Annotated in this window: 60 protein-coding genes (1 of these 60 running past the window's edge); 22 read left to right on the plus strand and 38 right to left on the minus strand. The window is 42.6% G+C overall.

The window, feature by feature from the left end; translation table 11 throughout:
• Positions 1-152 precede the first annotated feature (152 nt).
• On the plus strand, positions 153-722 hold the full coding sequence (locus AACR11_RS17380; protein WP_079324947.1) for a hypothetical protein: 570 nt from the start codon (positions 153-155) through the stop codon (positions 720-722).
• A 120-nt stretch (positions 723-842) separates the two neighbouring features.
• Here the strand turns inward: AACR11_RS17380 and AACR11_RS17385 are convergent, their stop codons facing one another.
• The 5 genes from AACR11_RS17385 to AACR11_RS17405 form a co-directional block, all read right to left on the minus strand.
• Complete coding sequence (locus AACR11_RS17385) at positions 843-1,403, minus strand: restriction endonuclease (protein ID WP_017819279.1); 561 nt, start codon at positions 1,401-1,403, stop codon at positions 843-845.
• A gap of 154 nt (positions 1,404-1,557) precedes the next feature.
• Positions 1,558-2,436: a hypothetical protein gene (locus AACR11_RS17390; protein ID WP_017819280.1), complete on the minus strand. Its 879-nt coding sequence runs from the start codon at positions 2,434-2,436 to the stop codon at positions 1,558-1,560.
• A 155-nt stretch (positions 2,437-2,591) separates the two neighbouring features.
• Positions 2,592-3,839 (minus strand): hypothetical protein, encoded by a 1,248-nt coding sequence (locus AACR11_RS17395; RefSeq protein WP_139374617.1) that lies wholly within the window; start codon positions 3,837-3,839, stop codon positions 2,592-2,594.
• A 157-nt stretch (positions 3,840-3,996) separates the two neighbouring features.
• Positions 3,997-4,725, minus strand: coding sequence for a hypothetical protein (locus AACR11_RS17400; protein ID WP_017819282.1), 729 nt, complete (start codon positions 4,723-4,725; stop codon positions 3,997-3,999).
• A 140-nt stretch (positions 4,726-4,865) separates the two neighbouring features.
• Positions 4,866-5,294 carry a hypothetical protein gene (locus AACR11_RS17405; RefSeq protein WP_017819283.1) on the minus strand — a complete coding sequence of 143 codons (429 nt, stop codon included), beginning with the start codon at positions 5,292-5,294 and terminating at the stop codon, positions 4,866-4,868.
• Positions 5,295-5,546: 252 nt separating this feature from the next.
• Here AACR11_RS17405 and AACR11_RS29880 point away from each other — a divergent pair, with 252 nt between their 5' ends.
• Positions 5,547-5,849 (plus strand): hypothetical protein, encoded by a 303-nt coding sequence (locus AACR11_RS29880; RefSeq protein WP_017819284.1) that lies wholly within the window; start codon positions 5,547-5,549, stop codon positions 5,847-5,849.
• A gap of 196 nt (positions 5,850-6,045) precedes the next feature.
• Here the strand turns inward: AACR11_RS29880 and AACR11_RS17410 are convergent, their stop codons facing one another.
• The 9 genes from AACR11_RS17410 to AACR11_RS17455 form a co-directional block, all read right to left on the minus strand.
• On the minus strand, positions 6,046-6,657 hold the full coding sequence (locus AACR11_RS17410; RefSeq protein ID WP_079324957.1) for a hypothetical protein: 612 nt from the start codon (positions 6,655-6,657) through the stop codon (positions 6,046-6,048).
• Between the two features lie 154 nt (positions 6,658-6,811).
• Positions 6,812-7,273, minus strand: a complete 462-nt coding sequence (locus tag AACR11_RS17415) for a GNAT family N-acetyltransferase (protein WP_017819286.1) — start codon at positions 7,271-7,273, stop codon at positions 6,812-6,814.
• A 148-nt stretch (positions 7,274-7,421) separates the two neighbouring features.
• On the minus strand, positions 7,422-8,066 hold the full coding sequence (locus AACR11_RS17420) for a hypothetical protein (RefSeq protein ID WP_017819287.1): 645 nt from the start codon (positions 8,064-8,066) through the stop codon (positions 7,422-7,424).
• Between the two features lie 147 nt (positions 8,067-8,213).
• Positions 8,214-9,455 (minus strand): hypothetical protein, encoded by a 1,242-nt coding sequence (locus AACR11_RS17425; RefSeq protein ID WP_079324961.1) that lies wholly within the window; start codon positions 9,453-9,455, stop codon positions 8,214-8,216.
• 124 nt (positions 9,456-9,579) lie between these two features.
• Complete coding sequence (locus AACR11_RS17430; RefSeq protein ID WP_017819291.1) at positions 9,580-10,053, minus strand: hypothetical protein; 474 nt, start codon at positions 10,051-10,053, stop codon at positions 9,580-9,582.
• Between the two features lie 731 nt (positions 10,054-10,784).
• A complete protein-coding gene (locus AACR11_RS17435; protein ID WP_339367390.1) occupies positions 10,785-11,027 on the minus strand; it encodes a hypothetical protein in 243 nt (80 codons plus the stop codon).
• 1,146 nt (positions 11,028-12,173) lie between these two features.
• Positions 12,174-12,458: a HEAT repeat domain-containing protein gene (locus tag AACR11_RS17445; protein ID WP_069491637.1), complete on the minus strand. Its 285-nt coding sequence runs from the start codon at positions 12,456-12,458 to the stop codon at positions 12,174-12,176.
• 223 nt (positions 12,459-12,681) lie between these two features.
• Positions 12,682-13,059: a hypothetical protein gene (locus AACR11_RS17450; protein ID WP_025769014.1), complete on the minus strand. Its 378-nt coding sequence runs from the start codon at positions 13,057-13,059 to the stop codon at positions 12,682-12,684.
• Positions 13,060-13,247: 188 nt separating this feature from the next.
• A complete protein-coding gene (locus tag AACR11_RS17455) occupies positions 13,248-13,823 on the minus strand; it encodes a hypothetical protein (RefSeq protein ID WP_054824860.1) in 576 nt (191 codons plus the stop codon).
• Between the two features lie 948 nt (positions 13,824-14,771).
• Between AACR11_RS17455 and AACR11_RS17460 the strand changes: the two genes are divergently transcribed.
• Positions 14,772-15,803: a phage integrase gene (locus tag AACR11_RS17460; RefSeq protein ID WP_017819295.1), complete on the plus strand. Its 1,032-nt coding sequence runs from the start codon at positions 14,772-14,774 to the stop codon at positions 15,801-15,803.
• Positions 15,804-16,104: 301 nt separating this feature from the next.
• Positions 16,105-16,464 carry a glutaredoxin family protein gene (locus tag AACR11_RS17465; protein WP_017819296.1) on the plus strand — a complete coding sequence of 120 codons (360 nt, stop codon included), beginning with the start codon at positions 16,105-16,107 and terminating at the stop codon, positions 16,462-16,464.
• 83 nt (positions 16,465-16,547) lie between these two features.
• On the opposite strand, the gene AACR11_RS17470 is transcribed toward AACR11_RS17465, so the two are convergent.
• On the minus strand, positions 16,548-17,171 hold the full coding sequence (locus tag AACR11_RS17470; protein ID WP_017188748.1) for an OmpA family protein: 624 nt from the start codon (positions 17,169-17,171) through the stop codon (positions 16,548-16,550).
• A gap of 373 nt (positions 17,172-17,544) precedes the next feature.
• Here AACR11_RS17470 and AACR11_RS17475 point away from each other — a divergent pair, with 373 nt between their 5' ends.
• Both AACR11_RS17475 and AACR11_RS17480 read left to right on the plus strand, forming a co-directional pair.
• The gene (locus tag AACR11_RS17475; protein WP_029790035.1) at positions 17,545-18,177 is read left to right on the plus strand and encodes a thiol:disulfide interchange protein DsbA/DsbL; all 633 of its coding nucleotides are present in this window, start codon (positions 17,545-17,547) and stop codon (positions 18,175-18,177) included.
• A gap of 14 nt (positions 18,178-18,191) precedes the next feature.
• On the plus strand, positions 18,192-18,665 hold the full coding sequence (locus AACR11_RS17480; RefSeq protein WP_005453668.1) for an FKBP-type peptidyl-prolyl cis-trans isomerase: 474 nt from the start codon (positions 18,192-18,194) through the stop codon (positions 18,663-18,665).
• A 66-nt stretch (positions 18,666-18,731) separates the two neighbouring features.
• Here AACR11_RS17480 and AACR11_RS17485 read toward each other — a convergent pair whose 3' ends face one another.
• The 6 genes from AACR11_RS17485 to AACR11_RS17510 all read right to left on the minus strand — a co-directional run bounded on the left by AACR11_RS17485 (position 18,732) and on the right by AACR11_RS17510 (position 24,949).
• Entirely contained in the window at positions 18,732-19,622 is an 891-nt protein-coding gene (locus AACR11_RS17485; protein WP_009696211.1) for a hypothetical protein, read from the minus strand.
• Between the two features lie 38 nt (positions 19,623-19,660).
• Positions 19,661-22,060 carry a fimbria/pilus outer membrane usher protein gene (locus AACR11_RS17490; protein ID WP_029790036.1) on the minus strand — a complete coding sequence of 800 codons (2,400 nt, stop codon included), beginning with the start codon at positions 22,058-22,060 and terminating at the stop codon, positions 19,661-19,663.
• A 46-nt stretch (positions 22,061-22,106) separates the two neighbouring features.
• Positions 22,107-22,769 (minus strand): fimbrial biogenesis chaperone, encoded by a 663-nt coding sequence (locus AACR11_RS17495; protein ID WP_020480898.1) that lies wholly within the window; start codon positions 22,767-22,769, stop codon positions 22,107-22,109.
• Positions 22,770-22,819: 50 nt separating this feature from the next.
• Positions 22,820-23,332: a hypothetical protein gene (locus tag AACR11_RS17500; protein WP_005453662.1), complete on the minus strand. Its 513-nt coding sequence runs from the start codon at positions 23,330-23,332 to the stop codon at positions 22,820-22,822.
• A 170-nt stretch (positions 23,333-23,502) separates the two neighbouring features.
• Entirely contained in the window at positions 23,503-24,138 is a 636-nt protein-coding gene (locus AACR11_RS17505; protein WP_005453657.1) for a helix-turn-helix transcriptional regulator, read from the minus strand.
• A gap of 208 nt (positions 24,139-24,346) precedes the next feature.
• Positions 24,347-24,949: a beta-phosphoglucomutase family hydrolase gene (locus AACR11_RS17510; protein WP_005453655.1), complete on the minus strand. Its 603-nt coding sequence runs from the start codon at positions 24,947-24,949 to the stop codon at positions 24,347-24,349.
• 76 nt (positions 24,950-25,025) lie between these two features.
• On the opposite strand from AACR11_RS17510, the gene arfB reads away from it, so the two are divergent.
• Positions 25,026-25,439 (plus strand): alternative ribosome rescue aminoacyl-tRNA hydrolase ArfB, encoded by a 414-nt coding sequence (gene arfB / locus AACR11_RS17515; protein WP_005453654.1) that lies wholly within the window; start codon positions 25,026-25,028, stop codon positions 25,437-25,439.
• 71 nt (positions 25,440-25,510) lie between these two features.
• Positions 25,511-27,280, plus strand: coding sequence for a methyl-accepting chemotaxis protein (locus tag AACR11_RS17520; protein ID WP_017819301.1), 1,770 nt, complete (start codon positions 25,511-25,513; stop codon positions 27,278-27,280).
• Positions 27,281-27,372: 92 nt separating this feature from the next.
• Here AACR11_RS17520 and vmeZ read toward each other — a convergent pair whose 3' ends face one another.
• On the minus strand, positions 27,373-30,525 hold the full coding sequence (gene vmeZ / locus AACR11_RS17525) for a multidrug efflux RND transporter permease subunit VmeZ (protein ID WP_005453652.1): 3,153 nt from the start codon (positions 30,523-30,525) through the stop codon (positions 27,373-27,375).
• Positions 30,526-30,533: 8 nt separating this feature from the next.
• Positions 30,534-31,661, minus strand: a complete 1,128-nt coding sequence (vmeY, locus tag AACR11_RS17530; protein ID WP_005453651.1) for a multidrug efflux RND transporter periplasmic adaptor subunit VmeY — start codon at positions 31,659-31,661, stop codon at positions 30,534-30,536.
• A 350-nt stretch (positions 31,662-32,011) separates the two neighbouring features.
• Between vmeY and AACR11_RS17535 the strand changes: the two genes are divergently transcribed.
• Entirely contained in the window at positions 32,012-32,470 is a 459-nt protein-coding gene (locus tag AACR11_RS17535) for a dCMP deaminase family protein (protein WP_005453645.1), read from the plus strand.
• 120 nt (positions 32,471-32,590) lie between these two features.
• Here AACR11_RS17535 and pepT read toward each other — a convergent pair whose 3' ends face one another.
• Both pepT and AACR11_RS17545 read right to left on the minus strand, forming a co-directional pair.
• Positions 32,591-33,820 (minus strand): peptidase T, encoded by a 1,230-nt coding sequence (gene pepT, locus AACR11_RS17540; protein ID WP_005453643.1) that lies wholly within the window; start codon positions 33,818-33,820, stop codon positions 32,591-32,593.
• Positions 33,821-34,012: 192 nt separating this feature from the next.
• Positions 34,013-34,873 carry a DUF6279 family lipoprotein gene (locus AACR11_RS17545; protein ID WP_029790038.1) on the minus strand — a complete coding sequence of 287 codons (861 nt, stop codon included), beginning with the start codon at positions 34,871-34,873 and terminating at the stop codon, positions 34,013-34,015.
• Positions 34,874-35,137: 264 nt separating this feature from the next.
• Between AACR11_RS17545 and AACR11_RS17550 the strand changes: the two genes are divergently transcribed.
• Entirely contained in the window at positions 35,138-35,311 is a 174-nt protein-coding gene (locus AACR11_RS17550) for a hypothetical protein (protein ID WP_005453640.1), read from the plus strand.
• A 62-nt stretch (positions 35,312-35,373) separates the two neighbouring features.
• On the opposite strand, the gene AACR11_RS17555 is transcribed toward AACR11_RS17550, so the two are convergent.
• On the minus strand, positions 35,374-36,006 hold the full coding sequence (locus tag AACR11_RS17555; protein ID WP_005453637.1) for a response regulator: 633 nt from the start codon (positions 36,004-36,006) through the stop codon (positions 35,374-35,376).
• Positions 35,993-37,729: a nitrate/nitrite two-component system sensor histidine kinase NarQ gene (gene narQ, locus AACR11_RS17560; protein ID WP_029790039.1), complete on the minus strand. Its 1,737-nt coding sequence runs from the start codon at positions 37,727-37,729 to the stop codon at positions 35,993-35,995. The genes AACR11_RS17555 and narQ overlap by 14 nt, the downstream gene beginning before the upstream one ends.
• Positions 37,730-37,975: 246 nt before the next feature.
• Between narQ and napF the strand changes: the two genes are divergently transcribed.
• The 6 genes from napF (at position 37,976) to AACR11_RS17590 (ending at position 42,588) form a co-directional block, all read left to right on the plus strand.
• Positions 37,976-38,461: a ferredoxin-type protein NapF gene (gene napF, locus AACR11_RS17565; protein ID WP_029790040.1), complete on the plus strand. Its 486-nt coding sequence runs from the start codon at positions 37,976-37,978 to the stop codon at positions 38,459-38,461.
• 43 nt (positions 38,462-38,504) lie between these two features.
• Positions 38,505-38,813, plus strand: a complete 309-nt coding sequence (locus AACR11_RS17570) for a chaperone NapD (protein ID WP_005453631.1) — start codon at positions 38,505-38,507, stop codon at positions 38,811-38,813.
• Positions 38,810-41,299, plus strand: coding sequence for a periplasmic nitrate reductase subunit alpha (gene napA / locus AACR11_RS17575; protein ID WP_005453626.1), 2,490 nt, complete (start codon positions 38,810-38,812; stop codon positions 41,297-41,299). Before AACR11_RS17570 ends, napA begins: the two co-directional genes overlap by 4 nt.
• Before the next feature lie 76 nt (positions 41,300-41,375).
• Positions 41,376-41,831 (plus strand): nitrate reductase cytochrome c-type subunit, encoded by a 456-nt coding sequence (locus AACR11_RS17580; RefSeq protein WP_005453623.1) that lies wholly within the window; start codon positions 41,376-41,378, stop codon positions 41,829-41,831.
• A 28-nt stretch (positions 41,832-41,859) separates the two neighbouring features.
• On the plus strand, positions 41,860-42,438 hold the full coding sequence (locus AACR11_RS17585) for a NapC/NirT family cytochrome c (protein WP_005453621.1): 579 nt from the start codon (positions 41,860-41,862) through the stop codon (positions 42,436-42,438).
• Between the two features lie 15 nt (positions 42,439-42,453).
• Entirely contained in the window at positions 42,454-42,588 is a 135-nt protein-coding gene (locus AACR11_RS17590; RefSeq protein WP_005433365.1) for a TIGR02808 family protein, read from the plus strand.
• Positions 42,589-42,828: 240 nt separating this feature from the next.
• On the opposite strand, the gene phaC is transcribed toward AACR11_RS17590, so the two are convergent.
• From phaC to AACR11_RS17610, 4 genes are all read right to left on the minus strand, one after another.
• Positions 42,829-44,604 (minus strand): class I poly(R)-hydroxyalkanoic acid synthase, encoded by a 1,776-nt coding sequence (gene phaC, locus AACR11_RS17595; protein WP_017819305.1) that lies wholly within the window; start codon positions 44,602-44,604, stop codon positions 42,829-42,831.
• Between the two features lie 64 nt (positions 44,605-44,668).
• Positions 44,669-45,016 carry a phasin family protein gene (locus tag AACR11_RS17600; RefSeq protein ID WP_005453608.1) on the minus strand — a complete coding sequence of 116 codons (348 nt, stop codon included), beginning with the start codon at positions 45,014-45,016 and terminating at the stop codon, positions 44,669-44,671.
• Positions 45,017-45,060: 44 nt separating this feature from the next.
• Positions 45,061-46,269 carry an acetyl-CoA C-acetyltransferase gene (locus AACR11_RS17605; protein ID WP_029790041.1) on the minus strand — a complete coding sequence of 403 codons (1,209 nt, stop codon included), beginning with the start codon at positions 46,267-46,269 and terminating at the stop codon, positions 45,061-45,063.
• Between the two features lie 11 nt (positions 46,270-46,280).
• Positions 46,281-47,021 carry an SDR family oxidoreductase gene (locus AACR11_RS17610; protein WP_029790042.1) on the minus strand — a complete coding sequence of 247 codons (741 nt, stop codon included), beginning with the start codon at positions 47,019-47,021 and terminating at the stop codon, positions 46,281-46,283.
• 753 nt (positions 47,022-47,774) lie between these two features.
• On the opposite strand from AACR11_RS17610, the gene AACR11_RS17615 reads away from it, so the two are divergent.
• Together AACR11_RS17615 and AACR11_RS17620 are read left to right on the plus strand one after the other, a co-directional pair.
• Positions 47,775-48,395: a LysE family translocator gene (locus AACR11_RS17615; protein WP_029790043.1), complete on the plus strand. Its 621-nt coding sequence runs from the start codon at positions 47,775-47,777 to the stop codon at positions 48,393-48,395.
• Between the two features lie 45 nt (positions 48,396-48,440).
• Positions 48,441-48,707: a hypothetical protein gene (locus AACR11_RS17620; RefSeq protein WP_005453604.1), complete on the plus strand. Its 267-nt coding sequence runs from the start codon at positions 48,441-48,443 to the stop codon at positions 48,705-48,707.
• A 124-nt stretch (positions 48,708-48,831) separates the two neighbouring features.
• Here AACR11_RS17620 and secF read toward each other — a convergent pair whose 3' ends face one another.
• The 4 genes from secF to AACR11_RS17640 form a co-directional block, all read right to left on the minus strand.
• A complete protein-coding gene (gene secF, locus AACR11_RS17625) occupies positions 48,832-49,734 on the minus strand; it encodes a protein translocase subunit SecF (protein WP_005453603.1) in 903 nt (300 codons plus the stop codon).
• Between the two features lie 2 nt (positions 49,735-49,736).
• Positions 49,737-51,575, minus strand: a complete 1,839-nt coding sequence (gene secD, locus AACR11_RS17630) for a protein translocase subunit SecD (protein WP_009696225.1) — start codon at positions 51,573-51,575, stop codon at positions 49,737-49,739.
• Between the two features lie 166 nt (positions 51,576-51,741).
• The gene (locus AACR11_RS17635; protein WP_009696226.1) at positions 51,742-52,221 is read right to left on the minus strand and encodes a hypothetical protein; all 480 of its coding nucleotides are present in this window, start codon (positions 52,219-52,221) and stop codon (positions 51,742-51,744) included.
• Between the two features lie 144 nt (positions 52,222-52,365).
• Positions 52,366-53,034: an SH3 domain-containing protein gene (locus tag AACR11_RS17640; protein WP_017819307.1), complete on the minus strand. Its 669-nt coding sequence runs from the start codon at positions 53,032-53,034 to the stop codon at positions 52,366-52,368.
• Positions 53,035-53,150: 116 nt separating this feature from the next.
• On the opposite strand from AACR11_RS17640, the gene AACR11_RS17645 reads away from it, so the two are divergent.
• Complete coding sequence (locus AACR11_RS17645; RefSeq protein WP_017188730.1) at positions 53,151-53,693, plus strand: hypothetical protein; 543 nt, start codon at positions 53,151-53,153, stop codon at positions 53,691-53,693.
• A gap of 176 nt (positions 53,694-53,869) precedes the next feature.
• The gene (locus AACR11_RS17650) at positions 53,870-54,100 is read left to right on the plus strand and encodes a hypothetical protein (RefSeq protein WP_074051703.1); all 231 of its coding nucleotides are present in this window, start codon (positions 53,870-53,872) and stop codon (positions 54,098-54,100) included.
• 56 nt (positions 54,101-54,156) lie between these two features.
• Here the strand turns inward: AACR11_RS17650 and AACR11_RS17655 are convergent, their stop codons facing one another.
• Both AACR11_RS17655 and AACR11_RS17660 read right to left on the minus strand, forming a co-directional pair.
• Complete coding sequence (locus AACR11_RS17655) at positions 54,157-54,762, minus strand: class I SAM-dependent methyltransferase (protein WP_029790045.1); 606 nt, start codon at positions 54,760-54,762, stop codon at positions 54,157-54,159.
• Between the two features lie 162 nt (positions 54,763-54,924).
• On the minus strand, positions 54,925-55,380 hold the full coding sequence (locus AACR11_RS17660; protein WP_005453588.1) for an Lrp/AsnC family transcriptional regulator: 456 nt from the start codon (positions 55,378-55,380) through the stop codon (positions 54,925-54,927).
• Between the two features lie 149 nt (positions 55,381-55,529).
• Between AACR11_RS17660 and AACR11_RS17665 the strand changes: the two genes are divergently transcribed.
• Together AACR11_RS17665 and AACR11_RS17670 are read left to right on the plus strand one after the other, a co-directional pair.
• Complete coding sequence (locus AACR11_RS17665) at positions 55,530-56,456, plus strand: DMT family transporter (RefSeq protein ID WP_029790046.1); 927 nt, start codon at positions 55,530-55,532, stop codon at positions 56,454-56,456.
• A gap of 92 nt (positions 56,457-56,548) precedes the next feature.
• Complete coding sequence (locus AACR11_RS17670; RefSeq protein WP_017188726.1) at positions 56,549-57,211, plus strand: PilZ domain-containing protein; 663 nt, start codon at positions 56,549-56,551, stop codon at positions 57,209-57,211.
• Positions 57,212-57,278: 67 nt separating this feature from the next.
• Here AACR11_RS17670 and luxQ read toward each other — a convergent pair whose 3' ends face one another.
• Positions 57,279-57,671, minus strand: the 3' end of a protein-coding gene (luxQ, locus tag AACR11_RS17675) for a quorum-sensing autoinducer 2 sensor kinase/phosphatase LuxQ (protein WP_029790047.1). 2,187 nt of this gene lie beyond the right edge of the window; 393 of the gene's 2,580 nt are visible here — the last part of the coding sequence; the start codon falls outside the window, past its right edge; the stop codon is at positions 57,279-57,281.

Below are 57,671 nucleotides of genomic sequence, written 5' to 3' on the forward strand. Positions count from 1 at the left end.
ACATTTCTAATGGGGAGAAAAGAGGACATTTCTATCGGGGATTGACAAGATACTATAATGGTGTTATAGATCCTGAAGATTTATATCTAAAGATTAGGAACTGGATGAAAGACCAAATTGAACTTGATGAGATCGAGGCTGAAGGTAGCTAAATGCTAACTAAAACGAAAATTTACATCACTGTATTTGCACTAGTAACTTTCGTAAGTTACTGGTGTTTATATGGAAAGACAGATTTGCTGAGTGAGATAGTTAAGAACATGCGATTCATCGCAATGGCATGTTCAATTTTCTTTTCTGGGCTAATTTTGTACGTAAAAAGTTCGTTAAAAGACCTAGGTAAGTTAGATAAGCTCCGCTCAAAAGAGCTAGTTACTATTAGCAACTTTACCAACGAATGCCATAAGCGAATTTGGGGACAAATCGTGTTTTATGCATTTGTATTTGTCTATGCCCTGATAATGACTGTATGGGTTTTCGAAGATCAAGTTTTTCAAGCACTTAACGTTAGTATTTTTCTAGGTTTACTGGTCGTTGAATTCCTAACTTTAATTGCAACATTCAAGTTAGACCAAGAAATCAATCAATTTAACTCTTTTATACAAGTAAGAGCGAAAAAGATTGAAGAAAAAGAAGCTGCTCTCGAATTACTAAAGGCAGATGACGCTTTTACGGAAAAAGACTTAGAGCATTTCAAGAAACGACGCAAAACTCACTCGTAGTCATAACGCCCAATTAAGGTGTGAGCCACGCAACCACGACACTAAAATTGGACGCCGTAAACACTGAATTTGACCCAAGCTAAAAATGCCAAGCGTGGGGAATCACTCTTAAATTGTTTGTTATATTTTTTGTAGCGTATCACCCAATGAGGTCGCATATTCTTCAGTTAACAATTTCATACCGTACTTTTCATCTCCCTCATAGGAGATAACTTGACCCGCATATCTAGGCAGGTTTAACCAACTTGGCGGAGGTGTAGAAACCCTAGACTTTGTTTCATAAATAGCTTCGCCATCCATGACTCGAACCAAGGCAATACCATGCTCCTCCGCAAATTTAATTGCGCCAGATTGGAAACCAGTCGTCGCAAAAATGAAGCCCTTATGACATCCGGTCGATTGTAGCTTTGCATGTAATAACTGAACTACATCTCGTTTAATAGCGTTCTTATGTTTTTTACACTCAATAAGGATTTTAAAGGTAGCTCCAAAGTGTTCAAATTCGGCATAAACATCAATTTGATACTGACCATCATAAGCATTTAACTTTTGATCATGCTCAACACGTAGATCTGTAATTTCATGCCCCGAAGCCTTAAACCAAGAGCAAACTTGTTTTTCAAACTGAGTTGGGGTGATATCTACGTAACTTTCATCCCACGGAGCAAGCCTTTGTGCCATTGATAAACCTCGAAATTTGAATAAAAATATAACACCCTGTTAAGGTGTGAGCAACGCAATACCTAAGCTGCCGTATAACACCTTAAACACTAAAACCAACGCACAGTAAAAATGCCACGCGTTGCGAATCACTCTTAAATGCTTTGTTAAGTTTTTATACGATCAATCTTGGTATTCGTATACCATTAGGCATGCACACTGAAAAGCCGCCGAGTATAGAAAGCTCACTCATCAAGTTAAAACCAGCAATTTGATAACTATTTTTATCACTTTTATCTGTCGATATGAAAAACTGTTTTGTATCTAAGGTATTCGATATACACACTTGGAGAAAGCCCCCAATAGTTCCACTATCCTCTTCTAGAATGGAGTCAAGTGCATATATTGGGGCGTAATGTATTGGCTTTTTATTCGATATGAGTTTTGCTTTTATACCGTCAATACTGCCAGTAACACGTTCCTTTTGATCACCTAGCACAATACATTCACCATCATTTAGTGATTTCTCAGAAATATCAAGTACCGTTGGGTTAGCAGGCGAGTTCCGTAGCACAATAGTTCGGTATTCTTTTGTTTTAGGGCAACAACCAAATACCAAAAACTCGCACCTAGCACTATTTGGAAAGCTGAAACCTAGACTGGATATGTATGTTTCACCAAGCTTCTTACATAATTCAGAAATTTCCATGAGTGACGGTAACTTTTTTTCATAGGGGTAATCAGGTTGATCGTAGTAATGTAATTCTGATAAGTTACCAACAAAAGTACTTAACATTTCCCTCACGTTACTACCAATTAATGTACTTCCAGCAAACCCAAATCCGAACCTAAATATGCATTTAGGATTACTTCGTTGGATATCTGAATCTTCATAAGTAAACGCAGATATTGATGTTACTTTTGGGCAGTTATCAGTCATAGTCGAGCCACCACTAGAAACCCTCGTATCACTGACGACCCACAATCCATCTCCCAGTACCCAAGCAAGACCTTTTTCTTGCTCAACATTTCTCCAACAAACAATAGATGTCATCCAAACTCCAAAAAAACTTAACGCCGCGTTAAGTGGTGAGCAACGCTACCACCCTACCTAAACCATTGTGCCGTAAACACTAAATTCAAAGCAAACCGAAAATGCCAAGCGTTGGGAATCCGTCTTAAACGCTTTGTTATATCACTTATGCATATTTAAATTACTGAATCAAAAATAAAATCATCAAAAGGAAATTCTAGCAACATCATCACAACCTGACTAGTAATCAAAAATTTAGATTGAGCTAAAACTTGCTTATTCTTTTTAACTTTGTCAAATATACGATTAATTTTTTTGATATCACTTTCAAACAAAATTGAGCCTAGTAAAACCTTTAAATGATCTGCTTCATCCTCATTATTTAAAGCTATTTTGTAGGACACTATTAATGCACAGTATAATGCATATTTTAATTTCAATTCGTTATTATTATTTAACAGTAAAGAAAAAACATGGTTAACTACTAATCGTTTACTTTTTAGTACTTCGTTTCTAATTTTCTCATCAGGAAACCGAGCAAGTAAATCGAGATTATTCTGGATAGTTTCATTAATATACGAATCATTCAATTCTAGTAAGCTTTTTAAACGCGTAGAAGTTGGAGATTGAGCCCATGAATCAAAGGCACTTAATAACTCAGCGTAAATTGAAATAGGAGCACCATCAAGTGTCTTTGTTTTTAAAATTAATTGTTTGATTATTTCATCTGTATCAAATACATCAGCCGTTACCTCTTTTCCACCAAAATGCATTCCTACCAAATCACGATGCTCATCCACAATAGCTTTCTTTGCAACGAATTCTTCAAGAGGTATTAAATTATCCACAAAGCTTGAGTCTAATAATGAGATATCAATCCCGTCTGACTTTATAAAATGATCAATCTCGTAAATTTTCTCCACCTTATAAGCACGTTTAATATCCTTATAACTATCCCCATCAACATCTAATTTTAACCTAAATGCCTCCTCAAATAACTTCACTGAAAAATTAAAAATAAATGGATGAATATCAATATAGCCACTTAAGTTTTGTAATTGTGAATTTACTTTTTTAGCCAAGTCAAAGTTTTCTGATTTATTGATAGCAACGTTCAATATCCCCTTTGGAACTAAGCATACTAGATTTAATTCTGGAGTTAATTTTTCTACTAACTCAGAATTAAACCCTTTTAAATCAGAATCAATTTCACCTGCATGAGTAAAATGATTACGCAACGCCCGTAAAATGAAAAAATCAACATCTAAACCAAATGTTCTTTTATTGAAAGTAGCCTTTTTCAATCGTTCGTTAGCTCTAAAAGCTGAAGAAACAAGATCATTGACAACTTCTTCATTAGGTCTTTTGCAGAACTCACCATATAGTCTAAAATATCGACTAACTTCTTTTTGTAATTGTTCCAACTTATTTTCCTTCATTGTATGCTTATTAAGCCTTGTGATATAATGCCCTGTTAAGGTGTGAGCAACGCAATACCGAAGCTTCCGCATACCACCTCAAACACTAAACGCAACGCATAATAAAAATGCCACGCGTTGCGAATCACTCTTAAACAGTTTGTTATGTGCGTCTTTCTCGTTTTGCTATTTTCTGTTCGAGGTACTCTTTCAAGCCTTTTTGGCTACTATTAAATTTAGTAAGTTCATCACGAGAGTACTCTACGACGTCATTTATTGGGTCTTTTTCCCCATCAAATGATAAAGCAAAGTCATAAATAACTTTTATTGAGCGCTCTTCGATTTCCTCGCCTATAATTTGACTTGCCTTGGCGAAGTAGTCTTTATCCCTCGAAAATGATTCTATCCCTGTATAATCAATTAGCTTATAAAAACGATGACTCCAGAACTCCCTTTCAGATTCATACAGTGCCAACGAGCTAACTGCTTTTGGGCTTATGGCACTTGCTAACTTTTTGGATTGTAAAATCAAGCGTGCAGTGGTCAACCAAACCAAACGATCTTTTACCGGAACCGTTACGGAATCATCATGGGATAGGAAGGCATAGGCTCTCTCTAGACATTTAATAGCATTTGCACAATATCCCTGAGAATCTATTAGCTCTTTCTCAAGATCATTTTTATCTTTCTGCTGTTTGATTGTGAACAACACAGCAACAAAACTAACAAATGCCAATATAGGTGAGATTGTCCCCCCCATAAAGCTACCGAAATCAGCCCATTTACCAGAGTTTGACGAGATATCACTATTATAAAACCTGTTAAGCCATGAAATAATAGGAACAGCTACAAACAATGATGTAAGTACAAAAAACGCACTGTATTTCTTCATCTTTACCTCTAAAGCACATAACGCCGCGTTAAGTAGTGAGCAACGCAACCATGAAACCTAACCATGCCACCGTAAACACTATACTTGATTCAAACTAATAATGCCGAGCGTTGCGAATCTGTCTTAAACGCTTTGTTATGTTAAAGTGGTAGTTTGACCACGTTACCTAAATAAAGAAAATACAAGTAGCAACTAATAGACGATACTACCAAAACTCCCGTTAAAAATGACTTACCTGTTTGAACTGAAGTATGATTCGGAAAACGTTTTCTTAGAATTACATATCTTGGAACATCACGGTCAATTTCCTGCCCCCTTAATCTCCTTAACTCCGTCTCAGCAATAGAGTAGGCGCTAATAACTGCAAAAACCATCAGGAGAATAGCATAAACAGCGAACTCTCTAGACTTTAGTTCCGAAAATACTGTTCCCAGGAGAGTAACTTGTCCTGCCAAAAAACTGGAAAATAAAGTAGAACAGTATTTAGCATAGTCAATATATAGTTTAGCAACCTCAAGTTGCCACAAGGCATCTTCATTATCTTTTTTAGAACGATAATTAAATCTCATGACGCTTGAATTTCTCCTTTAACATAACGCCCTGTTAAGGTGTGAGCAACGCAACACCGATGCCGCCGCATACCACCTTAAACACAAAACGCAACGCATAGCAAAAATGCCACGCGTTGCGAATCACTCTTAAACAGTTTGTTAGTCGCGAGGCACCGAGCGACAATTTTAAGCCAAACTAAACTCTGCGAACAACAAACTTTATGTGCATTGATGCACTTTAGTCAGGCGTAGTCTCAAAGCGGCTATTCAATGAAACCACTTGGAACAAACAACGCCGCAGAAAACGAACTGACAACACCAAAAGGCGCTTTTGGAAAGCTAATATCACAGTGCGGAATTTCAACGAAGTCACTGAAACCACGTGGAACTTACCACACCAGAGAAAACGTCACTTCAGCGAGTAAATCGGCTTTTGTACCGGCAAACTCACCGAGCGGAGTTGCAACCAAAAACAGACTCTCGATTGCCCTACTCTGTAAGCACCAAAGAACAAAACAACCGCTAGGGCAGGTACAAAACTTTGGACTTAAAACAGCTAGAACTAAGCTCTGATGATCTACGATTAATCGGTGTACCAAGCAAACAGCTACTAAATTTTAAGCTCAGAAACATGATTTTGATTGCTAGCTTTTTCTGGCGACTAACGCCGCATTAAGGTGTGAGCAACGCTACCACAAAACTTAACCATACCACCTTAAACACTAAGCCCAACGATGGAATGAAAAATGCCAAGCGTTGGGAATCACTCTTAAATTGCACGTACTGCACCAAAGCTTTCTGCTATAACGTAAGAATTACCTAACTCAAAGACAGACAAGCTTGGGTAACTTATGAATTCTGAACCTGTCCAATGTTTTGGAGCGCCTACCTCAATGGGCTTGATATTTATTGGCAGTGCACTTAGCTCTTGAGTAATTTTGTCAGCCAATGGTTTGGGGAAGCGACCTAAAGTACCAAATTTAGCTTTCACGATCCCATTTACTGTTGGCTTTTGATTCAAGAACCGAACTAAGTATTCTGCTTTTCCCAATATCTCTACACAGGCGCTAAAAAGAACACCAAGAAGTGACTCTGGGCTGCATGAGTTCTCCGAAAAAAACAGGTCAATTTCTACTTCTTCGTATGGAATTAAAAGAGGAGAGTTCTTGGATATAGAAAGTAACTCTTCGTCAATAGAACATAAAGACTCTTCAACGACGCCAATACACTGCACTTCCCAAAGTTCAGGGGCTGCCTCATTGTGCATCAATACTGAGAGGCTAATCCTCAGCTCGTCCGCATACCAATCAGCATCAACGATGCGAATATTACCTTCTGCTTCATCAAACTCTGTTTGAATTCTTTCTAATAGTTCTTTCATGTAATCCTAAGTGCATAACGCCCAATTAAGGTGTGAGGCACGCCATACCGATGCTCCCGCATGCCACCTTAATCACTAAAACCACCGCATAGTAAAAATGCCACGCGTGCCGAATCGCTCTTAAATTGTTTGTTATGTTTTGGTGTTCATCGAGCTAATCAAACTTTTTGAATAGATTATGCCCAGTGATCCCATACCCAAGACGAGTGTACAGCCTTAAAGCACCATTATTGCCATTTGCAACATGGAGCTTCAACCTTGTAATACCACTTTGTTTGAGGCGGGATTCAAGGTTTTTTATTACTAATTCGCCATAACCTGAGTTGCGATACTTTTGCTCTATGAAGAAGTCACAAATAAAAGCGGTTGAGTCTTCTACACTCTCTATGTACCAAAGATGACCTATAGATAGCTCCCCCAATTTAATCGAACAAACATAGTTACCGTCAGTATCAAGCTTATTAGGTAGTCTCATCTCGAAGTCTAGGGAAGCGAACTCAAAAGATTTCCTTTCAGAGTAGCCATAATTGGAGCTGATAGAACCAGCGTATTCTCGTATAAAGTTTTCACGAAAGAGGTCAAAACAACTAGGTTCCATTTCAAATAGACTTATCACTTTACCCTCCTAAATCCTTGGAGTTGATTAAAAACATAACGCCCCGTTAAGGTGCGAGGCATTCACCTAACTTAAAATAGACACCGTAATCACACGGCTAAAATAAAGCAAAAATGCCAAGCGTGCCGAGTCACTCTTAAACGGTTTGTTATACCTCGGTTGCAAACCTAGTTCTTACGGATTGGGCAATAAGAAATCCGCTCATTACTACCCCCAAATAAGCAACTGCTTCGTAGAGTCCAGCTAAGACAAACAGACCAACTACGAATAGAACATAAACCCCACTAGCTATATTAAGTGTCATCCTGTATGTACGGGAGTGATCAAACAAACTGATAATCAAGACCACAAAAGGAAAAGTTATTGCAAAGATCATTGCAGCTAAAGCATAAAGAATCGGATGAGGGGAAACGCTTACCCACTGAATAGTGTCAAGAAAATGAGCAGAAATAGCTAACCCTACCAACGCTCCAATAATGCCTAACCCCATAACAACAGTAGCCTCAACTACTCTAACCGTAAATCGCATAAACAACTTGGTCTTGTCGCTTAGGTCAACGGGTCTTGTTCCTAACCTTGTTACTATTGCGACGAATACGAGTGCTGATAACATAAATAATGCAAAAGTTACTACAGACAATGGTCCTGTGGCTGCTGCCATCGTGTCGTCAGACAAAGGTTCAGAGAAGCCCCAAATAGACCCAATGAAAAGGTTTACAAAAAAACCATAAATTCCAAAAATGAGTAGAGCAACCCCTCCAGATTTAGCTCCAAACTTTGTCAAATACTCCACTTTAAAAAGTTCTCCTTATCGATAGAGGTATAACGCCCTGTTAAGGTGTGAGCAACGCAATACCGAAGCTGCCGCAGACCACCTTAAACACTAAACGCAACGCATAGTAAAAATGCCACGCGTTGCGAATCACTCTTAAACAGTTTGTTATATTTGATATTCAAAATCCTCATCAGTTATCATGGACTGTCCAACTCCGCTTGATAGTATTGATGAAAATTTAGAGTATGACGTGAAGCTTTGGTCGATGGCTATTCCTTCGTGATCTTTATTGTTTGAGTCCGTAAAATTGTAAAATCTACCAATTATCAAGCCAGAGCTTGCGTAGAGTAATTCACCAGCAACTTTTATCACTTGATCTTTTTTATTCTTTATTTCACCTTCTGCACTTTTTATGTTTTCTTCAAAAGACAGATTCACTATTGAATCAAAATCTTGTTGAATCAAGCAATTTATCACACGGTCATCAAAGCCTAGGAAAATAAAATCACCATCAATTTCTAAAAAATCACCCGTACAGTTTTCGATGCCTTCAACTGTATAGTTCTTCTTTTTTTTCTTTAGAGAAACTGGATAAGTAAATTCTTTCCCAGACATAGTCTCAAGTAGTTTCAACGAAAATATAGAAATATTATCAACCAGTTCGATAGTTTTTATTCTCGCATAGAGTGATGTGAGCAAATGCGAACTAGATATAACTCTTAATAAACTCAGATAATAGTTCAATCTAGTCAAAACCTTAAACTTATATGGTTCATATTCAAACTTTATGGGTTCAGGATCTAAAACTGTAGCTTCAGGTTTAGTCGCTTTATCTTGATAGAATGAGGTAACAACACCATAAAGGTAACTAGTATTTTTCTCAGCTCTTTGTGCAGTCTTCTTCTCGAGAATTGAACTAACCATGTTACTTTTCGAAACGCCTTTGAATGTACCTTTAGATTCAACTTGCAAAAATTGATTACCATCACTTGCAATTTGGAAGTCTAATGTCTTAACAATGTTGGTTTCCGGTATTTTCACCCAGTCAGCATGAGTCAGGTTATGAGTTTTACTAATGACAGCTAAAGAAACTCCGATTCCAACTCCTTCAGATATTGATCGTGGAAATGCACTTTCATCTGCTTCTTGGTGTGCGCATAGAAATTCTGACTCTCTATCAATATAATCATTGAACATCCCCCAACGGCTATCGACTTTTAATTTTAAATCATTGAATGTCTTAAACCCTATACGAGACTCGCTTTGCTCACCAAATAAGAAGTAAACAAGAAAGTCAGCTCCGAGATAAAAATCTCCTTTAGTTAGGTTCTCTAAAGTATCACTCTTAGGATACTTTTTTAATAGCTGTCGGTGCTCTTCATCGTGAATATTTACTGTTACTTTCATATTTCCCTCTAAAAATATAACGCCCTGTTAAGGTGTGAGCAACGCAATACCAATGCCGCCGCATACCACCTTAAACACAAAACGCAACGCATAGTAAAAATGCCACGCGTTGCGAATCACTCTTCTAATTATTTTCTGCGAACTTATGTTTAACTAACATACTCTTACCGTTTTCTAAAACCTTGCGACCTTCTACCAAATATTCAATTTTTGTGGTTTCATCTCTTTCGAATGCGGTTACGGTAACAACACCGTTGTTAAACTCGACATTATCGACCCCACCACATGCATTCAGCGCAGGACTAAAAGAAGCCTCTCCTTCAGATAGTTTCACAATCGACAAAACCTCTGCACACCCTCTGCCACCAGTAACGCCACGTAAAACAATATAATTGGAGTCATCAGACATACCTAGTAGCTGACCATCAACTTCCAGAAACTCACTATTACCTAACGACTTACCGTTGAGTTTATATGATTGGTAGTACAAGCCATCAGCTTCAATTTGAAAATCGCCAAAAGAAGTGGTGATAACATTTTGAGCATTTACTGAACAAGCTACAACTAACGTTGTTAACGTTAAAATTTTATTTTTCATTATTTTCCTCATTATTATTTTATTAGCCTAACGCCTTGCTAAGGTGTGAGTAACGCAATACAAAAGCTACCGCACAGCGCCTTAATCACCATAAGCCACCGCAAAGTAAAAATGCCACGCGTTACGAATCACTCTTAAGCAATTTGTTAGTACATGCGCTACTTCTATTTATGCGCTCCAAGATATTGAAAAGTCGCATAATATGAAAGGCTTTGAACACTGAAGTGAGACGGGCAGCTACAAAACTTAAAATCGATAGAGAGACGAGAGTTGGCTAGAAGAAAAACGCACTGAACTGCCCTACTTTCATTGGCTTCAAATTAGAAAAGGATTCTTTCCTCGTACTTCAACAGCCACACCCAAAATAATCAAGGTTCTCTCAAAAGCCACCACGAAAATGAAGAAGCGCCAAAGAAATAGGCTAAGAGTTAGAAACCGTAAACGGTGAAATCAAAGCGAACACTTCACATATAGTGCCACCGGAAAGAACGTGAAAAGCACTAACTGAAAGGTGTAAAGACGAGCGCCAAAACAGATAAACACCAAAGCTTATGACCTTTAATGCCAAACCCGTACTAACGCCCTGTTAAGGTGTGAGCAACGCCATACCGAAGCTCCTGCATGCCACCTTAAATACAAAACGCAACGCATAGTAAAAATGCCACGCGTTGCGAATCACTCTTGTTTTAAGATTCAGCGTTACACCTTATTCGCCTTTAGTTAGATCCTAGTTAACCCTCACAGTGTATGGTGTAGATAGGAGTCTCAGCGCTTACACGCAATAATGTGAATGAATCTGTAGATTCAATCGGTGATAGCATAAGTCTATTTTCTATGGCAGTTTTCACCCGTTCAGCTTCTTCTTGAGAGTCAACTTGAATTAGAAACTGTCCGTTCAAATCCTCATCTAAAGGGTAAATAAAGAATACACCGTCTTCTGCATTAATGCCTAAAATCATTTTTCCGCTTTCCAATACGTGACCAAAGAAAAGTATGATATTAAGCACATAGTGGTTATGCAACTGAAAACTAACGCCCTGTTAAGGTGTGAGCAACGCAATACCGAAGCTCCCGCATACCACCTTAATCACTTAAACCAACGCATGGTAAAAATGCCACGCGTTGCGAATCACTCTTAAACAGTTTGTTAGAGCTCACTGCTCTTTAATCTGGGTAATATGGCTTTAAAACCATTTTAAGCTTATTGCATACGTCCACGTAATATTGATGTGATTCACTACTCCATGAACTCTTTAAACTCAGTATTTCTAGGAACAAGTCTTTACTGGCTAATTGGACTTCCTCTGGCTCAGATTCTAATTGTTCGAGGATTAGCTCGATTTTTGAGAAATGTCCTCCTTGTTCAACTGTAGATGTTACACAACTTAGCATTACTAATCTTTTATAAATATTTATCATATAAACCTCTGACGGCGAGTGAAGAACTCTAATGTATCAGAAAGTTAATTCTCACATTAATTACATAATAGTGATACAGAAGTAATGGTCATTTGAGCTCTAACGCCTTGTTAAGGTGTGAGGCACGCAATACCTAAGCTTCCGCATAACACCTTAACCACCAAACCTAACGCATAGTAAAAATGCCACGCGTGCCGAATCACTCTTGAACAATTTGTTATGTGCGTTGCCAACCTTTAGCCACTAAATACTTATCAGGGATCCTTAAGCGAACTTCCTCATCAATTTCGGCGAGAGTATCTATTAAATCTGGATAACTAACTTTGCGTGATAGAAGACTGAAGCTTATACCTTTCGATACTTCACTGAAAAATAGGCTATTTCGCTCAAAATTGATCCTAACTACGGAATACCTATAAAGGGAAAACTCAAGTACAAACCTCTGAAATGGTATGTTAGTACTTTCTGAAGTACAAAAGTCATCAGCAGCACTCCCCCAGTAATCAGATATTTGAGTGACTATGCTCGCTTCAATTTCGTCGATATCCCTTCGATGATCCATAATGTTGATAGCTCCAAGCACATAACGCCCTGTTAAGGGGTGAGCAACGCAATACCGAAGCCGCCGCATACCACCTTAAACACTAAACGCAACGCATAGTAAAAATGCCACGCGTTGCGAATCCCTCTTAAACAGTTTGTTAGGCTAATTTTCGACCTGCACGCCCCAGAGCTTTTAAAACCTGCTCTCGATAAGTGGAATGAGATGAGTAAATTCTCATGATTTCTTTGACCGCCTCTTCGCCGCCGGCTTCTCCTAATGCATGTAAAACCTGCTCACGATATGTAGAGTGGGATGAATAGATTCTCATAATTTCTTTAACGGCATCTTCACCGCCTGCTTGCCCTAAAGCTTTTAGTACTTGCTCACGATAGGTAGAATGAGAGGAATAAATTCTCATGATTTCTTGGACTGCCAAACTCATAATACATCCTTAATTTTATATTTAATTACAACAATTTGATTGGTTAAATTTGGGCATATCTAGTAGCTCAAGGGAAACAAAGTTTAACTTTCCCCAATTGTGAGCCTAACGCCCTGTTAAGGGGTGAGCAACGCAATACCGAAGTCGCTGCATACCACCTTAAACACTTAAATCAACGCATAGTAAAAATGCCACGCGTTGCGAATCCCTCTTAAACAGTTTGTTATGCGATTGGTGATGATAACCGTGAATTTGCCATTCGCACAACTTGACGTATCGGTTGTAATTGAATTTCTGAAATAATCGCTGAAACATATCCAACAACTATAAGGGGGATTCCAACCGACAAACCAAACCACACAGATCCACTTAATTCAGGCTGCCCCCACTGACTGTAGAGCGATGACATGATAGAAGAAAAGATCAACGTCAAAGATAGTAACTGAATCCAAGTATGACTAGATACGACGAATGTATTCGAATAATAATTTTTGCTAATTGTAGCCTTACCCGCGAAACCTCCAATCTTTACTCTAATCTTTGAGTTACTACCAGATATTTCGTAACCCTGAGAAACCAATTGATCAATTATTTCTTCCACTTTGAAACTCCTTTTTACTGGGTCGCATAACGCCCTGTTAAGGGGTGAGCAACGCAATACCAAAGTCGCCGCATACCACCTTAAACACTAAACGCAACGCATAGTGAAAATGCCACGCGTTGCGAATCACTCTTAAACAGTTTGTTATAACCGTTTCCCATGTGCGCTAAATCACTCAAAACGGTTTGCTATTGCCCTTTGGCTGTCATCACCCACTCTTCTTCGGACATCTCTAATCGGTGTCTAATTTCACAAATATGCATTCCAAACTTCTTAGCAAACATTTTATCTATTACTCTAAACGCCAAATCATTTTTTTGCTGTGCTTCGACGGAAGAAGCTGTTCCAAAATTAAAACTAGATCCTATAGTTTGATTATATAAGTCAATGAAAGGCTTAATCTCCCTCTTTTCGTCATCATCTAACTCTTGGAATAACGTTCTTATCCTGTCAAGTTCACCTCTCCCGTATTTATAAATATCTTGATTAACATGGTTACCTTTTTCAACTTCAGTTAATCCTGTCAAATCTACTGCTGCCAACTTGATTCTATATTCTCTTTCTTCAATTTCTTCCATAGCCAACTGGAAAATGGTATCAAATTCAGACACCTTATTTTTTCCTTCTTGAGTAAGAAAGCTAGAAAATATACAGATTCCAGTAACATCTTTAAGTACTCGATGGTAAATATCATTGGCTTTCACGCCATCCGTATCTTTGAAACGTTCAATACTCTGAATCACTTCTTCTTTATTTATTATCATTATTAACTCCAAACATTTTATTCATAGTAGGTTATAACGCCCTGTTAAGGTGTGAGTAACGCAATACAGAAGCTCCCGTATACCACCTTAAACACCAAACGCAACGCATAGTGAAAATGCCACGCGTTGCGAATCACTCTTAAACAGTTTGTTATATTAAATATACCCCTGCTTCCTTTGCGTACGTCGAAATAAGCTTTAAAACACTTTCATCCGAGAAATAGAAATTGTGAGTAAAATCACAACCCTCAAAGTAAATAATGCCTAACTGAGGTATTACAAACTTAAACCTATCTTTATCTGGAACTCTGTAATCAGAGGGTAAGAGCGTTTTAAATCGAGCATTATCCGACGTGAACTTCCTGTACGTGATTCTGGTCGAATAACGTCCCTTGTATAAAACCAGATAACATTCATATGAATCACTAAGTAGGCAGACAAACTTATGTAAGCGACTGTTGTATTCATTTTGCATAGAACTCGTCACATCTTGAAGCATTGCCGTCGCTTCGTTAGGCGACAACCAATGGTCAAAAACAGAGACTGATGTGCTTTTGATACATGTATCTTCACCATCATGCATACCAACAAGCGCATCATGAAGATGCTGATATTGATGCTGCAATTCTTTTTGAACTAGCGAGGGTAAGCTTATAAATCGTCTACTCTTCATATTTAACCGTTTAATATAACGCTAATTAGACGGATAAAAGCCGTTTATAACCTCATATATTGCCGTCTTTCAATGATTACTTCAATTTATAATCAATAGGTTAGTGATCTAACTGATAAGTTAGAATGCTTTGGGAAGCATAACCCTCGATCGACTTATTGTAGATAAGACTTAGCGAGGAAAATATGACTTATATTCGCAATAGTGCAACTTTGTCGTTGGCATCATAACCATCTTTATATACTGTATATAAAAACATAGACCACTTATTTTCTATGACTGTTAGAAATCTTAAAGACGGCAGTAAAAAGCCATGGTTGTGCGAGTGTTATCCAAACGGTCGGGATAACGCGCGTGTTCGAAAACGCTTTGCTACCAAAGGCGAAGCGAGTTCGTATGAACTTTTTTTGATGCGGGATGTAGACGCTAAACCATGGCTAGCACAGAAGCCAGACAATCGCCGATTAAGCAAACTGGTTGAAATCTGGTATTTACACTATGGGCGAACACTGGCAAAAGGAGATGCCATCACTCAAAAATTTCATCACATGGTGCAAGCAATGGGCGACCCAGTCGCATCGACGCTTACTGCGAAGATGTATTCGGATTTTCGTAGTAAAAGGATGGCTGGCGAACTCATATTTGTAGACCAACGCTGGAACCGTGGAAAGCCAAGCATTTCTACACTCAATTACGAACTCGGTCGTTTTAAAGCTGTGTTTAACAAACTTATTGAACTGGGGGAATGGAAATTACCAAACCCCATAGAAAATGTGAAACCGTTTAAAGAGTCAGAACATGAGATGGCATTTCTCGCACATGAGCAAATCATTAAGTTACTTAATTATGCTGAACACCATAAGCAAGCAGACATGATTAAGATCATCAAACTCTGCCTCTCTACTGGAGCTCGTTGGAATGAAGCTGCTCAACTGACAGGCGCACAGCTTTCCCAGTTCAAAGTAACGTTCACCAAAACAAAAACAAAGAAAAACCGCACAGTTCCAATATCAGAAGAACTCTATAATGAAATCTACAAGCCAACTTCTGGGCCATTATTTGAAGAGTGCTATACACCTTTTTGCTATATTTTAAAAAACAAATTGGGGGCAAGTATTCCTAAAGGTCAAGCATCACGTATCCTCCGCCATACATTCGCCAGTCACTTCATGATGAACGGAGGTAATATACTAGTGCTTCGAGATGTGCTAGGGCATGCAGATATAAAAATGACCATGCGTTACGCACATTTCGCGCCAGATCACTTAACTGATGCAATTACGCTCAACCCACTCAACAACGTATAGTTTACTTCGTCATATTTTCTAACGTCTGCCGCCAGTTTGTCGCCACTTGCCAAAATCCGGTGAAGTTATAACTGACTCGAACGCGTCAACTTAATGCAGAGTCCCTATCTTGGTAAAGACGCTAACCCAGTAAAAGCAAGCGGGTTATTGGGCTGGATGAAACACCTTTCCTTATAAAAAACATGGTTTTGTCCAAACCAAACACCTGATAGACTACTTACCTCTCATGTAGCGTTTAGGTTAAGTAAGTTCGTTGCATGATATACAAGGACACTCATCCACTGAACATCAAGGGATCATTATGAAGTTTATCCGTTGGATTTTGGGAAAAATCATTCTACTTCTCAATGCAGTATTCTCTCCCCGTGGCGTTAAACGTTCGGCAGAAGCACAGAAAAGCGTTGATGATAAAGCCAAAAACTACGCACTGTACCAATTTGAAGCTTGTCCTTTCTGCGTAAAAGTTCGACGTGCTATGAAACGTCAATCCGTGAACATTGAATTACGTGATGCGAAAAACGACCCAGTACATCGCGAAGCACTTGAACAAGGTGGTGGTCGTGTAAAAGTACCTTGTCTGCGTATTGAAAAAGATGGCGAGACGCAATGGCTTTACGAGTCTTCAGACATCGTCGCTTACATTGAAAAAGAATTTGCCTAGTTCCCCCTAAGAACATTGGCGGATGCAAAAGAGGCACCATACGGTGCCTCTTTTCTTTTATCTCAATTCAATGATATGGGCGCTTACTGATCGACAATCAGCATCAGTTCCACTCGACGATTACATGCCTTACCGCTTGCTGTGGTATTACTGCACTGCGGCACATATTCGCCAAAGCCACGAGAGAACACTCTTTGACGAGGCAAGCTGGTTGCAAGTAGCTGCTTTTCTACCTCACGAGCACGCTTTTCCGATAACGAATCATTAAAACTCTCTGCGCCTGTACTGTCTGTATGACCGTCTATCACCACATCAACATCAGTACGCCCGGCAAGATAATGTCCAAGATTGCGGATCCAGTCTTGAGATTGCGATGATAATCTCGCAGAGCCCGTTTGGAAATGCACTTGTTCTTTCAAACGCACCATAAGGTGGTCGCCACTGATGGTTTCATGGGCGATATGATGTCTATTTAAAAACATCTCCAGTGACGTCACGCCCTGTGACTTTTTTCCAGCTGTACTCGGAGTCTGAGCAACATAACGTGGAGTTGACACGTAAGATTTCGCGTAACCCCACTCTGGATGTCTTAGCTCTGAGTTAGTTCTCGGGGCAGTATCGAGAATATTACCGCCCGGAACCATATCTGAATTAATACTCGTGCACCCGGCTAATAGACCGCATGCCACTAAAAACCAATGCTTCATACCGTTACCAACGTAGAATGAATTCCTGTTCACTGTGTCGGCTTAAATCGCCCAAACTTTAGTGCCTATTACCATATTTTCTTCAATACACAAGCACAGTTCATGCCAACGATTTAAGTTGGGCATTCATTTTTATCAAACATTATTTGGTAGATAAGAGAGCAAAGAAAATCTCGTTAACTAAACTGTCGCTTAATGGCGTTTCACTTCACGAATTTTCAATAGCTGAGCGCACTAAACACAACGTCATTGCCATGTTTTGTCTAAACTTTCTTCGATTGTCTCACTTTAGTGTAACAAGCCGTATTAATGGTTTTCGTCGATACCGTTAACCGATAAACTAGCACCAATTTTACTATTTAGAGCCTTACCCATGTTCAAAACCATTTCTAAAGGCGCTGCACTTTTTGCCGCAGTTTTTGCCCTAACAGCTTGTGACAACGGCAATAGTCAGCCACAACAAGGCAAGCAATACGAAGTTCTGCCAGTTTCTCTTGCTGAATACAACTTAGCACCAGTAACTGAAGCGTTTTCTCTCACCTGTGGTCATTGTCGTACGATGGAGCAGTTCGTTCCTCAAATTGAATCGTTGACAGAACAGAAAGTTGAGAAGATGCACGTTACCTTTAACGAAAGTGCGCAAATCAGCGCGATCATTTTCTATACAGCGGCAATGCAAGTTAACGGCACTCCGGACAAAGCGTTTATGGAAGAACTATTTGCTGCCGTTCAAATGGGTGCAGATGCAACAGCCGATGAGCGCCAAGCAGCGGTAGAGAAAGCTTTTGAGTCTCGTAACCTAGTAAGCCCTTACCAGCTAGACGACGCACAACAAGCGAAACTGTTTAAATATATTACTAAAGCAGAAGAGATCACGACTCGTGGTCAAATCAACTCAGTTCCTGCCTTCATCGTAAATGGTAAATACCAAGTAATCACTGGTGGCCACGAGACCGTTGAAGCAATGGCTGACACTATCAACTACCTGCTAAAACAACCAAAATAAGACAAGGAGCTACTGTGTCTAAATTTCTGTTTCCTCTTATTATTTTCGTCCTAGCGGCATTCTTTATCTACCGTACTTGGACAAACCACAAAGCGGCAGACGAAAACTTTGCAAAAGGGCAAGAGTTCCTGCTAGAAAACAGCAAGAAAGAAGGTGTGATTACCACAGAGAGTGGTCTGCAATACCTTGTTCTTGAGAAAGGAACGGGCGACGTTCATCCAACTGCAACTAGCAAAGTGAAAGTTCACTACCATGGCACGCTTATCGATGGTACGGTTTTCGATAGTTCAGTAGAACGTGGTGAGCCGATCACATTCGGTCTAAATCAGGTGATTAAAGGCTGGCAAGAAGGTCTGCAATACATGGTTGTGGGCGAGAAAATCCGCCTGTTCGTGCCAAGCACACTTGGTTACGGTAAAAACGGTACTGGCCCTATCCCACCAGCAAGTGTACTGATCTTTGATGTGGAGCTATTGGACATCCAATAATCCTCAGCAAGAACAAAAAAACGCCGCATCAATTGCGGCGTTTTTATTCGTCTCAACTTACGTTAGTCAGTAGGCAATCAAACTAATGGTCATCTCATCTTCATATAACCCTGCAGCAGCACCTGGCACTGCCTTATTTTCAAAAGCCATATTGAAGCGAGTTTGGTTCCCACGGTGAGTATTTAAAAGCACCGGACTATCCAACCCAAGAGTCTGACCTTGCAAAAATGTGGTGTACGGAACTTTATGACTCGGTTTCCTAGTATTGACAAGGTGCCCATGATTCAACGAGTCGAGCTCAAGTTTTACGGAAGCGTTGCTCACCACGACAATGTCCAAATCCCTTCGGTTTTGCTTGGTTAAATTCCCCATATCCACTGTCACTCTTGCCCCAGAAACAGACACATTGGAACTTGAATTTGCCTCTATGCGTGCTCGTACGAATGGCTTTATCGTGTAGTCGAGCCCTGCATTTCTCACACCAACTTCAACTTGCTTGCCAAGTAACGAAAATTCAAAATCTGCCCGATAATTGCCCGGTTGCATGGTTTTTCCTTCGGGCACTTGCACCCAAAAATCGACCTGCTTACTACCACGGCTTGGTAGTAAAAAGTCTCCTTGAGGGGTTCTATTTAGGCTTTTTCTTTGCGTGTTAAGGACGGTCGAATTGATCTTACCTTGAGGGCCAGAAACAACCTGCTGCCAACCATTTGAAGGCTTGATGACAATGCCGCTCATACAGTTAACTAGTTGGCTATCTAACTCTATTTTGCCTTGAAACCACAAGGTATCAGGTTGCGTCACATGAGGTTTATAAGGTGTATCATTGATGCTTACCCTAAATGTCCCCCCACACTGCGCTTCGCTGGCATCATTCGCCAACAACGGTGAAGCAAAAGCAGTAAGAAATAGCACGGTTGCGAATGTTAAGACATCACTGCGATTAACTGTTTTCATCCTGTTCTCCTTTTCCTTTACCAGTACAATGCGCTAAATTATTTGTCATTGTTCGGCATTACTGTGATTTCACCTAAATCGATTAAGCTCGTATCAGACTCAGGAATCGAGATAACGACAGGGCTAATCTGTAGTCCATAAAGCTCAACTGTATATATGCCAGGACGTAGACCTTGAATGAAGAATCGTCCTTGCTTGTTGGTAAAAAACTCAATTTGTTCATCATCAACCAACACACGCCCTTGTCGGTACTCGATAGGTTCACCACTAAGACGATTCAAATAACCACTCGCCGTGTATGACGCATCGGACCCTATCGTCAACAAATATCCGGTTGCCGCCGCCGGCATTAGCTCAAGTTTGCCATCTCCCCAGTCATAACCAACAGGAGAATCCATCACGTTATAATCCATCGCATAGCGAGCATAAGGTTGGGAGATCGAGACAAGACCATTAAGATGCTTTGTCGCCATTGCGGTTGGTCTTCCTTGGGAGTCTACATCTAGGTTCGCAGTCGCTTCACCCAACGTCGGGTGCATTTCTGCCACAACAAAAGGGCCACTGGTCGCACGTCCCCACCCCCAATCACCGTCAACCATTCCAACTGCAGTCGCTAGGCGCAGTGAAGCTTGATATTGCTCGGTATCTTCTTTTCTCACTACATCACGGCTCACTTCGGACTCTGCTCTAAAACGATTTGCGGTGTAACTCAATTGAGCTCGTTGGGTATCACGAAATTCGTCCTGCTCAGCTTCGATTCTTACGCCATAGTCACCAACGTAGTTCAAACCTTCATTACTAAAATACGCTCGGCTCCGTTCATTCTCACTGTTGTAAGAGAGACCTATACGATTTCCATGCTCATCCGAATACCAATTGTATTCAAAGGTAAACAAGAAACGCGTATCCGGTTCGTTATAACGCTCGGATTCTTCGTATTCGCTGCCAACCCCTACCGTAAAACCACCATGTCGCCAATTTAGTAAGACCGAACCACGTAACTCATCGTCATCAGGAGGGAGCTGAGTCAGGCGTCCTGTTAATGTCAGATCAAATTTACTGTTTATCTGCCAAAAGTAATTTGCGAGATATTGTGTATATGAGTTGCCTTTTTGGGATTTTTTCCAAGGTTTGTTTTGAAAATCATCCGATTTTTCAATCGCAAAACGTAGGTTGGGAGATTGGCTTTCCCCACTTCCCAAAATGCTGTTTTCATAATCAAGGGAAGCTATCCAACCGTCTTCTCCCGAACTTGCAGAGCTTAGCGAATAACGAGCAGTCACATTCCCTACACCGCTTTTGAAAGTAAACAGAGCCCCAAATATCGAACCATCTTGAGCATATAAGCCGTTTGCACCTGCGGTTAACCAGTCAGTGACACCATATTCTAAGTAACCTGTCGCTACCCATTCCTCTTCGTATTCTACTTGACGGTTGTCATAGATGATTGGCTGTCCAACGGAAAACGAGTAATCAATCAGACCTTTTTTCAACAGCTTAGCGTTGTAAAATTGAGTAAAGCGCAATACTTCTTGCTTACCAGAAACGTAGTTGACGACAACCGTAATATCGTTAGCACCGTTATCTAAGATCAGATTCTTGAGGTTGTAACGTCCCGGTTCCAATCGCCCACCAGAAATTCGTTCACCGTTGACATAAACTTCCACTTCAGCGGATTCGAGCAGAACAAGTTGTTGGCTACTCTCTGGGCTTGTCTCACGATCCGGTTGTAAGTCAGCGTATCGACTCTCAATAGAAAAACCACCCAAGGACATGCCATAAATATGTCCGGATTCACCGCTGATAACATCCCCTGTGGAAGCACGCATCGGTAAGTTTGGATCATCATAGAAAGCAATCCACTCACCTCGGGAAAACTTTGTGGTTTCGTTATCCGCTTCAAGATAATTGGCTAAAAGAAAATTCACACCACTGGCACCACCGATATTGCCTTGTGACAACCAATCCAGCGACGAATCCCAAGTCTCAACATCCTCTTGCCAATAATTGTTATAGGCGAAGCTAAAACTGTTTAACCAGTTTATCGAGCCACTTTCAGAGGGAATAAAATCGGGATAGCCAGACGACAAAGTAATGTCTTGTTCGCTAAGAATTTGTGCCGAGAGCCGAACGTCAATAAACAAGGATTCAGTATTAAGTGTCACCTCGATACCTCGCTCAGCGAGTGTTTCGATATCAACGAATGTTGACGGCTCTGAACCAAAAAACTGCGACCACCATTCCGGACTCACGCGCGTTCCGAGCAAATCTTGGAGGGCATCGACAGACACTCGCTCAAGAGCCATGCCGTTTATTTCAACAGGGAGTTCGCCAAGCTGATTTTGTTCATACACAAGGGGTAAGGAGAGGCTGTAAGAGCTTCCCCATACAGCCCCAGAAATAAGGACAGCGATCGATACGACGAATGCGCGCCACATTGTAACCTTCCGTGTATGTCAGCGACGTTATGAAAACTGGGTGTCGTTAGTTCACAAGAAGTGACTCGACGTTCACCTGAACTTTCTGGTTTGGCACGAGATATTGCATCGGTAGAACCGGCTCTAGTTGCTCCCAATCCCAACGCTTCGTTTGACCTTGCCAATCAACCGAGTAAGTGTGTTTGTTTAACTCAATAACACTTGAACCTGTATTGCTAATTTTCAGATTTGGCTTGTTGTCATTGGATACAGTGATTTCGCTGGAATATTGGTCTTGCGCATCTTGTGGAGAGACAAACACAAGCGCTCCGATTCGGAACAACATTTGTATGGCATCTTTCTCAACTTCATCCGCTTTGAGTGGCAATTGGCTCACGATCAAACGATAGGATTCTGCTACCCCCTTGGGTGCGCCAATGTATTGCACCTTAATGGTCTGAGATTTCCCCGGCTGAATAAGTACTTGCGGTGGAAAGATCATCAAGTCATCGGTTTCAAGAAGCGACTCTTCGTTGTTGAATTCAACTAATCGCTTAACGCCAGTCACCTCAATAGGCAAAGGTGCAAGAGAGGTATTGGTTACCTTGAAAAATACCGTTGTCTCTTTCCCTGAATCGGAAAGAAATTGCACCATTGGGAAAAGCTCAAAAGCCAACACTTGTGCTGGCATGTAAATCAAGATGAGAAATAATATTCGAAGTGTTTTCATACAACATAATGGCTGAGGGATGGACGGGACCTCCCTCAGCGCATTCCTTCCTACATGTGGAATAGAGTCACATACATCGCGCCGCTGTATTCACCCCAACGCGCACCAGCTTGAGGTTTAGAGGTAATTGAAAGTTTGTGCTCATCAGTCATCGTTTTGTCTAGGTTGTTACTAATTTCAACCACTTGATGGATACGAGCAACGGTAGTGTCAATCCCTTTGTCTTTTAGCTTAGTTTCACCATTGAAGCTGTACTCCATTGGAATTTCATCTTCATTGCTGTTGGTAAAACCAAATGGGTCAACTTGGACGATACCTTTCGTGCCGTATGAGTTGCACCACGTTTTAAAGCCAAATTCTTTTGTATCAGATGACTTAGTTAAGTCGAAATTGATGACATCCAAGTTGCCGTAAGTCATCATTTCACAACGCTTAGGCACTTCACCTTTGAATTTAACGTAAAAGTCTGCGCGACCTTCGTCAGACCCAACGACCCATGGATTCGCAACTGCACCAGCCGATACAAGCAACGCCATTGCTGCAAAACCTGCTAAACGTTTCATGATTGTTCTCCTTTACATTTTTTCCTGCGGTATAGACCAAAAGTTGAATTAAGTAGACGAGTTAAATGTACGCCTTATTAACTTTTTTCCTATCGGTCATCTGACCAAAAGAACCACATAAAAGGATGAGTAAAGGACAACCAAATAATTAATTTGAACTAGATCAAAAATCACTCAACCATTAAAGATCCTAACTGAGAACGGCTTTGCTTTCCTGTTTTAGATAATATATGGGAGACATGTGTTTTTACCGTGCTTAAACTTACACTCAGTTGACCTGCTATTTCTTTATTTGAATAACCTTGAACTAAATACATAAATACTTTCTGTTCTTTAGTAGAAAGTTCGTATTTAGCACCTAGAACTTCCGCAGATGAAGAACTATGAACTTGTCCCCTCACAATATTCTTTAATGAAGAAGACATGGCTTCTCGACTAAACCATAACTGACCAGAAGCCACCATTCGGACGGATTTGTGAAGCAGTTCTAAGGTAAAGTCATTCTCTAGTAACCCACCCCAACCCAGAGATATAAGCCCTTGAACTCCCTCTAAGTCTTGCTTACTCGCATTGGCAAGCAACCAAGCGCCGCCACGCGAAAGTGGTGAGATTAAGTGCAATGATGGATTACCTAAAGTAAGGCGATCATAAATAACAATATCAGTATTTTTTAAATTCCATATATTATTGACAGTTTTCTCAGTGTAAAAAGTGTAGTTTTTAAAAGAATGAGATAAACCAGCAATAACTAACCCTGACCAATCTGAGTCAGAAGAAATTACATAAACATTTTGAGAGCGTGTCATGCTCCTTTCCTGTAAAAATAATTTAGTAAAAGGAATAAATAACTATAGCGAGTGTAGATTATTAATACTTTATAATTAGATTGATAATTTGATTAATTTCACAATAAACATTCACATTCTCATTATGAGAATTATATAAATTCACTGAGGTTATACAAAAAGACCACGATAATATCGTGGTCTTTTAAATGATAATTAACTTATTAAGTTAAGATTTTGGATAAAATACTAGCTCATTACCCTCGACCATCACACAATCCATTCCTGCGGCATGAGCGGCTTTTTTTCCTAACTCGGTATCTTCAAACACCACACACTCTTGTGCAGACAAACCAAGCTGTTCGGCTGCCATAAGAAACGTATCTGGGAAAGGTTTGTGATTTTCTACATCCGTTGCCGTAACGACAGCATTTAACTTCTTCAGAATGCCCGCTTTTGCTAACAGACGCAGTGCGCTATCACGTTGACTGCCTGTTCCAACAGCAATCTTCTTATTACCAAGATGTTGGTCCAAAACCGTATTCGTGCATGAAATAATTTCACCGTGTTGTTCCATTTCTGCAAACGTGTCCATTTTGAAACGAGAAACAACTTTTGGGTCGAGAGATAAACCGTGTTGACGATTCACTTCGCCAACAATTTTGAAGCTTGGCATGCCCCCTAAACTATGCAACCACTCTTGGTTAAAAGGGAACTCGAAACGGTCTGCTGTCGCTTGCCATGCAGCTAAGTGCGCTGGCATCGTATCAATCAAGGTGCCGTCCATATCGAAAATTAACCCTTTATAGGGGCTTAAATCTATTGTGTTCATGTCAATTCTTCTATTTGTACATCTCTGATGGTAATTTATCAGCCATCGTCACATTCCTTATTGGCATTTAGTAATCATGCTCAAAATTTCGAACTCCGTCACAATTCAAGATTGGGAAGTCCAATTATTGCCTATCCGGGCTCAAGGAAATGGTGGGCAGAACGTTAATAAGGTATCGTCCGCAATACATCTGCGCTTTGATGTACGTCATTCCACACTGCCGGAATTCTATAAAGAGCGACTCCTCGCCCTTTCGGATAGTAGGATTTCAAAAGAAGGGGTGATCATCATTAAAGCTCAGCAGTTTCGGACGCAAGAGCAGAACAAAGAAGACGCACTAAATCGATTACAAGCGTTGATACAATCTGCCAGCCGACAGGAAAAGAAGCGTATTAAAACGAAACCAACTCGCGCTTCACAACGTCGCAGACTTGATAGCAAAACCAAGCAAGCGACAAAAAAACAGCAACGCCAGAAAGTGCTGTACTAACAAACGTCAGAGCTAGCCATTGGAAGCCTCTTTGGGTTTCTTAACTTAGTCAATTCTTCAGGACAAACTATATGACTATTAGGCACAAGCTCTACTCCCTAGGAGTAATTGCCATTCTTGGCATCGTGACCCTATTGGGTACCTCGTCACACTTCGCTAACCAAAGCCAAGAGCTCAACCATGCAATCAAATTGGTTGGCGATCTCGAAATTCGTCTCCTTAACCTGCGCCGTAATGAAAAAGACTTCTTGTTACGCAGCAACATCAAATACCTCGATAAATTCAATGCTAACGTCGACAAATTTTTGGGTATCGAACAAGAATTGGCTGGCATTCTCAACCTTTATGAACTTCCTTCTAGTCATCAATTCAAGCAAGATTTACTGGCTTACCAAAAAGGATTTCAAAAATTAGTTGCTGCTTACGAACGCTATGGTCTCGATGCAAACAGTGGTCTATTAGCGAGCTTTGAACAGGCTTTATCTGAAGCCGAGCAAAATGCAAACCACCAACAAGTAATGGCACTGACTAAGTTCGCGCAACGAGTTAAAGCCGGACAAATGGACGAAGGTCTGTTGCAAGGTTTGTATGTTCCTTCATTAATCGAAAATGCGCGCCAACTTGCGACGCAGAGACAGACGATTGGAGTCGCGTACAACAAAGGTCTACTGGGTGACACTCGTGCCCTATCACACACAGTTGAAGAACAATTTAAGACCTTCTCATCTGCGTTGAGTAATGCAGCGACCGAACGTGATAGTCAAAACACCATGGTGAAACAAGTTATCACTGCGGTAGTATTTATTATTATCTTAGCTCTGATTTCGCAAATCTCACGCTCAATCAATGCACGCGTTAGTAGCCTGCTTGCGACCATAAAGAACATCAGTGAAAGTAATAACATGGGTTTACGTTCAGAGTTGGCAGGTAAAGATGAACTGGCGGACATCAGCCACCACTTAAACGATCTGTTGGATAAGCTTGAGCACCTGATTCACGGCACACAAGAGAAGTCAGCACAGCTATCAGCAAGTACTGACAACATGCATCGCGAACTAGAAGGTGTGATGGAACAGTTCCACACTCAGGCAGACCATACCTCATCAATGGCAACAGCAGTTCAGCAAATGGTCGCCACGATTGGTGAAATCTCTGAAAGTACTTCTGTGGCAGTAGAAGGCGTTCACCAAGCTGCAAACAATGCGGAGCAAGGTCGTACCGTTGTTGAAACCACAGTAACAAATGTCGGTCAATTAACTGGTATTCTCTCGAACAGCCAGCAATCAATTGGCTCTTTAAACGAACATGTAGCGAAAATTGGCGGTGCAGTAAACATCATCCAAGATATTGCAGAGCAAACTAACCTACTCGCGCTAAACGCAGCAATTGAAGCAGCACGTGCCGGCGAGCAAGGTCGTGGCTTTGCCGTCGTGGCGGATGAAGTACGCGCACTCGCAAGTCGTACTCATCAATCGACAGAAGAAATCACTCGCGTGGTATCAGACATTCAGTCACAAATGTCGATGGTCGTATCTGATATCGACCAATGTAACGATCAGGGTCAGCAAACCCTACAAGCATCGGAGAAGCTGGATTCAAGCCTTCAGCAAATCATCGCAGACATGCATGCAATTCAAGGCAACTCTGAACGCATCGCATCAGCAATTGAAGAGCAAGGCATCGTGATGAATCAGGTGAGCGACTCGATTACTGAATTGAACGTGATTTCAGAAAACAACATGCAATCCGCACAAGAGTGTCTGCATGAAGTCGACTCTGTCTCTGCTCAAGCCCATGACATGGACGAAGCGGTTGCGGAATTTAAAACTCGCAGCGCGTAGCCCAAGTTCACTTACTCGGTTTAAATGAGTACCAACAAAAAGCCCGAAGCACTCTCATGCTTCGGGCTTTTCTATTTAAAGTTACTTAGTGCTTATTCATCATCTAAAGGAACCAGTTTGGTATTACCACCGTGGATCTTCTCACGTTTTCTCTGTACCAGAGCGTAGAAGCCCGGAATCAGGAAAGTACCTGCTAGGAGCACACACAGCAGACCACCAATTAGGGAAATACCCAATGAGTTCTGACTCACATGACCCGCACCAGCGGCGAAGATCAATGGGAAAATACCCAAGATGAACGACCAAGACGTCATGTTAACAGCACGGAAACGAAGCTTACCCCCTTGTACTGCTGCACTGTCGATATCCACATCTTTTTCTTCACGCTCTTGCTTGGCGAATTCCACAATTAGGATTGCGTTCTTCGCCGCGAGCGCTATGAGCAGGACGAGACCTATCTGAGCGTACAAGTTGAGTGGCGTTCCGGTTAAGTTCAATGCGAGGAAGGAACCCAACGTTGCCACTGGCACCACTAGGATGATCGCTAAAGGAATACTCCAACTCTCGTACTGCGCCACCATGAACAAGTAGATAAAGATCAATGCCAATGCGAACGCGTAAATCGCTTGGTTACCTGCCAAGACTTCTTGATACGCCATCCCCGTCCACTCGTAGGTGTAACCTTGTGGCAGAACTTCAGCCGCAACACGTTCCATTGCTGCAATCGCGTCACCACTTGAATAACCCGGAGCAGGTTGACCTTGGATGATGGCACTGCGGTACATGTTATAACGCCATGCAACATCCGGCTCAAACACCTGTTCGTAGCTCACTAATGTACTCAGTGGCACCATATCGCCGCTCGAAGAACGCACGTGGAAACGCTCAAGATCTTCCATACTGCTGCGGTGTTCACTGTCTGCTTGCATGGTCACACGGAAGTTCTTACCGAACATGGTGAAGTCGTTCACGTATAGCGAACCAAGGTTACCTTGCAATGTTTGGAAGATTGACGACAGTGGAATACCTAACTGTTGTGCTTTCTCACGGTCAATATCGACATAGTAATGCGGTACATTTGCACGGAAGGTACTGAAGGTATATGCGATTTCTGGAGCTTGGTTAGCCGCCTGAATCATTTCACCCATTACCATCGACAAATCAGTACGGCTACGACCTAACGTGTCCTCAAGTACAAATTCAAAGCCTGAGGCTGCGCCCATACCCGGAACGGCAGGAGGTCCCATCGCAAATACTATCGCTTGCGGCAGTTCCATCGCAGCACGACCGTTGATGCGGTTTGCAATTGCGTTAGCAGCATGTTCACCGTCAAGTGAATTACGCGTATCCCAATCATGCAGTTTGATGAACAGAGACGCACCATTTGATGCTGCGGCACCCGTCATGAATGAGTAACCATTCGCAACCGTCACGCCATCAACACCCGGCTCTTGCTCAACCATCTTCATCAATTCATTAGTCACTTCTTCGGTACGAGAAAGTGACGCAGAATCTGGAAGCTGCACGTTCACCAACAAGATACCTTTATCTTCTTGAGGTACAAACGCCGTCGACGTTGTTTTCGCAAAGAACGTTACTGCAGCAACCGCGACGAAGAAGAAAGCAATCAGCAACATAGACTTCTTAACCAAGAAGCCAGCGATCTGACCGTAGCGGGCTGTTACACGCTCTAGACCGCGGTTGAACGCTTGGAACCAGTTTGCCGTGTTGCCACCACCCTGCTTCAATACCAGCGAACAAAGCGCAGGAGACAGCGTTAGTGCGTTAATAGACGAGATCACTACCGAGATACAGATCGTCAGTGCGAACTGACGGTACATGATGCCAGTAATACCCGGAAGCATGGCTACTGGTAGGAATACCGCCAATAGAACCAAGGTCGAAGTAATGATTGGACCCGTTACCTCTTTCATCGCCAGCAAAGTCGCTTTACGCGGTGAAATGGTTGGGTCTTTCGCCATGGTGGTATCGACGTTTTCGATAACTAGAATCGCGTCATCTACCACGATACCGATGGCGAGGATCAAACCGAACAAGGTTACCGTGTTAATGGTAAAGCCCGTCGCCTGCATGATAGCGAATGTACCGATAAGAGATACCGGAATCGCGACAACCGGAATCAAGGTTGCGCGCGCACTACCCAAAAACAGGTAGGTTACTGCGATTACCAGCAAGATCGCTTCAATCAGCGTTTTTACTACGCCCTTGATCGACTCTGCAACGAACACGGTTGTGTCATAACTGGTTTCGTAAGCCATGCCTTCAGGGAAGTTAGTGCTTAAGCGCTCAAGCAAGTCCATGACCGCTTGACCGCTTTCCAATGCGTTTGCGTCTGACTGCAGTGACAGAGCAACGATCGACGCGTCTTGACCACGGAACTTACCGTTACCATCATAGAACTTCTTACCAAGCTCAACGCGAGCGACGTCTTTTAGGTATACAGTAGAACCATCTGGGTTTGCACGAAGTACTACATCCTCAAACTCGCTCACGCTCTCAAGACGACCTTTGGTCACCAAGTTAAACTGAACTTCTTGAGGGTTGTTGTATGGCGCAGCACCAATACGACCTGCCGCTACCTGTACGTTCTGCTCTGCCAACGCCGAGTACACATCAGTTGTTGTGAGGTTCAGGTTAGCCATTTTTTCTGGATCTAACCAAACACGCATCGCGTATTCACCACCACCGATAACGTTAACTTCACTGATGCCCTTAACACGCGCCAGTTGGTCTTTTACGTTCAGGTTGATGTAGTTGATAAGGAACTTGTCATCGTACTTACCGTCAGGTGAGTAGAAGTTCAAAACCATCAACAAGTCAGGAGAGCGCTTTTTCACCGTTACACCTACCATGCGCACTTCTTGAGGCAGTTTTGACTCAATCTGCGATACACGGTTTTGCACGTTAACCTGCGCCATGTCTGGGTCAGTACCCACATCGAAGGTGACGTTTAGGCTGTAAGAACCATCGTTAGCACTCTTTGAAGACATGTAAATCATGTTTTCAACGCCGTTCACGGAGGTTTCTATTGGGTCGGCTATCGCCTGCTCCACAACCTCAGCACTTGCACCCGTATAAAATGCTGTCACGCTCACCGATGGTGGACTGATTTTAGGATATTCCGCAACAGGCAAGATCGCTAACGAAATGGCACCTGCCAACGTCAAGATGATCGAAATAACCAGTGCGAATTTCGGTCTTTGAATAAAGAAACGACTTAACATGACGCCTCCTACTGTTTCTGTTCAGCAGGTGATTGAATACGCACTTCTACACCGTTGCGTACACGTTGTAGACCTTGTGTAATCACAGTGTCGTCCTTGTTCAAACCTTCTTTGATGATGATACCCTGCTCTACTTGCGCACCAAGTTCAACGTTACGGCGCTCCGCAACATTGCCTTCTGCCATCACCATGGCAAAGTCACCTTCTAGGTCCGTTTGCACTGCACGACGAGGAATCACGATGACGTCTTTTGCATTCTTATCGCGAAGGTTCACTTTAATGTGCTGGCCAGGAAGTAGCTTTTGCTCAGGGTTTGGTACCACTGCGCGCATCGCGATCGTACCGGTTTGCGTATTAATCCGATTACCTAAAAAGTCCAATTGACCTAGATGTTCGAAGTACTCTCCGTTTTCCAGTTCAAGCTGAACCTCAACGCCACTCGACTCTGCACTGCCGTCGCCTTTAATACCGTCCATACCAAGGTTTAAACGTTCACGTTCACTCACGCTGAATGAGGTATGCACTGGGTCTAAGCTAACTAATGTCGTCAAAATGCCAGAAGATGGGGAAAGCAGATCACCAGTACTTACTTTACTGTCACTGATGCGACCGCTAAATGGAGCACGAATTTGAGTGTAAGAAAGGTTTACTTCCGCAAGCTTAAGCTGAGCGTTTGCTGCTTCAAGCTCTGCTCGCGCGCCAAGTAACGTCGCCGTCAACGCATCGAACTCTGATTGGGAAATACTGCCACGTGGCAACAAGTTTTTACCACGTTGGTGGTCGAGCTCTGCTTTCTTAAGCGCCGCTTTTGCCTGAGCTAGCGCTGCTTTTGCACTCGCCACTTGCGCTTCAAAAGAAGAAGGCTCGATGGAGTACAACAACTGCCCTTTCTCTACCATCTGACCTTCGTCAAAATGGCGAGCTTCAAGATAGCCGGAGACTTGTGCCGTAATATTCGTATCTTCTACTGCTTCAATGCGACCGATGTAAGACTTACTCGGTTGGTAGTCGATAATTGTGACATCTTGAGTCACAACAAGAGGAGCTTGCGCCCCCTTCTGGGCATTATTTGCTTCTCCGCATCCCGCGAGGATAGCTGTTGCCGCCATTAGTGCGACGAGTGGTTTCTTTTGCATGTATATACCGTCTTTATAGAACAGGATTCGTTTGACAATACCCTAACCTTACAGGGTGCTTTGTCCGAAAACTTCAAGAGAAACCGGGGAAAGTGTATCAAAGTGTAAGCCGATGAAACGACTCGCAAACATCGTAATCAACAGGCTAAATTTGTTGCGATCATGTACACGAATCACGCTGAAAATTGATGTGAAGTAAGCAATGAGAATATGGCGTCATCATCACTTGGAAATCAAAGTCTACATAGGAAAATAGAATCTTCATGATCACTAGACATGTTTTGACTATTTTTTTAAACAGAATGCGTTATCATGCAGATAATTCAAAGCTTTCGACCGAGAGGATGAGTATGATTTCTAAATGGGAGAAACGTTTTTACCAAATGGCTGAGCTGGTGGCATCTTGGAGTAAAGATCCATCGACACAGGTAGGTGCGGTTATCACAAAACAAAACCGCATTGTTTCTGTTGGCTTCAACGGCTACCCACATGGTGTTTCTGACAGTGTGGATACGGATGAACGTGAACTGAAATACTTAAAAACACTGCACGCAGAAGAGAACGCGATTTTGTTTTCAAAGCGCGACTTAGATGGATGTGATATCTGGGTAACGCACTTCCCTTGCCCAAACTGTGCGGCAAAGATCATTCAGACAGGTATCGCTCGCGTGAGTTGCCCAGAACAGTCTGAAGATTTCTTGTCTCGTTGGGGTGATAAGATTCAAGTAAGCCAAGATATGTTCGACCAAGCCGGAGTCGAAGTGAACTGGCTACCAATTAGTGAAATCGAAGAAAAAAGCGTTCGTTAAACCACCTCTTGGATGGTTAATAAACATACAGAATTCATTTCACTCGAGCAAAATTAAAAAGCCCAGACACGTGTCTGGGCTTTTGTTTACTTGAAGGATGAGATTACTCAGCAAATGATATTAACCGTGCTTCTTCGCCGTTAGCTCAGCAATCTTAACGATCACTTGAACCGATTTCTCCATCATCTCAACTGAAATAAACTCGTGGATACCGTGGAAGTTATAACCGCCAGTGAAGATGTTTGGACACGGTAAACCCATAAATGACAAACGAGCGCCATCTGTTCCGCCACGAATTGGTTTGATCAAAGGTTCTACATCACAATCTTCCATCGCTTGTTTCGCCAAGTCGATAATGTGCGGGTATGGTTCAACCATTTCACGCATGTTGTAGTAGCTGTCAGTGAGCTTCAACTCAACAGAGCCATGCTTCAACCCAGCGTTCATATCATCGACAAGTTTCTGCATGAAGGCTTTACGGCTTTCCAGACCTTCACGATCGAAGTCACGAATGATGTAACCTAGCTCACTGCGAGCCACACCAAGTTCACCTGATTTAAGATGGAAGAAGCCTTCGTAGCCTTCTGTGGTTTCTGGCGTCTGATCTTCTGGCATTTGCACTTGGAATTTTGCCGCCAAGTTCATCGCATTAACCAATTTGCCTTTTGCTGTACCAGGGTGAACACTCACGCCATGGAAAATGACATCCGCACTGGTTGCATTAAAGTTTTCGTATTCTAACTCGCCTTGAGGACCACCATCGATAGTGTACGCCCATTTCGCACCAAACTTTTCAACATCAAACAAGTCCGCACCACGACCAATTTCTTCATCTGGTGTAAAACCAATGCAAATATCACCGTGTGGGATTTGAGGGTTTTCAATCAGCATCGCAACCGCGGAAAGAATTTCTGCAATACCGGCTTTGTTGTCAGCACCAAGTAGTGTCGTACCATCAGTCGTGATCAGGTTGTGACCATGAAGATCGTGCAAATCTGGGTATTGGACTGGTGATAACACTTCATCGCCCAAACCAAGTGCAATATCGCCACCCTGATAGTCCTCAATAAACTGAGGATTTACATTTTTACCAGAGGCATCTGGTGCAGTGTCCATATGCGCGATAAAGCCAATAGCAGGTACATCGTAATCAACGTTAGATGGCAGTTTTGCCATCAAGTAGCCGTTGTCACTTAACGTCACATTGCTTAAGCCAAGCTCAATCATCTCTTTTTTAAGTTGCTGAGCAAACACCAGTTGCCCGCTGCTGCTTGGGCAAGCTGATTCGTGGGGATTAGATTGAGTATCGAACGTGACGTAGCGAAGAAATCTTTCAACTAAATGTTTCATAATTATTCTCATTGTTTTGGGCGAAGGATGCCGCGCACAGGGATGCTTGGTATGCGAGGATCCTATCCAACATGGTTCGACAAACCATGTTACGCTCATGAGGCGATAAGAATTTGCTTTGAATCAGTTTTTCATTAAAAAGTGCTGGCGCACTCCTACAGCACTCACATTAAGAATTTGATTTATCGAGTTTTAATTCAATAGGTCTTCGGCAAGTTCTCGCCATTCTCGGATTTTGCCATGGAAGTGTTTCCATTGTTTATCACTCATGGATTGAGCTATATCTAGAGTGAATTGATCCGTTAGTGCGATATTTTGATCAATATTCTTAGTCAATTGATCACTATAATAACTTTCTGGTTCAAATAAGAGCTGCATGAATACCTGCTGGTAAACCACGCTGTTGGTTTTATTTTCGAAAAGATATTCTAATTCTTGAATAATGGAAGATCGATAATCACGCCATAAGGGACTATTTATAATCACTTGTTGAGAAAGCTGTTTGGCTCGCGCTTTTTGTTGGCTAGATAATTTCCCCAACCATTCTTCCATCCACTCCTCTGTATTCTCTAAGACAACTTCTCTCAGTTCTTGTTCCGTTTTTCCTACATATTTTTCATCTCTCTCCTTATAACGTTCTCTTACACTATCAATAAACTCTACTTCTTGTTGATTATCGAGCTGCATACTTAACGAGAACAGATCTGGAGCGGCTTTCGAAACAAGACGTTGATAATGTTCACGCATTTGGTCTCGATTCGCTTGCAATGCTTCCAACGTAATGCTGTCTTTATTCAGTGCCTCCAATTGTTTTAAGTGATCGATATATAAAGGTAATTCTTCTTTCTTGTGCCAATCGGCTAATAATAAGATTCGCTCCTCTACCAGAGCTTCTTGTTCACCATCTAAAGACACATAGTCATCTAAATATTCGATCACTACCCAATCAATATTGCTGTATAAAAACTTCTTCGCACAACCAGCAAGCGCCAAAATAGATAACAAGATACATCCATATCGAACCGCTTTATTAGATAAACTTTTTAATTTCATCACCGATCCATATTCCCTTTTCCATTGATTAAGTTCTATACTCAATCTAAATCACTTATTATTGCGGCAAACTTACGTCAGTCTGGCAAAGTGACATTGCCACCCTAGTAGTATATAGAGTTTGAAATTAACTTTTTTATCACAACTATCCGCAAAAAAGTGAGTTAGTGCGCAATTATTAGCCAAAACTCGAACGATATAGCGTTCCTTAAAGTGGCATATAAATTGCTTCAATAACATCAGGATAGTTTATGGAGGCGTAGCATGGCTGCTGCTGAGCAACTTGATACGAGTGTAGAATACGAAATTCGCTACTTTGAACAGGGGAAAATGCACAGTATGAGAGTCGTCGCGGAAGATAAGAAAGCGGCGCATCGTTACTATTTGGAGTGTGGCAAACACAATAGTGATTTGTACTCCATTCGCCCAGACCAATAAAAAACCGCCCTTGTTTGGGCGGTTTTTTCTATTTGGCGTTTCTAGAATGGGCGTCTAAAGTGTTACTTAATTTCGCCGAATCGCTCTAGATAAAGCACTGTTGCTGCAGTACGTGAAGGTACTTTCAACTTTTTCAGCAAACTCTTCATGTGCACTTTAACGGTCGATTCAGAGATAAACAGGCGATCGGCAATCTGCTTGTTGCGAAAACCGCGCGCCACCTCTTGGAGGATTTGCGTTTCACGGTCAGTCAATGAGTCAAATACGTCTTCTTGACCTTCACGCTCATTTAGGTATTTCGCTACCGCTTGGCTGTAGGCTTTGTCCCCTTCGTGTGCTTGTTTTAGCAGTTCAACCAATTCATCTGGCTCTGTGTCTTTTAACAAGTAACCATCTGCGCCGCTACGCACGATAGCTTCGATGTCTGCCGGACTGTCCGATACGGTGAGAATAACAATGCGAGCTTCACAACCGTCAGCACGCAAAGCTTTTAGCGTATCTAGACCAGACATGCCTTTCATATTCAGATCAAGAAGTACCAAATCCAGCTCAAGTTCATGAGCTTTCGCAACCGCATCCGCACCGCTACTTGCCTCTGCGACGACTTCAAATTCTGGCTCAAAACTGAGTAACTGATGAATACCACGTCTCATGAGTGGGTGATCATCCACCAGCATTACTTTACACACTGTCAATGTTTACTTCCTTACTATGTTGGAATTCTAGTCTTACGATACAGCCGCTATTAGCTGCGGCTTCAATTTGCAACTCAGCGTGCAATCTGGCTGCTCGCTCTTGCATGATACTCATACCGTAATGATTTAATTTTTCGTCTTGCTGCTCAAAGCCTATACCATCATCGGTAACAGTCACTGTGACTTTCCCATCAGAATCAAGACATTGAATCTTAATATTGTTCGCTTGCGCATGTTTAATCGCATTTATTGTCGCTTCTCTGATCAACTGTAGTAGATGGACCTGCTGGTGTGCATCTAATTCAGTTGAAGAAAGCTCATTATCAAGCGAGATTTTCGCCGCAGTTTGATCATCAAGCGTCGAAACCATTTCTTGAAGCGCTTGACCAAAGCTGCCCTCTTTTATTGTTAGGCGGAATGTAGTCAAAAGCTCACGAAGTTGGGTATATGCTGCTGACAGCCCAGTATCGAGTTCAGCAATGACTTGATTTGTCTGCTCTATCGCTTTGTCATCAGGAATATTCTTCACACTTCGTTTGAGTAGCGATACTTGGATCTTCAAATAAGACAATGCTTGGGCTAGTGAATCGTGTAACTCACGAGCGATGGTGGCACGTTCTTCCATCAAAAGCAGCTGCTCGGCTTGTCTCTGCGCTCGGTTGTAATATACCGCACGAGATAAAATTTGAACAAAGTTGTCAATAAGAGACTCATTAGGACACGGCAAACCCGCTTTCCAATGCAAATATCCAAGGTGAACACCGTCCAGCGTTAATATCTTCGTGTGGCATTCCCTATCACATTCGTGACGGCACTCTTCCCCCTCAGAGAGTATCCAATTTGGTTCCCCAATTTGATCAATTTCGAGCTTAACTGCACGAATTCCTTCCAAACTTGCAATATGTTGTAAAATCGCTTGGAAATTCTCCTGATGGATACGTGACGCCGTCAGCTCTTTCGACGAATCATACAACACTCTCAGCGATTGGTTAGCATGTTGTAGCTTACGTGTTTTCTCGTCGACAGCTTGCTCCAACCCTCGATATAGCTTACCAAGATCGTTCGCCATCCTATTGAAAGTTCGGGTCAAAATGCCCATTTCGTTGTCACTCGATACATTGAGTGACACATTAAACGAACGATTCTGAATTTGTTCACTTGCAAACACAAGAGCGCGTAAAGGTCTGACAACTTCTAGTCTCACAAAGTGCACGACAAACATGCTGACACACAGTATGCCGCCAAGCCCTAAACCACCAATCCACGCTAAGTTGATCAGTTTTTGTTCTGAGTAGTTCTGCAGTTTAAATACAAAAGCATCAATTTGTTGAACAAAACCAGCCACTAAGATCAGATACTTGTCTCTATCTTGGCTCTTTAGTACCGATTTCAGCTCGTGCCAGCGCAGAATCAACCGATAGTAGTCTTTTGTAATATCTTCTGGTACTGACCAATGCTGTAGTGCCAGCATTGAATGGGAGTAAATTGACTGCTCAAATAAGTCAATATGTGAAGAATAGTCAACAGATTCACTTTGAATATCATGGGCTAAACGATAACTCTGCATTCGCATCGAACCCGCTACGTTGACCGCCTCCGCATCATTAAGGCTTGATGCAAGAGTGAATATAGCAAAGCCAGTCGTCGCCACCGATAGGAGTAAAATCAACATCATGGCAGACGCAATAGTGCGTGTTACTGACTTTTTCACATTTTTAAACAACTCTGAACTCCGCTCGTTTGATAACCACGTTTGTCTTTATACAACGCGCATTATCTTTCAACTTTATCAATATGTGATCACCTGCGCCGGAATTTATTGATCCAAAACAATATTGCATCCTAATTACCTCCTAAGAGGTATTTATACATATATGTCAAAAACTACAATTTCGTGTACTTAAATGACAGTTTATTAATGAAATTGTGGACTATGCTTAGTTTGGGTTTCAATTTTTGAGGTGACTAAGTGGTAGACCTTTCTAGACGAAGACTTTTTGCACGCAAAGCGCAACCGGATAATTCGGTACGTCTTCCTTGGTTAGCAAAGCCAACTCAGTTCACGGATGACTGCACTCGCTGTGGCAAATGCATCGAGGCATGTGAAACCAAGATTATAACCAAAAGCGACGGCGGTTTTCCTGCAGTCGATTTTTCTATTGATGAATGCACATTTTGTTACCAATGCGCCGAGGCTTGCCCAGAGCCACTATTTTTAGCAGAAGCGGAGCAACCTTGGCAGGCAAAAGCGAGCATCACCGATAGCTGTTTAGCAAAACAAAATGTCGAATGCCGAAGCTGTGGGGACATGTGCGACCCGATGGCGATTAAGTTCAAGTTAGAATTTGGCAAAGTAGCACAACCAAATTTAGACCTTGATGAGTGTAACGGCTGCGGCGCCTGTGTTTCAGTGTGCCCTACTTCATCCATCAATGTGAGCAATATAACAGCCTAGCCGTTAGTGGTCGGCGCGATAGGCGATAAAACGAGAGAGATGTATGTCACTAAACGAAGTGCACATTTCGAGTCTGGTAGTCCATGTTCTGCCTGAACATCTGGCTGAAGTTAAAACCCAGATTGAAGCGTACGAAAACGCAGAAATCTACGGTGACAGCCCAGAAGGCAAAATCGTGGTGGTGCTAGAAACTGAGAATCAAGGTTTCATCACCGACACTATCGATGCGATTAATAATTTACCGAATGTCTTGAGCACAGTATTGGTTTATCACCAAATCGAAACTGGGCTTGAAGAAACGGAAGAAGAAGACACTGGAACACAACATTCCCAAATCGAGGGTGAAGTATGAAAATGACAAGACGTGCGTTTGTGAAAGCAAACGCGGCTGCATCAGCTGCTGCTGTCGCAGGTATTACACTACCAGCTTCTGCAACCAATCTGATTGCAAGCTCTGACCAAACTAAAATCACATGGGACAAAGCACCTTGTCGTTTCTGTGGTACAGGCTGTTCTGTTCTTGTTGGTACTCAAAACGGCAAAGTCGTGGCGACTCAAGGTGACCCTGAAGCGCCGGTAAACAAAGGCCTGAACTGTATCAAAGGCTACTTCCTTTCTAAGATCATGTACGGTCAAGACCGTCTGACTCAGCCTCTTCTACGTATGAAAGATGGCAAATACAGCAAAGACGGTGACTTCGCTCCTGTATCTTGGGACACCGCTTTCGATATCATGGCTGAGAAATGGAAAGCTTCTCTAGAGAAGAAAGGTCCAACAAGCATCGGTATGTTCGGTTCTGGTCAATGGACAGTAATGGAAGGTTATGCAGCAGCCAAAATGATGAAAGCAGGCTTCCGTTCAAACAATATCGATCCGAACGCGCGTCACTGTATGGCATCTGCAGTAGTAGGCTTCATGCGTGCATTTGGTATCGATGAACCAATGGGTTGTTACGACGACTTCGAGAACGCTGACTCATTCGTTCTTTGGGGTTCAAACATGGCAGAAATGCACCCAGTTCTGTGGACACGTATTACTGACCGTCGCCTAAGCCACCCTCATGTAAAAGTGAACGTGCTTTCTACTTACTACCACCGTTCATTTGAGTTGGCAGACCACGGCTACATTTTTAATCCTCAGTCTGACCTTGCGATTGCTAACTTTATCGCAAACTACATCATTCAAAACGATGCAGTGAACTGGGACTTCGTGAACAAGCACACGAACTTTACCAAAACAGACACTGACATCGGTTACGGTCTGCGTGACGATGACCCGCTACAAAAAGCCGCTAAGAACCCGAACTCTGGCAAGCTAACATCAATCTCTTTCGAAGAATACAAGAAGACTGTCGCGCCTTACACCGTAGAGAAAGCATCTGAAATCTCAGGCGTAGAAAAAGAGAAACTAATCGAGCTTGCTAAGCAGTACGCGGATCCAAACACGAAAGTGATGTCGCTATGGACAATGGGTATGAACCAACATACCCGTGGCGTATGGATGAACAACTTGGTTTACAACATCCACCTACTAACCGGTAAGATTGCTACTCCGGGCAACAGTCCATTCTCACTAACGGGTCAACCATCAGCATGTGGTACTGCTCGTGAAGTTGGTACGTTTGCTCACCGTCTACCTGCGGACATGGTGGTTGCTAACCCTAAACACCGTAAAATCGCGGAAGAGATCTGGAAACTGCCAGAAGGCACCATCCCACCGAAACCAGGTTTCCACGCGGTACTGCAAGACCGCATGTTGCATGATGGCGTTCTGAACTGTTATTGGGTTCAATGTAACAACAACATGCAAGCTGGTCCAAACATCAACACAGAGCGTCTTCCAGGTTACCGTAATCCAGAAAACTTCATTGTTGTGTCTGACCCATACCCAACAGCAACAGCGCAAGCCGCTGACCTTATCCTTCCTACTGCAATGTGGATCGAGAAAGAAGGCGCTTACGGTAACGCAGAGCGTCGTACACAAGCTTGGTACCAACAAGTAGAGACCATCGGTGATGCAAAATCTGACCTTTGGCAGGTAATGGAATTCTCTAAACGCTTCAAGATGGAAGAAGTGTGGCCAGAAGAGCTTCTTGCAAAAGCACCAGAGTACCGTGGTAAAACCATGTACGACATGCTGTTCAAGAACGGTCAAGTTGACCAGTTCCCTATCGAAGAAGCTCGTGAACTAAACGATGATTCGCACCACTTCGGCTACTACGTTCAGAAAGGTCTGTTCGAAGAGTACGCAACATTTGGTCGCGGTCACGGTCACGACTTAGCACCTTACGATGTCTACCACACTGTACGTGGTCTACGTTGGCCGGTTGTTGATGGCAAAGAAACACAATGGCGCTTTAAAGAAGGTTCTGACCCATACGCTAAAGCAGGTTCAGGTTGGGACTTCTACGGTAATGCTGATGGTAAAGCGAAGATCATTTCTGCGCCTTACGAAGCGCCACCAGAAGTACCAAATGAAGAGTTCGACCTATGGCTATGTACAGGTCGTGTTCTTGAGCACTGGCACACAGGTACTATGACTCGTCGTGTACCAGAGCTTTACAAAGCTGTACCAGACGCTGTGGTTTACATGCACCCTGCGGATGCGAAAAAACGTAATGTACGTCGCGGTGAAGAAGTTCTGATTGCAAACAAACGTGGCGAAGTACGCGTTCGTGTTGAAACCCGTGGTCGTAACCGTCCACCTGAAGGCTTGGTATTCGTACCGTTCTTTGATGCCCGTATTTTGATTAACAAGCTGATTCTTGATGCGACTGACCCTCTGTCAAAACAGACAGACTTTAAGAAGTGTCCAGTCAAAATCACGAAAATTGCTTAACCGTCAAATAACGAATGCAAAGGCCGTCGACTCGGCGGCCTAAAAAGAATTTAAGCCATAAGGCGGAGATGAAATGATGAAAAAATACCTTATCGCACTTTTATCTGTAGGTGCTTTATTGACAGGCGTTGCACAAGCGGAACTGGACAATCCAGGTGGCACAGGCGGTCTAGACTCGCTACGCGGCACTGCGCAACTTGAAGACACTCGCCCTGCAGATGATTTTAAAGACTTTCCCAAAGACCAGATCGTTGCAGACAGCTTTGTATATCAGCCGCCACTGATCCCTCATAGCATCCGTAACTACGAAGTGTCTTTGAACGCAAACAAATGTCTAGCATGTCACAGCTGGAAAAATGCTAAAGACGCAGGCGCTACCAAGATCAGTGTAACGCACTACGTTAACCGTGAAGACGCGGTACTAGCAGACATGTCACCACGTCGTTACTTCTGTTTGCAATGTCACGTTCCACAAACGGATGCTAAACCATTAGTGGAAAACGAGTTTAAGGCAGTCGATTCGCTTCAGTAATTGAAACGCGAGTACTAAGAGGTTACTTATGAAAATACTTAAAGCGTTTTGGAAGAGACTGTCGAGCCCGAGTAAAGCTGCCGCTGGTGTGGTTTTATTCCTTGGCTTCGCTGGTGGTCTTCTGTTTTGGGGCGCATTCAACACAGGTATGGAAGCGACCAACACAGAAGAATTCTGTTCTGGCTGTCACGCTCCTATCGTCGCTGAAATTCAAGAAACGATTCACTACTCGAACCGTTCTGGTGTTCGTGCAATCTGTTCTGATTGTCACGTACCACACGAATGGACCGATAAGATCGTTCGTAAAGTTCAAGCGTCTAAAGAGTTGTTTGCTCACTTCGTAACGAAGACGATCGATACGCCGGAGAAATTCCAAGCTCGTCGTGAACACTTAGCGGAACGTGAGTGGGCGCGTATGAAGAAGAATGATTCTCTTGAATGTCGTAACTGTCACCAGTTTGATTACATGGACTACTCGCAGCAGGGTAAACGAGCGGCAGCTCAACACTCTACCGCTCTGGCTTCAGGCGATAAAACTTGTGTAGACTGTCATAAAGGTATCGCACACAAACTGCCTGACATGCACGGTGTTGAAGGCTGGCAATAAGGAGAAACATAGACAATGAGTAATCTTGAATCCTTTATCTGGCACTTCCTTGGATACAGCGCAATGCCAGTCATTATTCTTTCCGGCTTTGTCGGAGTAGCAGCAATCTCTCTATGGCTACTCTCACTAGGTAAGGATAAAGAGGTGTAATTCACCTCGAACCAGTCAACTTTTTTGCCTATTTTGTTGACGGAAAACGCCGAGCATTTGCTTGGCGTTTTTTCTTTCTACGTTTCCAACCAAAGCACCAAACCCAATACTCTCTGACGGCTTATGGTGGTTCTCACACTTGCTTGTTGTGATGATTCTTTGCTCCTTGCGAAGCAAAGCTTCAGACAGAAAAAAGGCGACCATTCAGATCGCCAAATAATACTGCTTGCGAGGAGCAGTCTAGGACTCGTTGATAGGCAGAACTTGTCGAACATACTGACCAGGAGCATCTTCAATAACCGGATTTTGCTCAGAACCAACTGGGAAAGGCTCAACTTGCTCTTTCGGGTTAAACTGCATCAACCATTGGTGCCAATGCGTCCACCAAGAACCTTCTTGATGATTCGCGTTGTTGAACCATTCGTCCGCCGAGTCATCAAGATTGTCGTTCAACCAATATCCATATTTGTTTTTCGCTGGGTGATTCACGATACCAGCAATATGCCCTGACTCACCTAAAACAAAGGTCTTATTACCACCTGTATTCAGAGCACCACGATACGTTCCTTGCCACAGTGCAATATGGTCTTCTTTGGTCGATACAAAATAACTTGGGATCTTAATCTTGTTGAGATCAATCCAAACACCGCCAATTTTAACACCCTTGTCTTGTACCAGCTTATTCTCCAAATAGAGTTCTCGCAGTAAGAAATTATGGCAAGCGGCGCTCACATTAGTGCTGTCACTGTTCCAATACAGCAGATCAAAATCAACAGGGCTATTACCTTTGAGGTAATTATCGACGTAATAGTTCCAGTACAAACTGTTTTCACGCAGCAGACTGAATGTCACGCTTAACGAGCGACCATCCATGTAACCCTTGGCGTTGTTTTGCGTTTCTATAGCACTGATGATTGTGTCATTGATGTATGCCCCAACCTCCCCCGGCTGAGAGAAGTCCAATAAGGTCGTAAAGAAGGTCGCAGACTTAATACGCTTCTTCATACGTTTCGCTGCATAGTAAGCTACGGTGCTGGCGAGAACCGTACCACCGATACAGTAGCCAGCTGCGTTGATTTGCTCTTGACCAGTAATATCCTCAATCGCAGTAACCGCTTTCGCTACGCCTTCGGTTACGTAGTCCCCAAACTCAACCTGCGCTTGTTCTTTACCCGGATTGCGCCAAGACATCATAAATACGCTATGACCTTGCTCTAACAACCAACGAACCATTGAGTTTTTCGCCGTTAGGTCAAGGATGTAGTACTTATTGATGAACGGTGGAACGATTAATAGCGGTGTCGCATTCACTTTTTCCGTCAAGGGACGGTACTGAATCAGCTCAAACAATTCGTTTTGGAACACAACATCGCCCGCGGTCGTCGCTACATCATCCCCAACGCGAAACGCATTGTTGTTGGTCATGCGTACTTTGAGAATGTCGGCACTCGACTCAACATCTTCTTTTAACTTCTCTAAACCCGTCAGTAGGTTTTCACCATTTTGCTCAAGAGTGAGTTTAAGCAGTTCTGGGTTGGTCGCGATGAAATTAGATGGAGAAAGTGCGTTGATAGCCTGACGAGAGAAGAAGGTAATACGCTCTTTCGTCTTCTCATCAAGACCTTCGATGGAATCGAGCGTGTCTAGATAGGTTTTACTAAACAACAAATATGATTGCTTGATGAAGCTGTACATGGCTTCTTGCTGCCAAGCATCATTTGAGAAACGCTTGTCGCCCTTCTCTGCTTCGATAAGTTGCGTTTGATTACCTGCGAGAGCCACATTCTGCCAAATTTGAAGCTGCTGCTCCCACCACTCTGCTTGCAACTTCAAAATTGCAGCGGGTTGGTTTGCCGCTTGTTCGAACAGTTTAGCAGTATCTTCAAAGTTCACTTCTTGCATGGCCTTGTTCAAAGGAGAATTCACGACTGCCTTGTTCACTTCGAAATCATGCCACCACTGTTGATTGGTTTCCTGAAGCTTTACAAGATAGTCCGAAAAGAAGTGTTGAAACATAGTCTTACTCCTATATTCGGAAAAAACAACGCCGCCCAAAAAGCGGGCGGCGCAAGCGGACGTATTACGCTGGAGTAACAGTCTTTAGGTTTTCCGAAGTCATTTTCTCAACGTCTTCTTTGAACTCTTTTGCGATAGATTGCAGCTTGTTGCTGTCGTCCATCATTTGCTGAGAAAGTTTAGTAAGAACGGTAAGTTGTTGGCTGTTGAAAGCCGTTAGAGAAGTCACGTCTTTGATTTCTGACGCTGCTTTCATTTGGTTTAGACCCACTTCGCTGTAAGTACGGATCGCGTTCAGTTGAAGCTCAGTAAGCACTTCTACGTTCTTTGTTACTAGCTTATTGAACTTCAAGTATGGTTCTAGATTCTTTTCAGTTTGATCGCTAAAAGTTTTGAAGAAATCAGTGTACATGGTTTATCTCCTAGAGAAAGAATTAAAAATGTCCGTTTAAATAACTACTTAACTGCTTTTACAATCACAGCCGTGCCCATACCGCCGCCCACACAAAGTGAAGCAACCCCGTACTGACCGTCTTGTTTGTGAAGTTCATGAACCAACGTAACCAAAATTCGGTTACCTGATGCACCAAGTGGGTGACCCAATGCGATAGCACCACCATTAAAATTGGCTTTATCTTGAATCGAGCTTACTGGTACTTGGTTGGTTTCAGCCAGTTTATGAATCACGCCTAATGCCTGAGCAGCAAAGGCTTCGTTTAATTCATAAACATCGATATCACTGGTTTTCAGCTCGGCTTTTTGTAGTGCCTTGTTCACTGACTCAACAGGACCAAGCCCCATAATTTGAGGGTCTAAACCAGATTGTGCGTAGCTCACTACCTCGGCAATTGGTGTTAAACCATGCGCTTGAACTGCAGTTTCTGAGGCCAAAATGATGGCACTTGCACCGTCATTAATGCCCGATGCATTACCTGCTGTCACTGTACCTTCTCGGTCGAACGCAGGGCGCAGCTTGCTCAAACCTTCAAGTGTGGCATTGGCTTTCGGGTATTCATCGGTGTCAAACACGACCGTTTCTCGACGCTGCTTAACTTCAACAGGAACAATTTCATCTTTGAATTTACCTGCCTCGATAGCTGCGACAGCTTTTTGCTGACTCGAAAGTGCATATTCGTCTTGCTGTTGGCGAGACAACCCTACCTCTTTTGCAACGTTTTCAGCCGTCACTCCCATGTGGTACTGGTTGTAAGCATCCGTTAAGCCATCTGCGATAAGGAGATCTTTCAGCTCCATGTGACCCATTTTGTTGCCATCTCGCACGCTGCTAGGCACGATGAATGGGATTTGTGACATGACCTCAACGCCGGCAGCCACCACGACTTCTGCATCACCGCTGCGAATATGCGAAACGCCATCCATGACGGTTTTCATACCACTGCCGCATACCATGTTTACGCCGTATGCAGGGACTGACTCCGGGATACCTGCAAACAGTGCAGCTTGGCGTCCAACACCCATACCTTGACCGGCTGCAACAACGTTACCAACAATAACTTCATCGACCTTATCTGCTGCCAAAGAAGCTGCCTCAAGCGCACCTTTTATTGCTACTGCAGCTAGATTTCCTGCTGAGGTGTTTTTTAAGCTTCCACCAAACGCACCAATTGGCGTACGCTTTGCTGCAACGATAAATACTTTTTCCATCACTCTACTCCTTAGCTCATGTATAGGCCGCCGTTCACCGACAATGTTTCACCGGTGATGTATGCGCCGGCATCACTCACTAGGAAGCTTACTGATGCTGCAATTTCTTCTGGCGTTGCTAAACGCCTCATTGGGATTTGGTTGGTGATAGATTCAAGCACTTCCGGTTTCATCTGCTCTACCATTGGGGTGCCGGTGTATCCCGGAGCGATAACATTCACAGTCACACCAGAACGAGCACCTTCATATGCCAGAGCTTTTGAAAAACCAATCATGCCAGCCTTAGCCGCTGAGTAGTTTGCTTGTCCAAACTGTCCTTTCAAACCATTAACGGAAGAGATGTTAATGATGCGACCACCACCTTTTTCACACATAGTCGCGAACAAAGGTTGAGTCACATTGAACAAGCTATTTAGATTGGTGTTAATGACGTCATTCCAAGCTTGTGCAGTCATCTTTTTAAACACGCCATCACGTGTGATACCTGCATTGTTGATGACAACATCTATAGTCCCTTCTTCCTCAAGCAAAAGTGCCAGTTTTTCAGCACACTGCGTGGTGTTTGTCACATCTAATTCAAATAAGCGTACCTGATCTTTGGTAAACCCTTTTTCATTAAACCATTCCAAAGCACACTCATAATTACCTGTAAAATAAGTAGCAATTACTCGATAACCATCATTTACTAATTGAGAGGAAATAGCAGAACCAATTCCGCCTTTTGATCCAGTGATCAAAGCGACTTTCTTCATTGAAGACTCCATTCTTAACGGCATTAAAAAAGCGAATTAAGACACTGGCGAAATGTTTCGCCAACTGACGTGTTAATTTATTCTTTTGGCAACAATTCCTCTGCTGCCTTTTATTTTAAGTTAACCTAGAAATATGACATTTCAAATAAAAAACTCATTCATTTGCATAAGATTGATTTAGATCTCATTCGGAATGAAATGTTATAAAAAAGTTAAACACGCATAAGTCACTGTTTTAAAAGAAGAAAAACCAAAGACAATTTGGTTATTAATTTTGTAAATCACTTTGCATTCAGTAAGTTATACGAATTTCTATCTATGTTGCATTTGCAAATGGTTTAAGATCATCTTTCATTTAGAAACTAATAGATCGCAATTAAATTATCGAGTCAATAGTTAACAAAGCTCAACTAATAATTATGAAATATATCATTATCTTACATCATACTTTGATGTATTTAATCTAAGTAAAACATGGTCAAATGACATAAATACCAATTAAAAAATAATATAACTGGTACTTAAACCAACTAATTTCTACAACTAAGTTATCTCATGTTAATTTATAAATGATTTTATTTGGTGCAACAGCGCACTAATATGTCGCACACATTTAATTGTTATTTAAATTTTATTAAACAGTTGAATGTTAACCCTATACCTCCAACCTCCACTGTTTTTAGATGTGGCATTGAATGCCAGTTTGCACTATCTTTGATACTTCTTTATTTACTTACACACTCATCAATATTCATGAATACCGCCTTGTTAACTATGTTCATCCCTACCTTTTTCTTTGTATCCATTACACCTGGGATGTGTATGACGCTTGCCTTAACGTTAGGTATGAGTATCGGATATCGTCGCACCCTTTGGATGATGATTGGCGAACTGTTTGGTGTTGCTTTAGTTTCAATCTCTGCGGTGCTCGGTATCGCAGCCATCATGCTCACTTACCCTTGGCTCTTTACCGTACTAAAATTGATTGGCGGCGGTTATCTGCTTTATTTAGGGGTTGAGATGTGGCGCTCACGAGGCAAACTTGCCATTAATGTTGATAGCATTGATGTTCCTACTAGCGGTAACTGGGATTTGGTTTTGCAAGGCTTTGTCACCGCAATTGCAAACCCGAAAGGCTGGGCGTTCATGATTTCACTTTTGCCACCTTTTATTGATCAAACTGCGGCTCTTGCTCCTCAGCTCATCGTGCTTGTTTCTATTATTTTGATGTTCGAGTTCATTTGTATGTCTCTTTACGCAACGGGTGGTAAAGGATTGAAGCGATTGCTAGGTCAATCCAAAAATGTACGCTTAATGAACCGAATCGCTGGCACTTTGATGATAGGAGTGGGTATTTGGCTCTTAATGAGTTAGAAAAAGCAGTATTGATGAAACAGGTCTAGTGATGAAAAACAAGTTATGAAGAACATTTTAAGCAGGCTCAAACAATCCTTTGGTGAGGTGTTGGATTTTCAAGCCCGAGTGTGGGTAGTGAACGTCTATGCTGGCGAACATAAAGGTGAGTCTTACGTGGTCAATGAGGACAGCTTTTCTGAACCGTTACAATGGATGAAAAAGAAGGGCTATAAAGGAGCAATGCTCACCAAAGTCGAGTCAATGAAGCGATCTCAGATCATCGAATTTGATTTAGGTTCAGTCAAGCATCGACTAATGCGCGTGAAGTAGCGTCCGATTCTATTTCTTTTCCCTTTTCCCTTTTCCCTTTTCCCTTTTCCCTTTTCCCTTTTCCCAGATAAAAAAGCGCCACTCAGAAGAGTGGCGCAAGCACTTTTACCTTAAACACCAAGTATTATGGTGCAGTGTCGATCTCTACTGGTAGGTAGTGTTTTGGTTCTAGCTTCAACCATTCAGGAAGCACCGTACCAATCGAGATTGATGACCACGTACCAGACAGTACGCCAATGAACATTGCGGTAGAGAAACCTGCCAATGCAGAACCGCCCATAATCCACAACGCACCAACAGTGATTAAAGTAGTACCTGATGTCACCATAGTACGTGAGAATGTCGCCAATACCGCTTCATCGTTGATCTGTTCTGTTTTCCAATTTTGCTTCGCAACAAGCAGTTCACGAATACGGTCAGCGATGATGATCGAGTCATTAAGCGAGTAACCAAGAATCGCCAAAATCGCTGCAAACACCGTCAGGTTGAACTCCATTTGTGTAATCGCAAAGAAGCCCAATACTAAGATAACATCGTGCGCCAACGCGAATAGAGAGCCACTTGCCAGACGCCATTCAAAGCGGAAACACAAGTAACCAAGAATCGTCAGTACCGATACTAATAATGCTAAGCCACCTTGGTCGAACAGGTCCTGACCCACTTGAGCACCCACGATGCTGTTACTTACTACATCTACTTGATGTGAAATAGGCTTAAGTACATCTGCAACATTAGGTAATGTATGACCTTCTGCCGGTGCTGAGTAACGAATAACCCAACGACCATCTTCGCCTGAACGGGTTACAGATGTTGATTCACCAAGCTTTGGTTGCAGCGCATTAAGCAAATCATGGTTAGTCAATTGTTTATCGACTTTCACTTCAGTAACCATACCACCAGTGAAATCGAGACCTAGGTTTAGCCCTTTCATACCCAGAGCAACCAGAGCAATAATCGTCAACACAACCGATACAGCTGTCGTGAAGTAACGAATCTTACGGATATTTTGTTTTAGCATTTCGACCATGATTAAACCCTCACATCACGACGGGCATCGCGGCCCCAAATTAAATTGATCATTGCACGAGAAGCGAATACGCCAGTAAACATACTGGTCATCAGACCCAGACCTAGCGTCAGCGCAAAGCCTTGGATTGGACCGTTACCAATCGCGTATAGAATCACGGCAGTGATCATGGTTGTGATGTTGGCATCAAGGATAGTAGCGAACGCGCTGTCGAAGCCTAAGTCGATAGCTTGTGCAAAACTACGACCTTCACGCATCTTGTCCTTAATACGTTCGAAAATAATTACGTTGGTATCCACCGCCATACCGACAGTCAATACCAAGCCTGCGATACCAGGAAGTGTTAGCACGGCACCAGGAAGTAGTGCGATTAGACCAAGTAAGCAAAGCATGTTTGCACACAAAGCCACGTTCGCAACCCAACCAAGACGACGGTACCAAAGTGCCATAAATGTCAGTGTTAGACCCATACCAAGAGCAAGAGCAGCGAAACCGTTTTGGATGTTTTCTGCACCTAGAGAAGCACCGATTGTGCGTTCTTCAACAATCGTTACCGGAGCGGTCAATGAACCCGCACGTAGAAGCAAGGCAAGTTGCTGTGCTTCATCCATGCTACCCGCACCAGTAATACGGAATTGGCTACCCAATTGAGACTGGATAGTTGCAACACTAATAACGCGCTCGCTACGCTCTGTCATACCACGTTCGTTAGTTTTGTACTCACGGTAGACTGTCGCCATTGGCTTGCCGATATGCGTTGCAGAGAAGTCACTCATCTTCTTACCACCAGCGTGGTCTAGAGAGATGTTTACTTCTGACATGCCCATTTTATCAACGCCCGCGCGCGCATTTACAATATGTTCACCCGTTAGTACTGGACGCTTGGCAAGAATCACTGTACGACCATCGTTGTCTTTCAGGACAAGGTCTTGGCTGCTACGTGCTTGACCTGCGTCTTTCACTTCGTAGAACGCAAGACTTGCTGTTGCGCCAATGACGTTTTTCGCTTGTGCAGGGTCTTGAACACCTGGTAGCTCGATACGAATGCTCTCTTTACCTTGGCGTTGTACCAACGCTTCAGTAATACCAAGCTCTTCGATACGACCACGCATGATCTTCAAGTTTTGTTGCAGTGTCGTTGTTTGGAATTCTTGGATGTTTTGTTCGCTTGGTTGAAGTTCAAAGCCACGATCTGAGCTTGTCATTGTCCAACCAGGGTAGTTTTGACGAATGAATTGGCTCGCCGCTTTTAAGCCCGCTTCGTTTTCACTATTTACTGCGATGTGGTTATGCGCTTCAGCACGAACTTGAACGCCACGTACACGTTGCTCACGCAGGCTCGCTTTGATCTCATCAACCAATGCGTCGCGCTGTTCTTCAAACGCTTTATTTACATCTACATTCAATAGGAATTGAACGCCGCCACGAAGGTCAAGACCAAGCTTGATTGGGCTGAAACCCATCTCGTTTAACCATTCTGGGGCAACAGACACGTATGAGAACGTGATGCTGTCATCTTTGCCTAACTGATCGTTAAGCAATACACGAGCCTTACTTTGCGCATCTTCACCATCAAAAACAATGGTGGTCTTACCGTCTTTTTCAATGATTTTAGAGGCTGGAATATGGTGCGTTTTTAACAGCTGGTCGAGCTGAACCACTGACATCGCACTGTTGTTTTGGTCAGCAAACGTCACCTGAATAGAAGGCTGCTCACCAAACCAAGTTGGGATGGCGCTAAGGGTTAAGATAATAACCGTCGTAATTAAAACGACGTATTTCCATGCTGAATAGTGATTCAGCACTTTTCTGTTCTTTTGTGGTTTTGGTGTTTTCTTCATGTAAACATCATCCCTTCACTGCTCAGTGAAGTTTTATTTAGTTAGATTCAAGACACGACAAAACGCTCACCTGAACAACATACAGGTATGGAATGCCCAGAGCTTCAGTTACTCTGTTGAAGAATTGCCGTGTTAAGAATGCACAAAATGTGCAGAGTGATGGTGTTTAAGCAGAAAACTGACTATTGAGGGCGACGTACATCGCATTGGTTTCTTTCCAACCAGAAAGGCGGTGGTCGCTAACAAAGTGATTAAATGTCGATTGGCTTTGACGCCAGCTGATATCCATAAGGCTATAGGCATAGCCAGCATCAGCATAAAACGGGGCATTTAAATCGCCGATGAAATCAATGTGTTCATCGTCAATGTTCTCACGAAGGTGCGTTGTCCAACGTTGAGAATTAAAGATGGCAAACGAATCTTGGAAAGCATGACCTTCAGATACTGGAGATTGGGTGCTTTCCTCAGAGAGTTCTGAGAAATCAACTGGAGAGTTCGATGCAGAGTTGCTCGCCGTAAATGGCTGCAACTTAGAAAAGTGAGGTAAGTAGGATTTCTGTTCTGCTTGTGCAGCCGACGCCTGCATTGGCGATAAAGCCATTGCAAGAAGCAGCAAAAACAGTTTTCTAACGTAAATCCAAGGCATGGTAGCTCACTTAAAACAAAACGAGCCGAGTTCTTCAACTCAGCTCGGTGATAGTATTCCTATTGCTTATACTTAACAACTAAAAAGTTATAAATCTCTGTTTCCAACCGTGGAACGCAGTTGCCAGCAAGCCTTAAGCGGTATTCATCGATAAAATATTTCACCTTTATCGACATCCAAATAGATTTTGTTTTCTTGTTCCAAGCCACCGCAGTAGATGAAGTAAACATTGCGGGTTTTGTAAGTGACAGAACGCACCCACCCACCTAATTCTTCAAAATCACTTGGGTCGCAAGTCTCATCATCGAGCAGTTGCTGCGTTTTGTTACGAAACATATCGAGATGCGTTTTTAAATCGTCTGATTTTTGCAAATACCCATCAAGGATCTCCAAGCGCTCTTGCTCTTTGATGACAGGTTCTGAGTCTGATAATCCTTTTGAGTCTACCCACTCAGCGGTCTCTTCCCCACCTTCTTCATACACAATGTAATCCGTCAAACGGAACCAGCCATTAGATTTCTCCAAAACCGATACCTTCTCACCTTTATACAACGCATCAATAATCAACGCCTGATGATCTGGCTTATTGTAGACATCGATCCGGCGCTCAATCACATAGTACTCGGTGACCTCAGGTGCGGGCGCCTCAAGATCCATAATCGGTTTGGGTTTTTCTGCAGGTTCGGCTGGTTTCTCTGGCTCTTTTTCCTGTTCAGCGACAGGGTCGTCTTGCTGCATAAAGAAGAAGTAATACCCTGCGCCCGCTCCCCCTAACAAGAGCAAGACAACTATTAAGATCAAGGCTTTCTTCATATTCCGTTCCTTTTTCATTCCTTACGCAGTAAGCACCGTCACACTAACTATACTGATAGAGAGTGCATAACGGACGCAAAAACTAATCAACGAGAAAGCTAATTAGTGTGAAAACAATGATGAATAAGTTCAAATGGATATTGCTACTGCTTCCACTTCCTGCTTACGCAAGCATTCAGTGTGACCACGCATCATGGAATGACAATCTTACCCAATTCAACCGTTTAGAGTCCAATTACAATAGATACGTTGAGACATTCAATACGCTTCTCACTGAACACAAACAAAGACAACTGCTCTCTCAGACCTTCTCCCTACGTGAACTTACCTTGTTGTGGCAGGCACAAACTAACCAACGAGCTTTTCAAAGTCAGCTTAAGGCGTCGATTCAATATCGCGAAGAACTCACCAGTAAAGCGCGAGAGTTAGAGAAACTCAGCATTGAGTCAAATTGGATGGCAAACGGATGGCAAAAACTCGCAAGTAAATGTGAAATTTCTGATGCCACAGCCAACCAAATTAGCGCCGAATGGTATCAAACAAACGCTTCTCAACTCGCTAAAGATTATACGCAACTGGCAACACAATATCTTGGTTTAGCGCAGCTGTACGATAAAGAAGCCAACGCATTAAAATACGTGCAAAATGAATCTGACTAAGTCTGTTCATATTGGGATTGTTCCCTTTATTGAAATTGAGCAATTAATAGGCAAACAGGTCAATTTATAGAGAGGTACGTCACAATAACGCTTTACTTACGAGCAGATTTTGGGTAATTTACCCATTAACAAAATTTAATATAAAGTCACATTTGGCTGGAGATGATGCTAAACCAATGGTTATCAATCGATTAAGTAACAGGGATTGTCCTAATGCTACCAAAGCCAAGTTTTTGTCAGTAGTTAGGCATGTTAAAGAGTTCGGTTCAATCAGTGATTTGGACCTATGTAAAATCTTCGGAGAAACAATTTGGAGTGATGGGAGGGAATACCATTCAGCTGCTTTCTCTTTTAGGGTTGATAGACACACAGGTAACTGTGAGATCTCAAAATACAAATACCAATAAGGCTTAAAAGACTATTCGAACGGAGACAGGAAACTGTCTCCGTTTTTTATTGTCGGTTATTTTGGCATCACGATAGTAAAATCATGATCGGAATAACCTTCAATTAAGTAACTTCTCTCACTCAGCAGCTTGCAATAACGCAGTACACCATCTTTGTTGTGAGACTCTAACATCCGCATGCTGGGTAACTTAGCCTCATCCAACAGATTAAACACACAAGCAATACTCGCAGTCTGATACATTTTCTCAATCATCTCGATTGTATGATTTGGGTTGGCAGATTGGTAATTGAGCGAGCCAGATGCAAATACATAGTGCGCTTTCGGCAAAATCAAGTTAGAGAAATCGCCCCGGATAAACTGCGTATCAGTAATGAAATGACGCTTGCGAGATTCCACGATAAACCGCTTTTGTTGATCAATGCCGATATAATGACTGGGGCTATTGCCTTTTTGTTCTATATACGCCAACAAATCTCCATATCCACAACCAATATCAAGAATACTTTTGCCATTAAGGTCTAAATCCCGACATAAGGCTTCAAAGCGTGTGACTTGGCTGAAAGAGTCTTGCCACCCCAGCGTCCTGGCTCTGTCTTCGCCAAATTGTTTGTGTCTTTTTCGGTGATAATGTGCGATGCGTAATCTGTCGAGCCACTTCATGATTGCTTTGTTTGTTGGGTTTGTGAATAACCGTATTTATGAGTATACCCAGTAACTTCAAGATGCAGAATTCTGAGCATTGTCATTGATTCGAGGTCAAGGAAAACAACACCGCGTCTACAAGACAAATCGTTCTCGAAGAACCTAGCATCTCGAGGTTACTTAGGTATAAATTGGTAAGTTACCATTTCCTTTCACTTGGCGAATCGCTAAGTGCGTATGAATATCTTTGACGTTTTCAAGGATCTGGAGTTTTCGCGTAAAAGCTTCATAGCCAGTGAGATCTCTACTCACCACTTCTAATAGATAATCGTACGCCCCAGAAACAACATGGCAGGAGATCACTTCTTCCATTTCGCTTACCGCTTGCTCAAATTCATCTATTGAACTGGCTTGGTGATTATTAAGGCTTACTTCAACGAATACCGTCATTGCAATTCCCGCTTGTTCGCGAGAAACCATTGCGCGGTAACCACTGATCACGCCTTCTTGTTCCAAGCGTTTAATTCTTCGCGCACAAGGGGAAGCGGAAAGCCCCACTCTATCTGCCAGTTCGCTTGTTGTCATTGTGGCGTCTTGCTGGATCAAATCCAATAACTGTCGGTCAATTTTATCCATCTTGCCTTCCTTGCCAGATTTCGCCATGATTTTTTAATTCCATGCCGAAATTCACTAAGTTCTAACTATATTAAGTCATATTTTGCCACCATTGAGCGTCACTTTCATTCAATAATTAACACATTATTTACAAATAAACGGAACCTCCCATGGCATTAGGATACGCCGCAATCATCACAACGCTCTTTCTTTGGTCTGGTTTCTTTCTATCGCTACGTGGAGGCGCAATTTCAGCCCTTCAACCTGCCGATATTGCCTTAACTCGCTTTTTCATTCCGGCGTTGGTGTTACTTCCTTTCGTCCTCAAATCCATGGATAAAGTACGCGCAGTACCGAACAAATATCTTATCGGTATCGTCATAGGAAGCGGACTCCCTTACTTGCTCGTTGTTGGTACCGCTATGCACTTTGCCCCAGTCGCCCATGGCAGTGCTCTGATACCTGGCACTTTGCCTCTGTTTGTCTCTGCGATTGCGGTCATTTGTTACCAGCAACCTCTTAGCCAACATCGTATGGTCGGTTTGTCTGCTGTCTTACTTGGGATTATGGTGTTCCTGCTGTCCAATCTCGGTGAAGAATACAACTGGGCACAATTAAAAGGGCACTTACTGTTTTTAGTCGGCAGCTTAATGTGGGCGGTATTTACCATCAGTGCTCGCGTTGCAAATTTAAGTGCTTATGTTTGCGCTGGGTTTGTTTCAGTCATTTCGTTTGCATTGCTGATTGTCACTGTAGGTTTCGGTTGGTTGGATAGCTATTTAGTCATCACACCTATCACTGATTGGCCATGGAAAGAGCTTGTTGGTCATCTCCTATTACAAGGTATCGGAGCAGGTCTATTAGCATCTTTCACTTTTCTTTACGCAATCAGAACCATTGGAGCGGAAGCCAGCGCCGCATTCGGATCTCTCACACCAGTATTGGCAACCTTACTCGCAATGCCAGTGTTTAATGAGCGGCCTGATACCCTTACGTGGTGTGCTTTAATATTGGTGACTTGCGGTAGTATCGTGGCGAGTAATATCCTGATGAAACAAGACCCTAGTCAGAAATATCAGCCACCTGTTCACAGATAACAATAAAATTGCATAACTTTTTACAGACACCTATTGAAAGCCAAAATAGCGTTTTGATAACCTGTTGCGATAATAAATTAAACGCAGATGTTATGCCTTCAACTCATACAAAAGATGAACTGCATAAATTCCTAAAAACAGGGATGCGAATCTCGGTAAATTTCGAGTTCGGTCAGGAAGAAAAGTACATTTACGCTGCTACTTATTTAGGGCTTAAAGAAAACGCTTATATCATTCTCGACATACCCGCTCGGTTATTAGAAGAGCAAGCGCTAAGAAAACTCACCAATGTGGACGTTGTTATCCGTGGTGTGTCAGATACAGATCTGGGGCATGTGATTGCTTTTAAGAGCAGTGTGCTGATGAACTTGGTCCGACCGTCTCCGTTATTGTTTGTACGGATTCCTGCCACCTTCGCGACGAAGCCTGTGCGTGAGCATGAGCGTTATAAATTGCAATTAGACTGTGCAATAGACCACACTGGCAATAAATATGATGGCAGTTTGGTCGACTTCTCTCTTTCTGGCTGTGGTATTTCGACGTTGGTTGAACCCGAGTTTGAAATCGGTGAACGAATTACGATTGAATCCCCTTTAAGTGGCTATATCGACGAAGAAAACCACTGCTCAGTTGCCAATATTAAGAAGCTACCAAAAGGTTGGATTATAGGCGTGAAATTTGAGGTACCGCTTGATATGTCGGAAGAATTGAAGAATGAGTTACTAGAGCATTCTTTTTCAGCCAGCACGATTTAGGCTGCATGAGGTTCTCAACCGTAAAGAACTAAAAAGGGAGCATCATGCTCCCTTTGCTATTTCTGCATTACGTCCGTTCTAGCAAAAATCTCTGCTTAAAATCGACAAACGCTTCATGTAATGCGTTTTCTTTGATTGGCTTGAGCAAGACATAATTCGCCCCTGCCGCCATAAATGCATCGCTAGTTTCTTTAGCTGTATCAGCCGTACAGGCATAAATAGGCGTACCAAGTCGCAAGTTCTGACGAATCTCATGAGTTGTTTCAATACCACCAAGATGCGGTAATTGATTGTCCATCAAGATAAGGTCATAAGTATTGTCCGCGAGAAACTCCATCGCCTCTAATCCATCTTTTGCCCAATCAACCTGCATTTTGTACTTCTTGCAGAACGCCTGGAGAATAAAGGCATTGGTGTGATTGTCCTCCACCAGCAACACTTTCAAACTCTCATCAAACAA

Source organism: Vibrio sp. L85, assembly GCF_963871815.1.
GTDB lineage: Bacteria > Pseudomonadota > Gammaproteobacteria > Enterobacterales > Vibrionaceae > Vibrio > Vibrio harveyi.

Coding starts and splice junctions, on each gene's coding strand:
- AACR11_RS17380 (WP_079324947.1), top strand. CDS start 153: ATGCTAACTAAAACGAAAATTTACATCACTGTATTTGCACTAGTAACT.
- AACR11_RS17385 (WP_017819279.1), bottom strand. CDS start 1,403: ATGGCACAAAGGCTTGCTCCGTGGGATGAAAGTTACGTAGATATCACC.
- AACR11_RS17390 (WP_017819280.1), bottom strand. CDS start 2,436: ATGACATCTATTGTTTGTTGGAGAAATGTTGAGCAAGAAAAAGGTCTT.
- AACR11_RS17400 (WP_017819282.1), bottom strand. CDS start 4,725: ATGAAGAAATACAGTGCGTTTTTTGTACTTACATCATTGTTTGTAGCT.
- AACR11_RS17405 (WP_017819283.1), bottom strand. CDS start 5,294: ATGAGATTTAATTATCGTTCTAAAAAAGATAATGAAGATGCCTTGTGG.
- AACR11_RS29880 (WP_017819284.1), top strand. CDS start 5,547: ATGAAACCACTTGGAACAAACAACGCCGCAGAAAACGAACTGACAACA.
- AACR11_RS17410 (WP_079324957.1), bottom strand. CDS start 6,657: ATGAAAGAACTATTAGAAAGAATTCAAACAGAGTTTGATGAAGCAGAA.
- AACR11_RS17425 (WP_079324961.1), bottom strand. CDS start 9,455: ATGAAAGTAACAGTAAATATTCACGATGAAGAGCACCGACAGCTATTA.
- AACR11_RS17430 (WP_017819291.1), bottom strand. CDS start 10,053: ATGAAAAATAAAATTTTAACGTTAACAACGTTAGTTGTAGCTTGTTCA.
- AACR11_RS17445 (WP_069491637.1), bottom strand. CDS start 12,458: ATGAGTTTGGCAGTCCAAGAAATCATGAGAATTTATTCCTCTCATTCT.
- AACR11_RS17455 (WP_054824860.1), bottom strand. CDS start 13,823: ATGATAATAAATAAAGAAGAAGTGATTCAGAGTATTGAACGTTTCAAA.
- AACR11_RS17460 (WP_017819295.1), top strand. CDS start 14,772: ATGACTGTTAGAAATCTTAAAGACGGCAGTAAAAAGCCATGGTTGTGC.
- AACR11_RS17465 (WP_017819296.1), top strand. CDS start 16,105: ATGAAGTTTATCCGTTGGATTTTGGGAAAAATCATTCTACTTCTCAAT.
- AACR11_RS17470 (WP_017188748.1), bottom strand. CDS start 17,171: ATGAAGCATTGGTTTTTAGTGGCATGCGGTCTATTAGCCGGGTGCACG.
- AACR11_RS17475 (WP_029790035.1), top strand. CDS start 17,545: ATGTTCAAAACCATTTCTAAAGGCGCTGCACTTTTTGCCGCAGTTTTT.
- AACR11_RS17485 (WP_009696211.1), bottom strand. CDS start 19,622: ATGAAAACAGTTAATCGCAGTGATGTCTTAACATTCGCAACCGTGCTA.
- AACR11_RS17490 (WP_029790036.1), bottom strand. CDS start 22,060: ATGTGGCGCGCATTCGTCGTATCGATCGCTGTCCTTATTTCTGGGGCT.
- AACR11_RS17495 (WP_020480898.1), bottom strand. CDS start 22,769: ATGAAAACACTTCGAATATTATTTCTCATCTTGATTTACATGCCAGCA.
- AACR11_RS17500 (WP_005453662.1), bottom strand. CDS start 23,332: ATGAAACGTTTAGCAGGTTTTGCAGCAATGGCGTTGCTTGTATCGGCT.
- AACR11_RS17505 (WP_005453657.1), bottom strand. CDS start 24,138: ATGACACGCTCTCAAAATGTTTATGTAATTTCTTCTGACTCAGATTGG.
- AACR11_RS17510 (WP_005453655.1), bottom strand. CDS start 24,949: ATGAACACAATAGATTTAAGCCCCTATAAAGGGTTAATTTTCGATATG.
- arfB (WP_005453654.1), top strand. CDS start 25,026: ATGCTCAAAATTTCGAACTCCGTCACAATTCAAGATTGGGAAGTCCAA.
- AACR11_RS17520 (WP_017819301.1), top strand. CDS start 25,511: ATGACTATTAGGCACAAGCTCTACTCCCTAGGAGTAATTGCCATTCTT.
- vmeZ (WP_005453652.1), bottom strand. CDS start 30,525: ATGTTAAGTCGTTTCTTTATTCAAAGACCGAAATTCGCACTGGTTATT.
- vmeY (WP_005453651.1), bottom strand. CDS start 31,661: ATGCAAAAGAAACCACTCGTCGCACTAATGGCGGCAACAGCTATCCTC.
- AACR11_RS17535 (WP_005453645.1), top strand. CDS start 32,012: ATGATTTCTAAATGGGAGAAACGTTTTTACCAAATGGCTGAGCTGGTG.
- pepT (WP_005453643.1), bottom strand. CDS start 33,820: ATGAAACATTTAGTTGAAAGATTTCTTCGCTACGTCACGTTCGATACT.
- AACR11_RS17545 (WP_029790038.1), bottom strand. CDS start 34,873: ATGAAATTAAAAAGTTTATCTAATAAAGCGGTTCGATATGGATGTATC.
- AACR11_RS17550 (WP_005453640.1), top strand. CDS start 35,138: ATGGCTGCTGCTGAGCAACTTGATACGAGTGTAGAATACGAAATTCGC.
- AACR11_RS17570 (WP_005453631.1), top strand. CDS start 38,505: ATGTCACTAAACGAAGTGCACATTTCGAGTCTGGTAGTCCATGTTCTG.
- napA (WP_005453626.1), top strand. CDS start 38,810: ATGAAAATGACAAGACGTGCGTTTGTGAAAGCAAACGCGGCTGCATCA.
- AACR11_RS17580 (WP_005453623.1), top strand. CDS start 41,376: ATGAAAAAATACCTTATCGCACTTTTATCTGTAGGTGCTTTATTGACA.
- AACR11_RS17585 (WP_005453621.1), top strand. CDS start 41,860: ATGAAAATACTTAAAGCGTTTTGGAAGAGACTGTCGAGCCCGAGTAAA.
- AACR11_RS17590 (WP_005433365.1), top strand. CDS start 42,454: ATGAGTAATCTTGAATCCTTTATCTGGCACTTCCTTGGATACAGCGCA.
- phaC (WP_017819305.1), bottom strand. CDS start 44,604: ATGTTTCAACACTTCTTTTCGGACTATCTTGTAAAGCTTCAGGAAACC.
- AACR11_RS17600 (WP_005453608.1), bottom strand. CDS start 45,016: ATGTACACTGATTTCTTCAAAACTTTTAGCGATCAAACTGAAAAGAAT.
- AACR11_RS17605 (WP_029790041.1), bottom strand. CDS start 46,269: ATGGAAAAAGTATTTATCGTTGCAGCAAAGCGTACGCCAATTGGTGCG.
- AACR11_RS17610 (WP_029790042.1), bottom strand. CDS start 47,021: ATGAAGAAAGTCGCTTTGATCACTGGATCAAAAGGCGGAATTGGTTCT.
- AACR11_RS17615 (WP_029790043.1), top strand. CDS start 47,775: ATGAATACCGCCTTGTTAACTATGTTCATCCCTACCTTTTTCTTTGTA.
- AACR11_RS17620 (WP_005453604.1), top strand. CDS start 48,441: ATGAAGAACATTTTAAGCAGGCTCAAACAATCCTTTGGTGAGGTGTTG.
- secF (WP_005453603.1), bottom strand. CDS start 49,734: ATGGTCGAAATGCTAAAACAAAATATCCGTAAGATTCGTTACTTCACG.
- secD (WP_009696225.1), bottom strand. CDS start 51,575: ATGAAGAAAACACCAAAACCACAAAAGAACAGAAAAGTGCTGAATCAC.
- AACR11_RS17635 (WP_009696226.1), bottom strand. CDS start 52,221: ATGCCTTGGATTTACGTTAGAAAACTGTTTTTGCTGCTTCTTGCAATG.
- AACR11_RS17640 (WP_017819307.1), bottom strand. CDS start 53,034: ATGAAGAAAGCCTTGATCTTAATAGTTGTCTTGCTCTTGTTAGGGGGA.
- AACR11_RS17645 (WP_017188730.1), top strand. CDS start 53,151: ATGATGAATAAGTTCAAATGGATATTGCTACTGCTTCCACTTCCTGCT.
- AACR11_RS17650 (WP_074051703.1), top strand. CDS start 53,870: ATGGTTATCAATCGATTAAGTAACAGGGATTGTCCTAATGCTACCAAA.
- AACR11_RS17655 (WP_029790045.1), bottom strand. CDS start 54,762: ATGAAGTGGCTCGACAGATTACGCATCGCACATTATCACCGAAAAAGA.
- AACR11_RS17660 (WP_005453588.1), bottom strand. CDS start 55,380: ATGGATAAAATTGACCGACAGTTATTGGATTTGATCCAGCAAGACGCC.
- AACR11_RS17665 (WP_029790046.1), top strand. CDS start 55,530: ATGGCATTAGGATACGCCGCAATCATCACAACGCTCTTTCTTTGGTCT.
- AACR11_RS17670 (WP_017188726.1), top strand. CDS start 56,549: ATGCCTTCAACTCATACAAAAGATGAACTGCATAAATTCCTAAAAACA.